At 49.3% G+C, this 57,671-nt stretch carries 43 protein-coding genes and 2 tRNA genes (1 of these 45 running past the window's edge); 32 read left to right on the top strand and 13 right to left on the bottom strand.

Translation table 11 applies throughout. The annotated features are described in order from the left end of the window. Positions 1 to 37: 37 nt before the first annotated feature. From C9I98_RS21915 to C9I98_RS21925, 3 genes are all read left to right on the top strand, one after another. Positions 38 to 122 (top strand) — tRNA-Tyr (locus C9I98_RS21915). A gap of 67 nt (positions 123 to 189) precedes the next feature. Continuing rightward, positions 190 to 274, top strand: a tRNA-Tyr gene (locus tag C9I98_RS21920). A 206-nt stretch (positions 275 to 480) separates the two neighbouring features. Then, complete coding sequence (locus C9I98_RS21925) at positions 481 to 2,190, top strand: response regulator (protein WP_245907224.1); 1,710 nt, start codon at positions 481 to 483, stop codon at positions 2,188 to 2,190. Here C9I98_RS21925 and C9I98_RS21930 read toward each other — a convergent pair. Next, a complete protein-coding gene (locus C9I98_RS21930; RefSeq protein WP_036820985.1) occupies positions 2,187 to 3,143 on the bottom strand; it encodes a glutathione S-transferase family protein in 957 nt (318 codons plus the stop codon). The two genes, C9I98_RS21925 and C9I98_RS21930, sit on opposite strands and share 4 nt — an antisense overlap. Positions 3,144 to 3,390: 247 nt before the next feature. Here C9I98_RS21930 and tpx point away from each other — a divergent pair, with 247 nt between their 5' ends. The 3 genes from tpx (at position 3,391) to grxB (ending at position 5,598) form a co-directional block, all read left to right on the top strand. Continuing rightward, positions 3,391 to 3,888 carry a thiol peroxidase gene (gene tpx, locus C9I98_RS21935; RefSeq protein WP_107272482.1) on the top strand — a complete coding sequence of 166 codons (498 nt, stop codon included), beginning with the start codon at positions 3,391 to 3,393 and terminating at the stop codon, positions 3,886 to 3,888. Between the two features lie 167 nt (positions 3,889 to 4,055). After that, positions 4,056 to 4,862: an exodeoxyribonuclease III gene (gene xthA, locus C9I98_RS21940; RefSeq protein ID WP_036815804.1), complete on the top strand. Its 807-nt coding sequence runs from the start codon at positions 4,056 to 4,058 to the stop codon at positions 4,860 to 4,862. 85 nt (positions 4,863 to 4,947) lie between these two features. Continuing rightward, the gene (grxB, locus tag C9I98_RS21945) at positions 4,948 to 5,598 is read left to right on the top strand and encodes a glutaredoxin 2 (protein WP_036815802.1); all 651 of its coding nucleotides are present in this window, start codon (positions 4,948 to 4,950) and stop codon (positions 5,596 to 5,598) included. Between the two features lie 96 nt (positions 5,599 to 5,694). On the opposite strand, the gene C9I98_RS21950 is transcribed toward grxB, so the two are convergent. The 4 genes from C9I98_RS21950 to C9I98_RS21965 form a co-directional block, all read right to left on the bottom strand. Next, positions 5,695 to 6,372: an ABC transporter permease gene (locus tag C9I98_RS21950; RefSeq protein WP_036815800.1), complete on the bottom strand. Its 678-nt coding sequence runs from the start codon at positions 6,370 to 6,372 to the stop codon at positions 5,695 to 5,697. Positions 6,373 to 6,375: 3 nt separating this feature from the next. Further along, positions 6,376 to 7,116, bottom strand: a complete 741-nt coding sequence (locus C9I98_RS21955) for an ABC transporter permease (RefSeq protein WP_036815799.1) — start codon at positions 7,114 to 7,116, stop codon at positions 6,376 to 6,378. A 110-nt stretch (positions 7,117 to 7,226) separates the two neighbouring features. Continuing rightward, positions 7,227 to 8,003, bottom strand: a complete 777-nt coding sequence (locus C9I98_RS21960; RefSeq protein ID WP_036815798.1) for an ABC transporter substrate-binding protein — start codon at positions 8,001 to 8,003, stop codon at positions 7,227 to 7,229. A 41-nt stretch (positions 8,004 to 8,044) separates the two neighbouring features. After that, positions 8,045 to 8,815, bottom strand: coding sequence for an ABC transporter ATP-binding protein (locus C9I98_RS21965; RefSeq protein WP_036815796.1), 771 nt, complete (start codon positions 8,813 to 8,815; stop codon positions 8,045 to 8,047). Positions 8,816 to 9,117: 302 nt separating this feature from the next. Between C9I98_RS21965 and C9I98_RS21970 the strand changes: the two genes are divergently transcribed. Continuing rightward, positions 9,118 to 10,815 carry an ABC transporter substrate-binding protein gene (locus C9I98_RS21970; RefSeq protein WP_051901760.1) on the top strand — a complete coding sequence of 566 codons (1,698 nt, stop codon included), beginning with the start codon at positions 9,118 to 9,120 and terminating at the stop codon, positions 10,813 to 10,815. Between the two features lie 122 nt (positions 10,816 to 10,937). Here the strand turns inward: C9I98_RS21970 and C9I98_RS21975 are convergent, their stop codons facing one another. From C9I98_RS21975 to C9I98_RS21985, 3 genes are all read right to left on the bottom strand, one after another. Further along, entirely contained in the window at positions 10,938 to 11,243 is a 306-nt protein-coding gene (locus tag C9I98_RS21975) for an ArsR/SmtB family transcription factor (RefSeq protein WP_036815795.1), read from the bottom strand. Between the two features lie 157 nt (positions 11,244 to 11,400). After that, on the bottom strand, positions 11,401 to 12,885 hold the full coding sequence (locus C9I98_RS21980; protein WP_036815793.1) for a YfcC family protein: 1,485 nt from the start codon (positions 12,883 to 12,885) through the stop codon (positions 11,401 to 11,403). Then, positions 12,882 to 14,237, bottom strand: coding sequence for a M20 family metallopeptidase (locus C9I98_RS21985; protein WP_036815790.1), 1,356 nt, complete (start codon positions 14,235 to 14,237; stop codon positions 12,882 to 12,884). Before C9I98_RS21985 ends, C9I98_RS21980 begins: the two co-directional genes overlap by 4 nt. Before the next feature lie 336 nt (positions 14,238 to 14,573). On the opposite strand from C9I98_RS21985, the gene ycaO reads away from it, so the two are divergent. The 4 genes from ycaO to pflA all read left to right on the top strand — a co-directional run bounded on the left by ycaO (position 14,574) and on the right by pflA (position 21,853). Then, complete coding sequence (gene ycaO, locus C9I98_RS21990; RefSeq protein WP_036815789.1) at positions 14,574 to 16,322, top strand: 30S ribosomal protein S12 methylthiotransferase accessory factor YcaO; 1,749 nt, start codon at positions 14,574 to 14,576, stop codon at positions 16,320 to 16,322. 508 nt (positions 16,323 to 16,830) lie between these two features. Next, positions 16,831 to 18,345, top strand: coding sequence for a DUF3360 family protein (locus C9I98_RS21995; RefSeq protein ID WP_036818808.1), 1,515 nt, complete (start codon positions 16,831 to 16,833; stop codon positions 18,343 to 18,345). Between the two features lie 202 nt (positions 18,346 to 18,547). Beyond that, positions 18,548 to 20,824 (top strand): formate C-acetyltransferase, encoded by a 2,277-nt coding sequence (gene pflB / locus C9I98_RS22000; protein ID WP_107272483.1) that lies wholly within the window; start codon positions 18,548 to 18,550, stop codon positions 20,822 to 20,824. Between the two features lie 285 nt (positions 20,825 to 21,109). After that, positions 21,110 to 21,853, top strand: coding sequence for a pyruvate formate lyase 1-activating protein (pflA, locus tag C9I98_RS22005; RefSeq protein WP_107272484.1), 744 nt, complete (start codon positions 21,110 to 21,112; stop codon positions 21,851 to 21,853). Positions 21,854 to 22,240: 387 nt separating this feature from the next. Here the strand turns inward: pflA and C9I98_RS22010 are convergent, their stop codons facing one another. Beyond that, the gene (locus tag C9I98_RS22010; protein ID WP_036826202.1) at positions 22,241 to 23,149 is read right to left on the bottom strand and encodes a LysR substrate-binding domain-containing protein; all 909 of its coding nucleotides are present in this window, start codon (positions 23,147 to 23,149) and stop codon (positions 22,241 to 22,243) included. A gap of 561 nt (positions 23,150 to 23,710) precedes the next feature. Between C9I98_RS22010 and C9I98_RS22015 the strand changes: the two genes are divergently transcribed. The 5 genes from C9I98_RS22015 to C9I98_RS22035 all read left to right on the top strand — a co-directional run bounded on the left by C9I98_RS22015 (position 23,711) and on the right by C9I98_RS22035 (position 31,321). Further along, positions 23,711 to 24,250 carry a CBS domain-containing protein gene (locus C9I98_RS22015; RefSeq protein WP_036825239.1) on the top strand — a complete coding sequence of 180 codons (540 nt, stop codon included), beginning with the start codon at positions 23,711 to 23,713 and terminating at the stop codon, positions 24,248 to 24,250. Between the two features lie 114 nt (positions 24,251 to 24,364). Beyond that, on the top strand, positions 24,365 to 25,897 hold the full coding sequence (locus C9I98_RS22020; RefSeq protein ID WP_107272485.1) for a hypothetical protein: 1,533 nt from the start codon (positions 24,365 to 24,367) through the stop codon (positions 25,895 to 25,897). 252 nt (positions 25,898 to 26,149) lie between these two features. Further along, complete coding sequence (locus C9I98_RS22025) at positions 26,150 to 27,433, top strand: L-lactate MFS transporter (protein ID WP_036827927.1); 1,284 nt, start codon at positions 26,150 to 26,152, stop codon at positions 27,431 to 27,433. A 348-nt stretch (positions 27,434 to 27,781) separates the two neighbouring features. After that, positions 27,782 to 29,230 (top strand): formate transporter FocA, encoded by a 1,449-nt coding sequence (gene focA, locus C9I98_RS22030; RefSeq protein ID WP_036826534.1) that lies wholly within the window; start codon positions 27,782 to 27,784, stop codon positions 29,228 to 29,230. Positions 29,231 to 29,566: 336 nt separating this feature from the next. Next, positions 29,567 to 31,321: a formate--tetrahydrofolate ligase gene (locus tag C9I98_RS22035; protein WP_107272486.1), complete on the top strand. Its 1,755-nt coding sequence runs from the start codon at positions 29,567 to 29,569 to the stop codon at positions 31,319 to 31,321. Positions 31,322 to 31,396: 75 nt separating this feature from the next. On the opposite strand, the gene C9I98_RS22040 is transcribed toward C9I98_RS22035, so the two are convergent. Further along, on the bottom strand, positions 31,397 to 32,038 hold the full coding sequence (locus C9I98_RS22040) for an energy-coupling factor ABC transporter permease (protein WP_107272487.1): 642 nt from the start codon (positions 32,036 to 32,038) through the stop codon (positions 31,397 to 31,399). 326 nt (positions 32,039 to 32,364) lie between these two features. Here C9I98_RS22040 and C9I98_RS22045 point away from each other — a divergent pair, with 326 nt between their 5' ends. The 4 genes from C9I98_RS22045 to C9I98_RS22060 all read left to right on the top strand — a co-directional run bounded on the left by C9I98_RS22045 (position 32,365) and on the right by C9I98_RS22060 (position 38,019). Further along, the gene (locus C9I98_RS22045) at positions 32,365 to 32,865 is read left to right on the top strand and encodes a YfbU family protein (RefSeq protein WP_036818812.1); all 501 of its coding nucleotides are present in this window, start codon (positions 32,365 to 32,367) and stop codon (positions 32,863 to 32,865) included. Positions 32,866 to 33,120: 255 nt separating this feature from the next. Next, on the top strand, positions 33,121 to 34,386 hold the full coding sequence (locus C9I98_RS22050; RefSeq protein WP_036818814.1) for an ABC transporter substrate-binding protein: 1,266 nt from the start codon (positions 33,121 to 33,123) through the stop codon (positions 34,384 to 34,386). Next, positions 34,386 to 36,761: an ATP-binding protein gene (locus C9I98_RS22055; protein ID WP_036818816.1), complete on the top strand. Its 2,376-nt coding sequence runs from the start codon at positions 34,386 to 34,388 to the stop codon at positions 36,759 to 36,761. The genes C9I98_RS22050 and C9I98_RS22055 overlap by 1 nt, the downstream gene beginning before the upstream one ends. Next, complete coding sequence (locus C9I98_RS22060) at positions 36,748 to 38,019, top strand: sigma-54-dependent transcriptional regulator (RefSeq protein WP_036818818.1); 1,272 nt, start codon at positions 36,748 to 36,750, stop codon at positions 38,017 to 38,019. Before C9I98_RS22055 ends, C9I98_RS22060 begins: the two co-directional genes overlap by 14 nt. A 105-nt stretch (positions 38,020 to 38,124) precedes the next feature. On the opposite strand, the gene C9I98_RS22065 is transcribed toward C9I98_RS22060, so the two are convergent. Both C9I98_RS22065 and C9I98_RS22070 read right to left on the bottom strand, forming a co-directional pair. Beyond that, positions 38,125 to 39,135 (bottom strand): porin, encoded by a 1,011-nt coding sequence (locus C9I98_RS22065; RefSeq protein WP_036818820.1) that lies wholly within the window; start codon positions 39,133 to 39,135, stop codon positions 38,125 to 38,127. A gap of 251 nt (positions 39,136 to 39,386) precedes the next feature. Next, positions 39,387 to 40,034 (bottom strand): oligogalacturonate-specific porin KdgM family protein, encoded by a 648-nt coding sequence (locus tag C9I98_RS22070; protein WP_036818822.1) that lies wholly within the window; start codon positions 40,032 to 40,034, stop codon positions 39,387 to 39,389. Between the two features lie 437 nt (positions 40,035 to 40,471). Here C9I98_RS22070 and rlmA point away from each other — a divergent pair, with 437 nt between their 5' ends. The 9 genes from rlmA to C9I98_RS27065 all read left to right on the top strand — a co-directional run bounded on the left by rlmA (position 40,472) and on the right by C9I98_RS27065 (position 51,582). Continuing rightward, positions 40,472 to 41,287 (top strand): 23S rRNA (guanine(745)-N(1))-methyltransferase, encoded by an 816-nt coding sequence (gene rlmA / locus C9I98_RS22075; protein WP_036818825.1) that lies wholly within the window; start codon positions 40,472 to 40,474, stop codon positions 41,285 to 41,287. 154 nt (positions 41,288 to 41,441) lie between these two features. Next, entirely contained in the window at positions 41,442 to 42,440 is a 999-nt protein-coding gene (locus tag C9I98_RS22080; protein WP_107272488.1) for a ChaN family lipoprotein, read from the top strand. A gap of 646 nt (positions 42,441 to 43,086) precedes the next feature. Further along, on the top strand, positions 43,087 to 44,022 hold the full coding sequence (locus C9I98_RS22085; RefSeq protein WP_425440731.1) for an ABC transporter substrate-binding protein: 936 nt from the start codon (positions 43,087 to 43,089) through the stop codon (positions 44,020 to 44,022). A gap of 81 nt (positions 44,023 to 44,103) precedes the next feature. Beyond that, positions 44,104 to 45,033 (top strand): ABC transporter permease, encoded by a 930-nt coding sequence (locus tag C9I98_RS22090; protein WP_036823064.1) that lies wholly within the window; start codon positions 44,104 to 44,106, stop codon positions 45,031 to 45,033. A 20-nt stretch (positions 45,034 to 45,053) separates the two neighbouring features. Then, entirely contained in the window at positions 45,054 to 45,848 is a 795-nt protein-coding gene (locus C9I98_RS22095) for an ABC transporter ATP-binding protein (RefSeq protein WP_036823060.1), read from the top strand. 110 nt (positions 45,849 to 45,958) lie between these two features. Then, positions 45,959 to 46,261: a DUF6172 family protein gene (locus C9I98_RS22100; protein ID WP_036826382.1), complete on the top strand. Its 303-nt coding sequence runs from the start codon at positions 45,959 to 45,961 to the stop codon at positions 46,259 to 46,261. 211 nt (positions 46,262 to 46,472) lie between these two features. After that, a complete protein-coding gene (locus tag C9I98_RS22105; RefSeq protein ID WP_036826385.1) occupies positions 46,473 to 47,777 on the top strand; it encodes an efflux RND transporter periplasmic adaptor subunit in 1,305 nt (434 codons plus the stop codon). Then, complete coding sequence (locus C9I98_RS22110) at positions 47,774 to 50,929, top strand: efflux RND transporter permease subunit (protein WP_107272490.1); 3,156 nt, start codon at positions 47,774 to 47,776, stop codon at positions 50,927 to 50,929. The genes C9I98_RS22105 and C9I98_RS22110 overlap by 4 nt, the downstream gene beginning before the upstream one ends. Before the next feature lie 47 nt (positions 50,930 to 50,976). After that, entirely contained in the window at positions 50,977 to 51,582 is a 606-nt protein-coding gene (locus tag C9I98_RS27065; protein ID WP_051902434.1) for a TetR family transcriptional regulator, read from the top strand. 158 nt (positions 51,583 to 51,740) lie between these two features. Here the strand turns inward: C9I98_RS27065 and yfbV are convergent, their stop codons facing one another. Continuing rightward, on the bottom strand, positions 51,741 to 52,193 hold the full coding sequence (gene yfbV / locus C9I98_RS22120) for a terminus macrodomain insulation protein YfbV (protein WP_107272491.1): 453 nt from the start codon (positions 52,191 to 52,193) through the stop codon (positions 51,741 to 51,743). Between the two features lie 332 nt (positions 52,194 to 52,525). Between yfbV and C9I98_RS22125 the strand changes: the two genes are divergently transcribed. The 3 genes from C9I98_RS22125 to C9I98_RS22135 all read left to right on the top strand — a co-directional run. Continuing rightward, entirely contained in the window at positions 52,526 to 53,722 is a 1,197-nt protein-coding gene (locus C9I98_RS22125) for an acetate kinase (protein ID WP_036823568.1), read from the top strand. 193 nt (positions 53,723 to 53,915) lie between these two features. After that, positions 53,916 to 56,054 carry a phosphate acetyltransferase gene (pta, locus tag C9I98_RS22130; protein ID WP_036823566.1) on the top strand — a complete coding sequence of 713 codons (2,139 nt, stop codon included), beginning with the start codon at positions 53,916 to 53,918 and terminating at the stop codon, positions 56,052 to 56,054. Between the two features lie 361 nt (positions 56,055 to 56,415). Continuing rightward, positions 56,416 to 57,671, top strand: the 5' portion of a protein-coding gene (locus tag C9I98_RS22135; protein WP_036823563.1) for an anaerobic C4-dicarboxylate transporter. The gene runs 67 nt beyond the window's last position; the window shows 1,256 of its 1,323 coding nt (coding positions 1–1,256); its start codon is at positions 56,416 to 56,418; its stop codon lies beyond the right edge, outside the window.

Genomic DNA, 57,671 nt, shown 5'->3' on the forward strand with positions numbered 1-57,671 from the left:
TGGCTTTAAATAGCCAAGACAACGTGCAAAACCCCGTGGAGGGGTTCCCGAGTGGCCAAAGGGAGCAGACTGTAAATCTGCCGGCTCCGCCTTCGATGGTTCGAATCCGTCCCCCTCCACCATCATTCTTGAAAATTGCTTCGGCGGTTTTCTGGCTTTAAATAGCCAAGACAACGTGCAAAACCCCGTGGAGGGGTTCCCGAGTGGCCAAAGGGAGCAGACTGTAAATCTGCCGGCTCCGCCTTCGATGGTTCGAATCCGTCCCCCTCCACCATCATTCAAGCCAGTAGCGCAAGCTGCTGGCTTTTTTCATGCCTGCTATTTATTTTTCCAACTATTCTTATTGTTAAGACAACCACTTAACTTGCTGGTATTGGCGTAATCCTGCTTATTCATCCATCATTAGTAAAAATGAATTTGTCACGTTTCATTTCTGCAATCTAGAATTCAACTAGATGCATATTAATTTGGGATATGGACATGCCAGCTAATCAACATCGCTCTGCGAATCCCCCTGCATTCGACTTGAGCCATTTCAAAGTCCTGATCGTTGATGACCAGCGTGCGGCCGCCATGCTGATCAAAGGTGTGCTGCATAACATTGGCCTAAGAGATATCGACATTTCCCTTGATCACCAAAGCGCGATCGACAGTTGCCAAAAAAGTGCCTACGATCTGCTTTTTGTTGATTACCATCTCGATGGCGCCCTTAATGGCAGTGAGCTAATTAACTTGCTCCGCCGCAGAAAATATATCGCCTCCCACTGCGGGCTCATTATGATCTCCGGGGATAACTCGGCAGAGGTGATCCTAACCAGCATGGCTGTCGAACCTGACAGTTTCATGACCAAGCCTGTCACCACCGAAATCGTCAGAAAGAAAGTCATCGAAACATTAAAAGACTGCCAACAGCGGCAACCCATATACGATGCCATTGAAAGCCATGGCCTGGAGACAGCGATTGAACTTTGCTGCAATCAGCTCAAGCAGCACGGTTACAACCATAAACTGGAAGGCCTACTGCTCGATATGATGCTTGAGAACCAGCAATGGGAACAGGTTGAGCGCTTTACCAATATTCTGCTCAAGCACAACCCATCACAGAAACTCAGCCTGATCGAAGCCAAGATCCTCCACCATAACGGCAAGACCAAGCAAGCGATCCAAAAGCTTGAGCATTTGATTGCCCGCTCCCCGTTAAACATTGAGCTGTACGACTACCTGGCCACCTACCTTGAAGAAAACAAGCGCTTTTACGATGCTCTTGAAACCGCGGAAAAGGCCCTTAAGCTCACCCCGAGCATCAGCCACCGAGCACTCAAGGTTGCCCAGCTTGCCGCCTACCTTGATCGCATGGAGCAACTCATTGATTCGGGTAAAACCTTGGCCAGCCATTTGCCTATCATCGATGTCGAATGGATTATCTGCTTTGCTGAATACACCGCAATTTTCGAGCAGGCCTACTACACCCACTCTTCAAAAAGCCTAAAGCATGAACTCAAGCTGGCACTAAAGGGGATCGACCGCCGAGCCCAATCCCGAGTGTTGCCAATCCAACAACCGTTCTTAACCAGTTTCGGGCACATTATTCAGGCGCGCTTGGCCATTGCCAATGGCCATGAGTTAAAAGCCAAACGACGGCTTTTAGTCGGGCTAGCTACGTATTTTGATAAGATCCCCAAACTGCCTTCAGTCATGATTGCAGATGCCCTGCCACTGCTACTGCACTTTGGCGAGACCCAGTTGGTGGCAGAGCTCAATCGCGCCCTATCATTGCGAGACCGCTTTGACGGCCATAGCAAGCTAAGGCTCAATGAGATCAGGCAAAATAAAGCCCTGTTGGGCACTATCAAGAAACTAGAGACCAAGTTGGCCGAGGCAAACCAACGACGGGATACAGACACTCGCTCCGCGCTTGGCATCTATGAGCAGGTGATTCATGACTACCCACTATGCAGTGAAGCCCACCTAGGCCGCCTAGACTGCCTAAGCCGCCTATGCATTGCAGATACCGACAAGATCAAAGCCAGTTTGAAAGCCATTACCTCAATGCCGCTACCCGATGCACTGGAGCAATGGCGCAAGCAGCTATTTGAAGAAATGTCGACGCTCAAGTCACCGCCCCAGCAGGCAAAAATTGTTCGGACCTACCAAGCCCGAACACATCAATTCCTGCTAAGCGCCAGCTAGCCGCGCCCATGGGGGGAAAGCAGATCGAGCTCCGGTCCTTTAGGCACCACACCGGTTGGATTGATCATGTCGTGGCTAAAGTAGTAGTGACGCTTGATGTGGTAAAAGTCCACTGTGCCTGCAATCCCCGGATACTGATACAACTCCTTTAAATACCCCTGGATATTTGGATAATCGGCAATACGCTGCTTATTGCACTTAAAGTGGCCGACGTAAACCGCATCAAAGCGAACCAAAGTGGTGAACAAGCGCCAGTCTGCTTCGGTGATCTGCCCACCGGCAAGGTAGCGGTGTGACGCCAGGTGCGCTTCAACCTTATCCAATGCAGCAAACAACTGATCATAAGCGTCTTCGTAGGCTTCCTGACTGGTGGCAAAACCACAGCGGTAAACGCCATTATTGATGCTCGGATAAATAAACTCGTTCCAATGCTCGATATCAGCCCGTACAGCTTCCGGGTAGAAGTCTTGGTTATCGCCAGTCAGCGCATTAAACGCCGTATTGAACATGCGGATGATTTCCGAGGACTCATTACTGACAATCGTTTCAGTCTGCTTGTCCCATAGCACAGGCACCGTCACACGGCCGGTATAATCCGCCTTGGCCTTGGTATAGAGCTGGTGTAGGCAAGTAAAGCCGTAAAGTGGCTCCGGTTGGTCGAACTCCCAGCCCTTGGTGCGCATATCTGGGCTAACCACAGTCACACCGATATGCTCGGTTAATCCCTTCAGCTGACGAAAGATCAGTGTCCGGTGCGCCCAAGGGCAAGCAAGGGAAACATACAAGTGGTAACGACCCGACTCCGCCTTGAACCCCTTTTGCCCATCAGGCCCAGGCTGGCCATCAGCAGTCAGCCAGTGGCGAAACCCTGCATCTTCTCGGATAAACTCGCCCTTGCTGTCTTTGGTGTCGTACCAAACATCCTGCCATACACCTTGCACTAACTTACCCATAGCTACCTGCCTCTTTTATCCTGTACGAGTGATGACCTGAGTATAGAAAGGGCTGTTTTGAAAGTCTTTACGTCGAAACTGTTCAAGACAATCAGAAATTTCTAACAAGATACAATGCATACCGGTGCTAAGGTACGACCTGCAAAAGCTGTGGTTATATTAATTATGCAACTGTGTACAATCGAAAATGCCCTTTGGGTATGTTTTATCCAATAAATAATTACTTATAGAGTAGGTTAGTAAAGTTATGACTCAGGTTACTTTTCAAGGAAATGCTGTAAATGTCGCGGGTACTTTCGCAGTTGTAGGAAGCCAAGCTCCGGCTTTTACCCTATGTGGCGCCGACTTATCTGACGTTCAGCTTGCCGATTTTGCCGGCAAAAAAGTGGTTTTAAATATCTTCCCAAGTATCGATACACCAGTCTGTGCCGCTAGCGTGCGTGCTTTCAACGAGAAAGCAGCCAGCCAAGACAACACCGTTGTTGTCTGTATTTCTGCCGACCTACCTTTTGCTACTGGTCGCTTCTGTGAAACCGAGGGTTTGACAAATGTACAAACCGCCTCTTTTTTCCGAGCGCCAACGTTCACCCAAGACTATGGTGTCAATATCAATGAAGGTGCACTGCGAGGTCTTGCTGCCCGTGCAGTTATTTGCCTGAATGAAGAAGGCTTGGTTGTCCACAGCGAGCTTGTCAGCGAAATCACCGAAGAGCCAAACTACGAAGCCGCCTTAGCCGTACTATAAGATCAAGCATTGATCAGCCCACGTAATGCCACCCGCCTTGTTTGGTGGCATTACTGACGAGTATTATTGGGTGGCATTCCCCCTTCCCAAGATGTGACTCTCCACTTCATAGCGCGTTTCGTTCTATGGTAGTATCGCCAAACTGCCCATAAAAAAACGATAAGATCATGAAAGTAATCTCGTTCAACATCAATGGCCTTCGTGCCCGCCTTCACCAACTTCAAGCCCTGATCGACAAGCACCAACCGGACGTGATCGGCCTGCAGGAAATCAAGGTTCACGATGAAGCCTTCCCGCTCGAAGATGTCGAGGCGATGGGTTACAAGGTTTATCACCACGGTCAAAAAGCCCACTACGGTGTCGCCATGCTTTGCAAGCAGGAACCTGTCGAAGTACGCAAGGGCTTCCCTACCGACGACGAAGACGCCCAGCGCCGTATGATCATGGCAACGTTCGAGCAAGAGAACGGCAAGAAAGTCACAGTATTAAATGGTTACTTCCCTCAGGGCGATAACATCAGCCACGAGACCAAATTCCCGGCTAAAGAAAAGTTCTATGCCGACCTGATGACTTACCTTAACGAGCACCATAATAGCGATGAAGAGATCATCGTGATGGGCGACATCAATATCAGTCCAATTGATCTGGATATCGGCATCGGCCCGGCGAATGCCAAACGTTGGTTGAAAACAGGAAAATGCTCTTTCCAGCCAATCGAGCGCGAGTGGCTTAAAACCCTGCTAGATTGGGGCTTTGTTGATACTTTCCGCCAGCTCCACCCTGAGGTTGATGACCAATTCTCGTGGTTCGACTACCGCTCGAAAGGCTTTGTCGACAACCGCGGCCTGCGCATCGACGTTGTTTTGGCAACACCATCGTTGGCTGAGCGTTGCAGCGAAGCCGGTATCGATTACGAATTGCGTGGCATTGAAAAGCCATCGGATCACGCCCCGATCTGGTCTACTTTTAGCTAACCCGAACTGAGCTAAATCGTCTCTAGGTGGCGCCTTTATCACGCCACCTCATTGGCAACGTGTGTTCACCTAACAAGGATAGAAGATGAAACTGTTTGTTTTTGATCACTGCCCGTTCTGCATCAAGGCGATGATGGTCGCCGGATTAAAGCAAGCCGACATTGAGCTGGTCTACCTGCAAAACCACGATGTCGACGCCCGTATCGACAAAGTGGGGGCCAACCTTGTCCCGATCCTGCAAAAAGAAGACGGTAGTTACATGGCGGAGAGCTTAGATATTGCCGCCTATATCGATGCCATCGACGGTAACCCAACCTTGGCAGCTGGTACCAACGACGACAACATCGCCGCTTGGTCTGAAGTCGCCCGTCCATTTAGCAGCCGCCTGCTGTTCCCGCGCTGGATGAAAGTAGAGCTTCCTGAGTTCGGCAGCCAAGATGCAAAAGACTGGTTCACCAACAACAAAACGGCGATGATCGAGCAGGACTTCGAGGACGCGTTTGCAAAAACCGAAGAATACCTAGCCGGCCTCAAAGCCTCGTTCTCACAGTTAGACTGGCTGGTACTGCCATCAGAGCGCAATAACCAACTCAGCTACGATGATGTAAACCTGTTCCCAGCACTTCGCAACCTAACTGTGGTGAAAGGTGTGGCGTTCCCAACCAAAGTGCGCCAGTACATTGATGAAGTAGCGGCACTGACCGCAACAACACTATACGACGATATTGCCGTTTAACTCAGTATCTTCTCCTGCCCCAAGCAAGAAGCCCAGCATACGCTGGGCTTCATTTTCATTAGCTTAATTATCATTAAAGACCGGCGCTAGCCTACATCACGACAGCGGTCGTAGGTGGCGCATCCAGCGGCTTTCCAAACGACGGAAGCACCACAGAATAGCGAAGGTCAGCAACATATAGAACAGACCAGCAAACAGGTATGACTCGAATGGCGCATAATAACGAGAGTTGACAATCTTCGCCGCCCCGGTCAAGTCGACAATCGTGACAATGCCTGCCACGGCCGATCCATGCAGCATGAAGATCACTTCGTTACTGTAAGCCGGTAGCGCCCGGCGCAGCGAGCTTGGCAAGATAATACGGCGAAACGCCTGGGCGTTGCTCATACCGTAAGCCTTGGCAGCTTCTATCTCGCCTTTTGGCATACTGTTGATCGAACCACGGATGATCTCTGCGGTATAGGCCGCAGTGTTAAGCACAAACGCCACCAGCGCACAGAACCAGGCTTCTTGCCATAGGGTGCCCTGTACTTCAATCAGCTGGCTGAGGCCATAGTAGATCAAGTAAAGCTGGATCAGCAGTGGCGTACCACGGAAGAAATAGATAAACACCCATGCAGGCCCGTAAACCACAGGCAAGCGACTGTTACGCGCCACGCCAACAGGGATGGCAATCACCAAGCCAATGACCAATGCGGCCGCGACCAACCACGCCGTGGTGTACAAGCCTTCCAAATAAATCGGCCAAGATTCAGTTAAGATACTAAAGTCCATCTCTTACCTCGTATGAATACTGAATTTACGCTCGGCCCACTTCAAGCCAGTGGTCGACAATGAAGTAAACAGCAAGAAGATGACCGCCACACTCATGTAAAAGGTGAACGGCATTTGGGTTGTTCCTGCTGCCAACGCCCCCTTGCGGACCATATCATCAAGGCCAATCACCGAAACCAAGGCGGTGGTTTTCAACAATACCAGCCAGTTGTTACCAAACCCCGGCAACGCATGACGGATCATCTGCGGCAGCAAAATACGGCGAAAAGACAGGAAGCTGCTCATGCCATAGGCCTTACCGGCTTCAAGCTCACCCTTATCGACCGCCAAGATTGCGCCGCGGAAGGTTTCAGCCATGTACGCCCCAAAGATAAAACCAATGGTGAGGATACCGGCGATAAATGGGCTTATCTCAATGTAATCAGGTAGGTAAGACGTCCACTCATGGTTTGGATCAGAGGACGCAAAATATTCGTTTAGAAACTCATTGATTCGGTACAAGCTGTCGTTCAGCAGCATCTGGCCACCGAAGAAGATCAGCATCATGAGTACCAAATCAGGAATACCGCGGATAACGGTGGTGTAGAAGGTGGCAATAGCCCGTGCCCAGCGATACGGTGACAGCTTGGCAAGCGCGCCCAACATCCCCAATACCACGGCAAACAACAGTGAGAGTAAAGCCACCTGAAGGGTTATCCATGCCCCTTCAATCAGTGACCATTCGTAACCTTTTAAATCAATCAAAAGGAGACTCCTTATTACGACTTAGGAGAGAATGATGTCACCCCAAATAGAACAAGACAGGGCTATTTAGCCAACCAGCTAACTAGCCCCTGTGTACATTGGTTGACGTATTACTGGCCGTATACGTCGTAAGCGAAGTATTTCGATGCGATTTCTTGATAGATGCCTTTCTCGCGCAGTGACAAGATAGCTTCATCAAGTTGCTTGGTTAGGTCTTTGTCCTGCTTGCGAACCGCGATACCGAAGCCGTCGCCAAACCACTTAGGATCAGTCAGAGATGGGCCGATAAACTCGTAACCGTCACCGCCTTCCTTGTTCAGTAGGCCTTCTTCCAGTGCAGAAGCATCACCCAGTACCGTGGCGATACGACCCGCTTTCAGATCGAGGTACGCATCGTCGAACGAGCCGTAGCGAACAATCTCAACAGAACCCGGGTAGTTGTCTGTTAGGTATTTGTCATGGGTAGTTGCACGCTGAACACCAACTTTCACGCCTTTCAGGCCTTCTTTGGTGAACTCGATGTCGGTGCCTTTCTTAGCCACAAATTTATTCGGGATAAGTGCGTACTTACCAGTGAAGTCAACACGCTTCTTACGCTCTTCGGTGATAGACATCGCAGCGATGATGGCATCGTACTTGCGCGCTAGCAGTGACGGGATAATGCCGTCCCAGTCTTGAGCAACGACCTGACATTTAACCTGCATTTCTTCACACAGTGCATTTGCCATATCAACATCGAAGCCTTTCAGCTCGCCGCTTGGCTCAGTCCAGCTAAATGGAGGGTATGCACCTTCAATACCGAAACGGACCGTTTTCCACTCTTTTGCCTGTAGTGAAGTTGCGCCTAGTGCTGAAACAACGGCAGCAGCTAAAATCCATTTTTTCATGTTCTACTCCTGATAAAAAATATGCTGTCTGTGTGAAACTGTTAATAAATCGATGAAATAAATTGTTGTAAACGTTCAGATTCAGGGTTGGTGAATAGCTTCGCAGGATCGCCCTGCTCTTCCACCTTCCCCTGATGCAAAAACATGACTTGGTTAGACACGTCTCGGGCAAACGCCATTTCGTGGGTAACCACCAACATGGTACGCCCTTCCTGCGCCAAGTCTTGCATTACCCCCAACACTTCCCCAACCAATTCTGGGTCAAGTGCCGAGGTCGGTTCGTCAAAAAGCATCACCTCAGGATCAACGGCCAACGCTCGGGCAATGGCTGCACGCTGCTGCTGACCACCTGATAGGTGTCCTGGGTAATAGTTTCGGCGCTCGTACAGGCCGACTTTCTTGAGCAGGGCCTCGGCACGCTCAATCGCTTCTGCTTTTGGGATCCCCAATACGTGTACCGGCGCTTCAATCACATTGCCAAGTACCGTCATGTGCGACCACAAATTAAAGCCCTGAAAGACCATCGCAAGGCGCGAGCGAATGCGCTGCACCTGCTTCTCGTCAACAGGCAGGAACTCCCCCTGACGGTTGTTCTTCATTTTAATTAATTCACCATTGACCCAAATCTCACCCTGAGTCGGCGTCTCTAGCAAATTAATACAACGTAAAAATGTACTCTTCCCCGAACCGGAAGAACCGATGATAGAGATAACATCACCACGGTGGGCCGTTAATGATATGCCTTTTAAGACCTCATTCTGACCAAAAGACTTATGTAAATCCTTTACATCAAGCGCCACTTCACCTGCCATGTGCGCCTACTCCTGTAACTCCGCGAACGATAAATTTCTGAAAAACAGACCACTGCCTTAACGCGATTTTATGCATGATTAGGCAATAGCTTGATAGTCTGTTTTCCGGACACTTCATCGAAGGTATCACCACAAAACGCAATAAGCAACATTTTGTTAACTTTGAACCCTTAGGAATCAATAGTTAAATAATGCGCATATTTACTCATAAAAGCAGTTTTTCTGCCATTTGATAAACCGGAAAACATCCTGTAGCTTATCGCTACAAAATTGCCTTCAAGCTAGCTAGATGGGACAAATTCATGCTTAGTGGTTTTTTTCGCAGCACATTCAACCAAGGTTTCCCCTTATTACTCCTTGTTTCTATTTTGTTTTCTTCTTATAGCTATGCCTTGCAAGAAAATGCAAAAACACCGTCAATTCTTACTGTTGTCCCTGAGTATAAAGATAAAGTAACTGCCAACTTTAACCCTTTCTCAAAATCCAGTATGCCTACAACGCATGAGTTTATTTTTGAACCGTTAATCGTTTTTAATACCCTGCAAAATAACAAGCCAGCATACCGCCTCGCGACCAGTTACCATCTTGATAGTGATTTGAAAGGGATCAGCTTTACGCTTCGAGAAGGGGTTGAGTGGTCTGATGGAAAAACATTCACCGCCGATGACGTGTTTTTTTCATTTTCAATTGCACAAAAATACCCGGAACTTGACTCACACGGCATAAACCAATGGGTTGAATATGTCGAAAAACGTTCTGATTACGAAATTTACTTCAAGTTGAAAAAACCCAATGCGCTTGTGGCCAACACCCTTGTGCTGCTGCCTATCGTACCCGAGCACCAGTGGAAAAATGTCACCGACTTTGCCGAATTCGCCAACCCTAACCCTGTTGGCACCGGGCCATTTACCGTGATCACCGCGCTTGACGAAAATGGCTATACCCAATGCGCCAACCCAAATTACTGGCAAGCTGAAGCCAGGCACGTTGACTGCCTGCGCTACCCGAAAGTCACCAATAACGATGACTTCATTTCCCGGATATCAACCGGTGAGTTTGACTGGACCGGTAGCTTTATCCCGGATATCGAACGCCACTATGCGTCCTACTCACCTGATTACAAATACTGGCTGCCGCCAACCAGCACTATCAACATGATGTTCAACTTCAAGGCAAATGACCCGGAAGTCCGAGACGTTTTCCATCGCGTTGAATTCCGCCGCGCCGTCTCGATGTCGCTACAACGCCAATTGCTCATTGATATTGCCGCATTCGGCCAAGGTGAGCCCTCAACCTTCGCCTCGGGTATGAGCCAGCGCTTTTCTAGCTGGGCCGATCCGGTCGTGACGGAAAAGTATCTCCCTTACATGACTTACAATGCCAACTTAGCCCGTGATTGGCTGGACGTATTGAACGTCACCGATAAAAATGGCGACGGCTGGCGCCAGCTGCCTTCGGGGAAACCATTGCACCTAACACTGCTCACACCTAACGGTTGGTCAGATTTCAACACTACGGCTTTGTTGATCTCGGAAATGATGGAGCAAATCGGCATTCAGGTAACGCCGGTCCAGTTAGACTTCAACCCGTTCGTCGAACGGCTAACACTGGGTGACTACGATCTTGCGCTAACCAACTACCCGCAAGGTCCCACCCCGTTCAAGTACTTTGATAGCGCCTTCAACAGCACCTACCAGTCGCCGCAATACCCGCGCTATGCGATGCACTTTTACCAAAACCCACGGGTTGATGAGCTACTGACGCAATTTCCTATTGCCTCTAGCGCACTGCAGCGCCTGGCTATCATCCGCGAGCTCAACCAGATCATCGCCAGCGAGCAGGTGACCGTTCCCCTCTATAACACGGTGCAATTCTACCAATACAACACAACCCGGTTCGAAGGCTGGTTTAGCGAAAGCAACCCGGTCGCCAGCCCATTGGTGTGGCCACAGGCACCGGAGCGCCTACTCCATGTGCTCTCACTAAAACCCAAGCAATAACACCAACCAACATAAGCAATTGATCAGATTGGTTTTAATCCAGCTTGGTTTCAAAAAAAAGCGAGCACTTTGCAGTGCTCGCTTAGTTATTGGTTAATAGGTAATGGGGTAATTAGAGGCTGTTAGCGCTCTTCTGCCGCTGGCACCGCACTGCAACACTCGTCTTGCAGGAAACCTATCACCCCGTCCAGCACATCATACTGGGGGACGCAGAACAAGGTGCGGCCATCACGCTGCTGGGTAATCAGCCCGGCTGAGACCAAGCCAGAAATATGATGGGACAAAGTTGAGCCAGGGATGCCAAGCTCCTCTTGCAGCTTACCCACTGGCAACCCATCGTGACCTGCTTTTACCAAGTGTTTATAGACACACAACCGTGTTGGGTGGCCCAACTCTTTCAATGCCTTGGCAACTGCTTCCAGTTCCATGCTTGCTCTCCGTCAGAATTTATATTTCGATATTAGCAGAAATAAATATCAAAAGGCGAATATGGTCAACATATTCGCCTTTATTCCAGCCTAATTCAACGGTATTACACCGCCTACGGCGCTAAGATGCGGATCTGGTACCTAGTTACCGGCCAAGTTACATCATGGCCGCGCCAGCAAACAGCAGCACGACCGTTACCACCAGCACCATCACCACAAAAGGCATGACCCATTTCAAAAATCGCTCATAAGGGATTTTCGCCAATGCCAGACCGGCAACCAAGTGGCCTGCAGTCGGAGCAAAGATATTAATCCAGCCACTTGCAGACTGGTAGGCAGTGATGATCAAGTCACGGCCAATACCAGAGAAGTCGGCTAGCGGTGCCATTAGCGGCATCGAAACCGTTGCAAGACCCGATGTAGACGGGATGAAGAAGCTCAGCACAATGTGAACGAAGTAAGTCACTACCACGAACACGCCCGATGACAGGCCGGTAACAATACCTTCAGCCCAATTCAGGATGGTGTCGATGATAACGCCATTTTCCATGACAACATAGATACCACGTGCTACCGCAACCACCAATGCCACACCAATCAGGTCTTTTGCCCCCTCAAGGAAGGTTTTGATGAAGTCGCCTTCTGACATACGGTTAATCACCGCAATCAAGATAGCCGAAGCCAAGAACAGGGTCGATAACTCATCGAACCACCACCACAGCGTTGGTATCGCGGTAATGCCCATGTCAGCCCAAGGGATCACACCGTAGATCATGATGATGAAGGCACCAAAGAAGATACCCATGGTCCACTTCTGCTTGGTGGTAAATTCACCGGCATCTTCCTTAACATGAGAAAACTCATCGTTAAATTCGATGTCCGCCAATACCGAGTTTGCCTTGTCCGCCTTCACTTTCGAGGCGTAGCGCATCACATACCAAGACGCCAACACAATCAAGATAGCTAACTGGATCACACGCAGCACGATACCGTCGCCGATTGGCAAGCCGGCAAAGCCCGATGCGATACCGGTCGCAAACGGGTTAACCGTCGATGCCAATACCCCGACACCGGAGCCCAGCAAGATAATACCTGCCGCCACCATGCGGTCGTAGCCCGCAATCGCCATTACCGGCAAGATCACCGCCCAAAACGCCACCGTTTCTTCGGCCATACCATAGGTAGAACCGCCAAGGGCAAACAGGGTGATCAAAACCGGGATCATCATCTGCTCGCGGCCCCGGAACTTACGGACGATCGCCGCAACCCCGGAGTCCATCGCCCCTGTGCGCATGGTAATGGCCAAGAAGCCGCCGATCACCAGTACGAACAGCGCAACGTCGACAGCCTTGTGGAAGCCCTTAATCGGGGCCATAAAGACGTCGATGACCCCTTGCGGAGAAGACTCGAGCTCTTGGTAAGATCCCGGAATAGGCAGCAGGCGCTCACCACCATCGTAGTCAAGTACTTCGGCTGCAGGGATGATCTGATCGGTACCATTAACCATGTAATCATACTTACCTGCTGGCATGATCCAGGTTAATAATGCCATCAGGGCAATGATAATGAACAGGATGGTATATACAGTTGGCATCTTGAATGAGCGTTTCACTTTGCCAGCCTCGTTAGTTGTCGTTGTCATAGCTCCACTCCCTGCAATTGATAGATCGCGTTGGCATACACATTCATCGCTTTGAGCATGTCATCAATAATTAAATATTCGTTCGGCATGTGCTCGACTTTGTCGCGGCCGGGGAAAATCGCCCCGAAGGCCACGCAGTTCGGTATTGCTCGAGCATACGTCGCCCCGCCCGACGTCATCGGCAAGCTTTCGTCATCGCCGCTAACTTCTTGGTAGGCCTTCATCAGTATTTTGATCACCGGGCTTTCAGCCGGCATATACAGCGAGGGCAATACGTCGAACTCCTCGTATCGCAAGCCGTATTGCTCGGCCACTGCCAGCATGTCGCTATCAAAATTGTCCTTGCTGAAGGTCACCGGCACCCGGATATCAATGCCCACCTTGCTGCTTTCCTCGTTAATGGCCAACTGCGCCACGTTAAAGGTCAAGCGACCGCTGACATCCTCTACCGGGCCGAATATCTCCTTGGCGTTGGCATCTTGCCCAACCTGCTCGGCGATAAACCTCACCGCTGGATGGGTCACACCTATTTGGCGCATAGCCATGCACAAACGGGTAATGGCATTGACCCCCTTGGTATCTGAAGCCGCAGAGTGCGCCGCCTTGCCGAACACCACCACTTCGGCATCGTCAGCCGTGAAATCAAACCCTAGCTCGTCCAGCTTGGCAGCCAGCTCCTCCCATAACGGGCCTTCATATTTCGCCATTTCCGGCACGGCATTAAGCGCACCACCGCAATCCAATGCCACCAAGTCATCGCCATCACCATGCAGCCATGACTGGATCAGCATCTTTTCCGCATGGATCAACGGAAAAGCGGAGTCAGGAGTAAAGCCGCATTGCGGCGCCTCTTCCTTCTCCAGATAGCGGTCAATACAGCGCCATAAGGTTTCCTCGTCGGTGCCAAAAATGAAACGGATCCGCTTGTTCAGCGTGACACCGCTATCAAGCAGCGCCTTTACCGCATAAATGGCAGCCAGCGTCGGTCCCTTATCATCCTGAGTACCACGGCCGTACAAACGCCCATCGCGGATTTCCGGCTCAAACGGGTTGGAGTGCCAAGCCGATAGCTCACCGGTTGGCACTACATCCAAATGGCCCAATACGCCAATCACTTGCTCGCCATTGCCGATCTCGGCGTAGCCGTAATATCCCTTGTGATCTTTGTATATTGCGAACCCCAGCTCATGGCAAAGCTTGAGTGTCTCATTCAGGCAATCGTCAATCGGTTTGCCAAACGGCTTCCCGCTGTCGTCTTCCTGGTAAACACTGGGTATCGCAACCAATCGCTTCACTGCGGCAATATAGTCATCCCGCAGTCCATCAATGGTTGATGCTATTGTTGCGTTCATCGTATCCCTCTTTTCCTCATCTATTTTAGCCTGCTAAATCAAGCCGCAGCCGACCAAAATGATGATTTATGTTATTTAGTCAGAATTATTAGATAGTTAAGCAAGCTCTGACAAAGCCATTCTGCTACAAGGAAATATTGCGAACTGTGACTACTTTCATAGCTCACCAATACAAGATGGGACAACGGTCAAAATCTCGACAATCTGTTTATCGCGATTTGTTATCACGAAAAACAGACGTTATTGACTTGTTAATAGCCAAGCGAGATCCCGCTTAGGGATTTGTCGATTATTAGGTATACTTCGCCGCACTCAACAGTCACGACGAGAAGTAAAATGAAAACATTTATTCCGGGCAAAGATGCCGCGCTTGAAGAGTCGATCGAGCGTTTCCAAACCAAACTCAAGCAGCTGGGCTTCAATATCGAAGAAGCGTCTTGGCTAAACCCTGTGCCTAACGTTTGGTCTGTCCATATTCGTGACGTTGATGCGCCAATGAACTTCACTAACGGTAAGGGTGCCACCAAAAAGGCCGCGCTGGCATCGGCACTGGGTGAGTACTTTGAACGCCTGGCAACCAACTACTTCTATGCCGATTACTACCTTGGCGAAGAGGTTGCCAATAGCGAGTTCGTCCACTACCCGAATGAGAAGTGGTTCCCAATCGATCTGGAAGAAAACCTGCCACCAGAAGCTATTCTGGATGAGCGCCTCACCCAGTTCTACGATCCAACCCTAGAGCTACTGGGCACCGACTTGATCGACTTGCAATCAAGCAACATGGAGCGCGGGGTTTGTGCCCTGCCGTTCGAGCGCCAGAGCGACAAAGAAACGGTCTACATCCCGATGAACATCATCGGCAACCTGTATGTGTCGAATGGTATGTCGGCTGGCAATACCAAAACCGAAGCCCGTACTCAGGGTCTGTCTGAGGTATTCGAGCGTGCAATCAAGAACCGTATTATTGCCGAGCGTATCAGCCTTCCGGAAATCCCTGCCTCGGTCATCGAGCGCTTTCCTAGCATCAAGGAGTCTATCGACACCCTAGAAGCGGAAGGCTTCCCAATCTATTGCTACGATGCTTCATTGGGCGGTAAGTACCCTGTTATTTGCGTGATCTTGCTAAACCCAGAAAACAGCACCTGTTTTGCCTCTTTCGGTGCCCACCCTCGCTTCGAGGTTGCGCTAGAGCGAACCGTTACTGAGTTGCTGCAAGGCCGCGGCCTCAAAGATTTGGATGTCTTCCCTGAACCTTCATTCGACAACGAGGAAGTCAGCGACCACCACAACCTCGAAACTCACTTCATCGACTCGTCGGGCTTGATGTCTTGGGATATCTTCCAGCAAGATGCTGACTTTGAGTTTGTCGATTGGAACTTCAGCGGCAGCTCGGAAGAAGAATTTAACCACCTGATGGCGCTGCTTCATGCCGAAGGCACCGATGCCTACATCGCCGATTACGATCATCTGGGTGTCGACTGTTGCCGCATCATTGTACCGGGCTGGTCTGAAATCTACCCGGTTGAAGAGCTTATCGAAGCCAACAACAACGTGGCGCTTGAACTCCGCGAAACCTTGCTGGCATTGCCAACGGTTGAGTGGGATGCCGAGCAATATGCCGAAATGTACTCTATCTTGGAAGAAGAGGGCTTTGATGATTTCAACCGCCTGTATGAGATTGTTGGCCTTGTACCGCAAGCGGGCGACGCATGGCAAACCCTCCGTATCGGTGAGCTAAAATGTTTGCTCGCCTTGGCTGGCGGCGATCTTGAGTTGGCGCTGGAGTTCGCGAGCTGGTGCGTGGACTACAATGTGTCAACCTACAGCGCTGAACGCTCTCGCTTCTTCCGTTGCCTAGTCGCAAGCCTGAAGCTGGCACTGGACGAGGAACGCGATCCGGCGCAGTTCAAAGGCGCCTTTGAGCGCATGTTCGGCGCAGAAACAGTGGCAGCGGCATGGGGCTCAATTGAGGGAACGGTACGTTTCCACGGCCTGGCAGCAGGTGATCTCACCATGAACCAGTTCCCTGCCCACCAGAAACTCCTGGCGTCTTACCACAAGCTGCAGGCGGCAAAGAAAGCCTAAGCACAGTAATTCCCCTGTCTTTTCTGTTACTAAATGCCAGCTTTTTGCTGGCATTTTTATGCCTTTTGATTCGACCCACCTCGAAAATACTCAACAAAAGTTGAAACATACGCATATATTTTAGCCACACTGATGCTACTTTATTGGTATTGGGGATGTTATGCGCAAACCTCTTCACACCACGCACAAAAACCTTACAATACAAAAGGTTAAACATGTAAGCCTATGAATTTACGATATTCATAATTTTACTTTTGTTATAAAGTTTCTTTCACAACTGACTATATACTGACTTTACATTCAAATTTTTTTGGGTATTTTCTTACAAAATTTTAGTCAAAGTGATCGAGATCAATTCTAACGGAGTAGACAATCGGTAAACTGCGACCAAATTTGGTGAAAAATAATTACACTTAATAGCGGCTTTCGACCTAAGACATAACTTAGGCTGCTGCAGTTAAGGCCAAAATAATAAAAGAATTATCTTTAAACGTAGAACGAGGCACTTATGTCATCACAAGAAAGAAGTTATCAGGAGCTGCACCGCCCTGCATCCGACTTCGCTAGTCGCTCAGACTATCTTGATCATGAGCTGAAAATCATGAAGCCGCGCCGTTGGAAACTCAACCTTCCTGGCCGTGACTTCCGATTTGAGCTAGAAGATTTAGTACCAGCCCTAGCGGGTACCATTGCGATTATCGCGATGTACTCTTCTGTTGCAATGTCTTGGGCTGATGGCCTGACAGCGGCTTGGGATCATGTTGAACTGGGTAAAGCCTTCGCTATCGAAGTTGCCCGTGTTGAAATGCTTATCCCTGCACTTCTATTCTGTATCTTAGCCTCGGGCTTCTTGAACCCGCGTGCTAACTTGGCAGGTAACCACGGCCCAATGATCCCGTTGATCGGTACCATTGCACTGGCTGGCGCCCACCCTCTTGCTCTTGCTATTCTGCTTGGCGTATTTGGCCTGCTACTGAGTTACTTCAAAGGTGGTTCGAAACTGGTCAACCTGACCAGTGAAGGGGTCGCCGGTGGTCTGCTTATCTTCCTCGGCTTTACGGGTGCAATGAGCCAGATTGGTGATATCCAATCTTGGGCTGTTGGCCTAGAAAGCGCGACAGTTGAGAAAGGCAGCTTAGGCTACATCGGCCTGGTTGTACTAGCAGTAAATATCGTACTGTACGCATTTCTTGCCAAAGTAAACAAACGTTGGCTTGCAATTCCAGCTTGTGCTGCTGCTGGTTTAGCAGTATCCCTTGCACTTGGTGCGGGCTTTGACCTAGTATTCGAAACCGAGACTGGTTTGCCAAACCTTAACCCAGTTTACTGGTGGGGTAGCACAGAGCAAGGTTGGATGCTTGGTCTTCCTGGCGTTGAGCACTTCATTGCTTCTCTGCCATTCGCCATTCTTGCTGTTGCGATGTGGTCACCAGACTTCCTTGGCCACCGAATCTTCCAAGAATTGAACTACCCGAAAGGTACTGAAAAAGTACTAATGGATGTTGATGACACAATGACTACGTGTTCTCTACGTCAGATGGTAGGTACTGCGGTTGGTGGTTGTAACATCACTTCGTCTTGGGGTACATACATCATCCCTGCAGGTATCGCGAAGCGTCCTATCCCTGCAGGCGCAATCTTGCTAGGTGTGATGTGTATTATTGTTGCTATCCTTGGTTTCCCAATGGACGTAGCGGTATGGCCGCCAGTAATGCGTATCGCGCTACTAGTAGGTGTATTCCTACCGTTGCTTGAAGCGGGTGTTCAGATGGTTAAAGACACCAAAGACTCGCAAGCGGCAGGTATTTGTATCTTCGCAGCAATGGTAACCAACCCTGTATTGGCTTGGGCACTAACCATGCTACTGGATAACAACGGTTTCATCGGTAACAAAGAGCGTGCAGCTAAGCTGTCAATGCTAGATAAGGTCATCATCCCAGCGGGTGCACTTATCATCTGTTTTGTTGCGATGCTTGCTGTAGGTATGCTTGAAGGCCAATACGGCATTCCTGCACTACTATAGTGAATTGAGGGGCAGTGCGAGCACTGCCCTCTCTCATTAGTGTTTGATAGCACTAATACGAATAATCAAATCATCAAGATTAAATAGCGCTGATTGGATTATCCGTATTATTGTTAATGAAAGTGTACTGTTCACCTTCGGGTGAAGCTGGCTCAACAGCTCACGCAGTACGTGTTTTTTCTACTAAAAAGGTAGGTATGTCATGGCAGAGCAATTTGCTAAAGCTTGGGAAGGGTTCGCAGCAGGCGAATGGCAGAACGATGTAAACGTTCGCGACTTCATCCAGAAAAACTACACTCCATACGAGGGTGACGAGTCTTTCCTAGTTACTGAAGGTACTGAAGCAACTAACAAGCTTTGGGATCAGGTAATGGAAGGTATCAAGCAGGAAAACAGCACTCACGCTCCTGTAGATTTCGATACTTCTCTTATCTCTACCATCACTGCTCACGACGCAGGTTACATCAACAAAGATCTAGAGACTATCGTTGGTCTTCAGACTGAAGCTCCGCTTAAGCGTGCAATCATGCCTAACGGCGGCGTGCGCATGATCGAAGGTTCTTGCAAAGCTTACGGCCGTACTCTGGACCCGCAAGTTTCTAAGATCTACTCTGAGTACCGTAAAACGCACAACCAAGGCGTTTTCGATGTTTACTCTCCAGACATCCTAAAATGTCGTAAATCTGGTGTTCTAACTGGTCTTCCAGATGCATACGGCCGTGGTCGTATCATCGGTGACTACCGTCGTGTTGCACTGTACGGTATCGACTTCCTAATGAAGGAAAAAGTTGCTCAGTTCCACTCTACTCAAGAGAAGCTAGAGTCTGGCGACGATCTACAGATGACGATGCAGCTTCGTGAAGAACTTCAAGAGCAGCACCGTGCACTAGGTCAGATGAAAGAAATGGCAGCGAAGTACGGCTTCGACATTTCTAACCCAGCAACTGACGCGAAAGAAGCTATCCAGTGGCTATACTTCGGCTACCTAGCAGCAGTTAAATCTCAGAACGGCGCGGCAATGTCTCTAGGCCGTACCTCTACTTTCCTAGATATCTACGTTGAGCGTGATATCGCGGCAGGTAAGATCACTGAGGTTGAAGCTCAGGAGATGATCGACCACTTCGTAATGAAGCTACGTATGGTTCGTTTCCTACGTACGCCTGAGTACGATGAGCTATTCTCTGGCGACCCAATCTGGGCAACAGAATCTATGGGTGGTATGGGTGTTGACGGTCGTACGCTAGTTACGCGTACTAACTTCCGTTTCCTAAACACGCTATACACTATGGGTCCTTCTCCAGAGCCGAACATCACTGTTCTATGGTCTGAGCAGCTGCCTGACGGCTTCAAGCGTTTCTGTGCGAAAGTATCTATCGATACTTCTTCTATCCAGTACGAAAACGACGACCTAATGCGTCCAGACTTCGACAACGATGACTACGCTATCGCTTGTTGTGTATCGCCAATGGTTATCGGTAAGCACATGCAGTTCTTCGGTGCGCGTGCAAACCTTGCTAAGACGCTTCTATACGTTATCAACGGCGGTGTTGATGAGAAGCTGAAGCTGCAGGTTGGTCCTAAGACTGAGCCAATGCTAGACGAAGTACTAGACTTCGACAAAGTATACGCTGGCCTAGACAACTTCATGGATTGGCTAGCTAAGCAGTACGTAACTGCACTAAACGCTATCCACTACTCTCACGACAAGTACAGCTACGAAGCTGCGCTAATGGCACTGCACGATCGTGACGTTCGTCGTACTATGGCTTGTGGTATCGCTGGTCTTTCTGTTGCTGCTGACTCACTAGCTGCTATCAAGTTCGCTAAAGTTAAGCCAGTACGTGACGAAGACGGCATCGCAATCGACTTCGAAATCGAAGGCGACTATCCGAAGTTCGGTAACAACGACGCTCGCGTTGATGACATCGCTTGTGAGCTTGTTACTACCTTCATGAACAAGATCCGTAAGCTTAAGACTTACCGTGACGCTGTTCCTACTCAGTCTATCCTAACTATCACTTCAAACGTGGTATACGGTAAGAAGACGGGTAACACGCCAGACGGTCGTCAAGCAGGCGCGCCATTCGCACCGGGTGCAAACCCAATGCACGGCCGTGACGAGAAAGGTGCTGTAGCATCTCTAACTTCAGTAGGTAAACTACCGTTTGCTGATGCGAAAGATGGTATCTCTTACACCTTCTCTATCGTGCCTAACGCACTAGGTAAAGAGCAGGACACTCAGCGTGCTAACCTTGCTGGTCTAATGGATGGTTACTTCCACCACGAAACTGGTATCGAAGGCGGTCAGCACCTGAACGTTAACGTTCTAAACCGCGATACGCTGGAAGATGCTGTTAAGCACCCAGAGAAGTACCCACAGCTAACTATCCGTGTATCGGGTTACGCTGTACGCTTTAACTCTCTAACTGCAGAACAGCAGAAAGACGTTATCGCTCGTACTTTCACTGAGTCTCTATAATTTAGAGTCCAGTCGCTTCAACAAGCGGTGCCTGTACCGCTTGTCATGAACATAAAAATGCCGCTAACCCAGTTAGCGGCATTTTTGTATTCCCTCATGCCAACGGCAAAAACTAGCCATTTTAATCCCCCCTTTACCCAGTTACTGCCTCTTCCCTCACCTCCACTTATAACAAGCAACCTCAGTGAATTACCCTTACACTTAAAGTGAGTTTATGACTACTTTAGCTGAGCGTTTTGTAATAAAATGACAAGAAAATACGCACCTATGCGGAGAAGTTAAGCAATGTCACTAAAAGGCCGTATCCACTCCTTTGAATCCTGCGGAACAGTAGATGGTCCGGGGATCCGTTTTATCGTCTTTATGCAGGGCTGCCTTATGCGCTGCCAGTATTGCCATAACCGCGATACTTGGGATTTACATGACGGTAAGGAAATTACTGTTGATGAGCTAATCAAAGAGGCTACTGCCTATCGCCACTTCATGAACGCATCTGGCGGCGGCGTGACCGCTTCCGGCGGTGAAGCAATGCTACAACCTGAGTTTGTGCGTGATTTCTTCCGAGCCGCGCAAGCGCAAGGCATCCACACTTGCCTCGATACCAACGGCTATATCCGCAAGCACACCGACGTCATTGACGAAGTCTTGGACGCCGCCGATCTGGTTATGCTGGATCTGAAACAAATTAACGACGACGTTCACCAAGATCTGGTTGGCGTACCGAACAAGCGCGTGCTTGATTTCGCCCACTACCTCCATAAGCGCGGACAAAAAACCTGGATCCGTTATGTCGTTGTACCGGGTAAAACCGATGACGAGCAGTCGGCACACCTGCTAGGCGACTTCATCAAGGACATGGACAACATCGAGAAGGTAGAGCTGCTGCCTTACCACCAGCTAGGCGAACACAAGTGGGAAGCGATGGGCTTCGACTACCCGCTAAAAGGCGTCAATCCGCCACCGAAAGAAACCATGGAAAAAATCCAATCTATTATCAGCGGCTACACCAGCGCAAAAGTGATGTTCTAACCATCTAAAGATTATCAATTTTTATAATAGATAGAATAAAGGAGAGCAGAGGCTCTCCTTTTTCATTCCAACCCTATATAGCAGCAAAATAGGCAAAATAAGGCATCTCAGATAACAAGCAACGCTGAAAAATAAGCTTAACCGCACCACTAAATAATAAAGCTGGATACAAAGTAAGGCTGGGAGCCGTGACATGGCCTACTAATAACTGCTTAAAGCTCGCTTTCTCCGATGAAAAGCGCACCTTATTAATCTATTAGTTAATTAGATTGGCATTATAAGAAAAAATGAAACTTGTAGCACATCAGAGGTAAGGTGGCACCTCGCTTAGATTCAAGCTATGCCACCAATTCGACTTTCTACACCTAGAAAGTAAACTTCGCTGCTTCAGGACATCTCAAGCTTATGGTTTTTCATCATACGGTGCCCTTCACGTTTAATACACTCCAGCAATGGGTGATCAGCCATTTCCTTACGCCAAATAAATGAAATTGCACGATCCATTTTTAGTTCTGGTACGTTCAATGCGATAAGTTCACCGCGCTTAATAGATGGCGCCACATCTAAGTATGGTAGGCAGGTTAGATAATGGCCATTGGCCACCATAGTTCGGATCACTGGCACATGGCTGTATTCGCGCCAAACATCCAAATCAGGAATAAGAGGAACCATCGCGCTTTCAAAAATGGCACGAGTACCGGCACCGCCTTCGCGTAATACCCACTGTGCTTGTTCTAGCTGCGCAAGGCTAACACGCTTGTGCTTGGCAAAAGGATGATGCGCCGAGCTGACCACTACAAGGTGATCGCGGCACCACTCTTCCTGATGGGTACGATTATCGTCACAGCGTCCTTCAATGATGCCAATATCGTATTTGTAATTAAGTACGCCTTCTATAATACCCTGGCTACTTTTCACTTCCAGCCCAGTTCTTACCTCAGGAAAATCAGTATCAATAATACTGATAAGCTCTGGAACCAAATGTTCTGCAGGTGTTTGGCTAGCACCAATATTGATACTACCGCTGAAAAGGTGTTGGTCATAAAAGCCAATTTCAATCTGCTCAGCGTCTTGCAATAAGCGTTTCGCCCTTGGTCGCAACCAGTTACCCCAATGGGTCAAGCGCATATCTTTACCCTGACGGACGAAGAGATCCCGGCCAAGTAGCTTTTCTAATTGGCTAAGAGACATACTTGCAGCAGATTGGGTAACCCCTAACCTCTCAGCGGCTTGGCTAACACTCCCCAACTCAGCTACTGCATCGAACACTGATAACTGTTTCAACGAATAACGCACTTTTACTCCTAGGTTTACAACAGGTGGGCCCAACGCCGATAGTTATACTTCGATCGCCAATCAATAAATCTGATTGCTAAATGAACGCATCCAATTGTATCAAGTTTTGGCGCTTGGGTAATGCAAACTGAATACACATTTTATGTTTTAGCCCAGCATACTTAAAGAAAATAGTAACCAAATACCTACAGTTAGATATTCCCCTTAATAAATAAAGAGATGCTGGCTGTCAATTTCACCATTTACTCACAACTACTTTCCGCTGCATTGATTAAATTCAAGCCAAAACACTCAATAAAAACACCAATAGTAATAGCGAAGTATCACTGCATCCATTATGCGACTAATCACCATCATAAAATTTGATTAATTCACTAAGAAATAGATTTTTGAAATACTTTTAAACAAAGTATCAGAAAAACTGAATGACATCCTAAATAAAATCAATTTTACTAATGAGCCGGTGCTGAGTAACATTTCCGTCAACAGCTCAATGAGCCATTTTTCAATGACTCTTGGCGAGTTACTGCAACATTGTTGATTTATATTAAGGAGATTGTTATGAGCGCATTACTTACAGTGAGAGACATTGTAAACACGCAAGCCCCAACGCTAAGTACTGATACGAATTTACCTACGGCTATCGATGTTTTGTCCAAAAATCATATTAACGGTGCACCTGTGTGTGATGAAAGCGGTAACCTTATTGGTTTTTTATCTGCCCACGACATCATGGTAGAAATGTGGTGCCAGGACTACTTACCTGATGAAGACGTATCGGTAGGTACGCTAATGAAGACTGATCTAGTCACGATGGATATTGATGACCGTCTAACAGATGCCCTTGAATATCTGGCTTTGGATAAGGAGCAGCTTTATCCAACAACAGCGATGGGCTATGCGACACAAATGACAACGCTGTCTCTAGAAGAGCGCGCCAAATCAATCAAAATCAACAAACCACAAATTTTACCAGTACTAGAACAAGGTAGGTATGTCGGTGTTGTATCACGCCAAGAAGTATTGAGAGCTCTTCGTGCTCTATTCAATGATGCGACAACACCAGTCGCTGAAAATGTTGCCCCACAGGTTGTGACCTAATTTAGTAACGGACTAATTATACGCTCACAGCCCGCATTCCCTTAGTTGGGCTCCCATGTATTTACGACATGCCATCGCGCCTGTGAGCAGTTCGAAAAAGTTTTTGGAGTTAAAATGGAACACGTTTCCCATCTTTTTGCTTTTAACCATTTTGTAATTGCAATGGTTGCGTTAACAATTATGGTGCTTGTTGCCCGCACCCTTGTTGCTGGCACTAAGTATTCATCATTGCTCGTCATTGTTGTTTTTGGCCTGGCTTTAGGCTCGCTACTGGTTCACAGTGGTATGGCTACACCGGGGCTAGATCAATTCCCGATTGTTTCGCTGATTGGCCAAACAACAGTCATTGCATTAATCGCTTCATTCTTCGTCGGCGGGCAGGAAATCAAACGTCTGCTGTCGAAGCAAAGCATGGATGAAAATTGCGACTTCTTCACCCCGTCTTCTCAAGAGGTGGTGTTGGGGACAAGCAGTACACAATTAACATTTATCATTCGTGCATTCCTGTTGCTCATTGGTATCCAAACGGCTGACGTTCTGCTTTCAGGCCGAGTAACCGACTCGGCGTTAGGGGAGTCATACCTACTCCTGTCATATATCTGCCTTGCTTTAGCATTCATTCTGATTGACCGTAAAGCCGTGATCAGCAACAAGGGCAAATATATTCGTAAAGGTCTATTCGAAGTTGTTGCGATTATTATCGTGCTTAACATTTCCCTTTGGCTTTCAAACGCAGTGTCATCTGTTATTGGCCTTCCGCAGATCTTCTTTGCGATGATCTTATCTTCCGGCCTAGGCATGCTCCTACCAAGATGGAAGCACGGCCCAACCATGAACGCGCTATTATTTGCCGGTATTCCACTTGTACTGGCAGGTAGCTTCATCGTTGGCGGATCACACATGGTTGAAGCTTTCGGTATCCCTGGCCTACAGAGCGTAATTGTTTACGGTTTCTCTGGCCAAATCTTCTGGATGTTCGGCGGTCTGGCTCTACTTATCTTCGTTGGTAAAGCCAACCACCTCCGTAACCTTGCACCGGGCCTAGCTGGCGGCTTATCTCACTCAGGACTAACTGGTGCATGTACTGCTGGTGATTTTGGCCGCACAGCCGCGTCCCGTGCCCCTATCATGATTAACATTCCGTTTGCTGGCCATATCTTTGTCTTTACAATACTGGCAGCCAGTGCCGAGCGCGGCTCCCTGATGGTGAGCTGGACACTACCACTTATTTTGGCTGGCGCAGCGTTTGTTTTTCTATCACTGAAAAAACTTCGTGCCGCCAAAGGCTGTGAAAGCAGTGAAGTAAAAGGCCTGATGCTATTCTCACTAGGCTGGCAGATCATCGCGGTCTTCGGTAGCTTCACCCTGCTTAGCGTCGCGGGTATGTCACTTGAACATGCATCAATGTCTGCCTCATCTGGCCTATCCCACTTCGGCTTATTTGCCGCAGTACAAGAAGGGATGTTTGGTGCTGCCGCTGCAAGCCTTATCACCTTTACCTTTGCAATGACATTCCTGGTTCACCCGTTTGTCTTCGCCATGTTTGGTAAAGCGGCTGAAAATAGCGGTGTAATGGCAGAAAAAGCCGTAATGGCACTAGCAAGTATTGGTTTGATTGGCGTCATTTACTCAACCATCATTATTTAACAATCATTGCATAATAAAATAATACTTAATTAAAACAGACTCGACCCTTTTATTTGTTGGGGGAGACATGATGTCACCCCCAATATATTGCTTCTACGCGTTTAAAACAAAACCTAGTATTTCAATTAGTTTCAATTCAGCTTTAACCATATAACAAGCGAAATAATAAAACCAAGAGATCAATTTCGCTCTTAATTTACTGCTATTTAAAAAATATATTGTTAGCAGTAATTAATTAGTAGGTTAAATCAAATGCAATCAACACAAGTTAAAAACCGCTGGTTAATAGCACTTGCCGCGGTAGGAATCCATATCTCTATTGGATCTGTATATGCGTGGAGTGTCTTTTCTAATCCGCTTCATGTTGCTTTCGGTTGGGATTTACAACAAATCTCACTAACCTTTGGGATCGCCATCTTCTTCCTTGGTGCATCTGCTGCAGTCATGGGGCATGTTGTTGAAAGGAAGGGTCCGCGATTCACCGGTACAATTGCTGCAGCCTTTTTCGGTGCAGGTATTGCCGGAGCAGGTATTGCAACCATGATGGAAAGCTTATATCTGCTTTATTTCAGTTACGGCGTTTTGGGCGGTATTGGCCTTGGGGTCGGTTATGTTACGCCAGTATCAACCCTAATCAAATGGTTCCCTGACCGCCGTGGACTGGCAACCGGCTTAGCGATTATGGGCTTTGGTTTTGCATCGATGATTGCAAGCCCAGCCATTCAAGCTTTAATAAATAGTGTAGGTATATCATCAACCTTCTTTATTCTTGGCGGTACTTACTTTACCATTATTTTAGCGGCTTCACTTTATTTAGAGCGACCACCGGTTAACTGGAAGCCTGCCTCAATGGTAGAGACAGATCAGCCGACCAAAGTGAAAAAGACAACGGCAGATCTCAGCCAGCAAAACGCCAATGAAGCAATCAAAACACCAACCTTTTGGGGTCTATGGGTGATGATCTTCATTAATATCACATGCGGCATTGCGATCATTTCTGCAGCTTCCCCTATGGCTCAAGAAATTGCAGGCCTCACCGCAATGGAAGCGGCAACAATGGTTGGTGTAATGGGACTACTCAATGGCTTAGGTCGCCTACTGTGGTCATCGGCTTCCGATCACCTCACCAGACCGAATACCTTTGTTCTGTTCTTTATTATTCAGATCGTGGCCTTTATGATGCTGCCATCACTTTCGCATGCTATCGCTTTCCAAGCAGTGGTATTTATCATCATGACTTGTTACGGTGGTGGCTTCTCCACACTACCTGCCTACATCGGTGATCTATTTGGTACCAAACAACTCGGCGCAATCCATGGTTATATTCTTACGGCTTGGGCGTTGGCTGGATTAACAGGCTCGTCACTGGCCGCCTATGTACGTGATTTAACAGGTAGCTATACCATCACGATGTATATCTTCGTTGGAATTCTATCTGTCGCACTATGCATTTCCCTAATGATGAAGCTATACGTAGCAAAAATTCAGCAGGCGAACGCGATGGATGGCACCCAGCTTAAGCAGGCCACAGCGTAAAATAGCAATACCTTACTTATCAAAAAGTAAACCCGTATGACAGTCAACCACCAGCCTCTGGCTGGTGGTTTTTTTAACCCAATCATTCAATACTTGCTCGATGGCTCACTCTTATTCACAATAGTGATGCCCCATACCACTGTTTGCATATCGAAATCTACCAAAACTGCAATATACGAAATTGTAATCATATATTTCATATAAGAAAATATGAACCAGCTTTATATTGCTATCAATTTTTCTTATTATTGCATTGCTTAATACATTGAGCATGTAACTTGGGCAGGAAGCCGAAGTGAAAAACAGTGAGCACCGAGACGGAAAAAGTGTGTAGCACTTGGGGTAAGCATGAGTAACGTAGATACCACTAATAACCAGCTGTTCTCGCCAGTAGAAATGATGGCGGAAGCGGAGAAATTCGCACTAAGCAAAGCAAAAAAAACCAGCAGCATGACGCTGGGACTAGCTGTTATGGCTGGTGCATTTATCGGACTAGCCTTTGTCTTTTATATCACTGTTACTACTGGCAGTGCCGCTGCTGGCTGGGGACTCAGTCGCTTAGTCGGTGGCATTGTTTTCAGTATGGGGCTGATCCTCATCGTGTTGTGCGGTGGCGAGCTATTTACCAGCTCGGTTCTATCCAGCATCTCTTGGGCTAACCAACAAATTTCATTTAAAAAAATGATATCCCTATGGGCGAAGGTCTACGTTGGCAACTTCATCGGTGCCATGTTCATGCTATTTCTGATCAGCGCTGCCGGCCTATACTTGCTCAACAATGGTCAATGGGGTCTGAATGCACTCAACATTGCCCAGCATAAAATCCACCATACTCCAGTACAAGCTTTTGCCCTTGGCGTACTGTGTAATTTGCTAGTCTGCCTTGCAATTTGGATGACGTTTAGCTCCGCCAATGCGCTTACCAAAGCGCTACTCATGGTATTGCCTGTTTCTATGTTTGTTTCCAGTGGCTTTGAACACTCGGTTGCCAATATGTTTATGGTACCCCTTGGTATCTATATTCAGAACTTCGCCTCAGATCAATTCTGGCAACAAGTCGCAGCCGATCCGCAACAATTCAGCGACCTCACCATCCCCACATTCCTAATGGCAAACCTACTACCAGTAACACTCGGCAATATTCTGGGAGGCGCGGTGCTTGTTGGTCTTGCAAACTGGTGTATCTTTCGACGCCCTCAACTAAAAGCAGCCAGTGTAAGCCCTATTACGCAAAGCTTGAATCTAGAGCCAACCAAGGAAACTGATATGCTCTCTCACCTAACGGTCAAGGACGTTACAAATACACAACCGTTTACATTAACGGCTGATATTTCAGTACCAAAAGCCATCGATATGATGGTTGAGCAAAACCTCTCAGGCGCACCGGTTTGTGATGTACAAGGCCACCTTGTCGGGTTCTTCTCTACTTTCGACGTAATGAAAGAGCTGTGGTATCAAGATTACCAACCAATCAAGGGCACAAAAGTTGTTGATCTCATGAAGCGAGATGTCGTAGCGGTAAATGTAGATGATCACTTAGTTGATATCGTCGAGTACCTTTGCATCGACAAAGATCAACTTTACCCAACCACGCCGATGGGAATAGCTACAAGCACAACGACTATGTCGCTGGAAGAAAGGGTAAAAGCCCTGAAAGCCAGCAAACCCCGAATTCTTCCGGTACTACAAGATGACCTGTTCATTGGCATCATTACCCGAGAAAGCATTATGGCCGAGCTACGCAACGTTTATGACGATGCTCTAGAGCCAGAAGTCTCCCGACTGGAAGTGGTATAACAGACCAAAGATTCACAACGAACCGCAGCCAAGGCTGCGGTTTTTTATTAAGCAATTCACCAACAAAATTTTTTTCATAATCACTCAAAAAAAGTCGTACAAACACAAATATTTAACAGCAATTTTTTCTTTAATTCTCAGCAACTTTTAAGTAACCATAAGATATAGCAACAACATTCTATTAAAGTTTAACCAAACTAGTGACATATATATCGGCACTTTCCCCTTTACCCATGATAAAATTATGGTATAAACCCAACGCAAACGTTTGCGCAACTCGTAATACTCCTCTTGCGCAAGATATCTCAAGTTACCAAAGCGAGGTTATGGCCGCCCATGAAAAGTGATATTGAAATTTGCCGTGATACCGAACTCACACCAATTGATAGCATCGCACTACAGGCAGGCCTTCTTTCTGAAGATCTGACTCCACAAGGTACGCTCAAGGCCAAAGTAAAGCCTTCGGTACTAAAACGCCTAGCAGATAAAGAAGAAGGAAAGCTGGTCGTGGTTACCGCGATCACCCCAACCCCGCTGGGTGAAGGTAAAACCGTGACAACCATTGGCCTTGCACAGGGCCTAGCCAAGCGTGAGCAAAAAGTCATGGCGTGTATTCGCCAGCCTTCGATGGGGCCGGTTTTTGGCGTTAAGGGCGGTGCCGCTGGCGGCGGCTTCAGCCAAGTTGCCCCAATGGAGAAGCTAAACCTTCACCTGACCGGTGATATCCACGCCGTAACCGCCGCGCACAACCTTGCCGCAGCTGCCATTGATGCCCGCCTTTATCATGAAGAGCGCCACGGTTATGAGGCCTTTGCCGAGAAAACCGGCATGGCTGCGCTGCGTATCGACATTAACCGTATCGTCTGGAAGCGCGTGATGGACCACAATGACCGTGCCCTTCGCATGATCACTGTCGGCAAGAACCAACCGGGCAAAACCATCAACGGCCTTGAGCGCGAAGACGGTTTCGATATCTCGGCGGCATCTGAGCTCATGGCTATCCTTGCCCTATCGAAAGATTTGGCAGACATGCGCCAGCGTATCGGCCGTGTGGTACTGGCTTATAATATCGACGGCAACCCGGTAACAGCAGAAGACTTGCAGGTTGCCGGCGCGATGGCCGTGACCATGTGCGAGGCTATCGAGCCAACGCTGATGCAAACACTGGAAGGCGTACCGACCCTGATCCATGCTGGCCCGTTTGCCAATATCGCCCACGGTAACTCTTCGGTCATCGCTGATCGTATCGCCCTTAAGCTAAGCGATTTCACCATCACCGAAGGTGGTTTCGGCTCTGACATGGGCTTCGAGAAAGCGTGCAATATCAAAGCTCAACAAGCGGGTCGCGGGGCAGACTGTGCCGTTGTCGTTGCCACCTTGCGCGGCCTTAAAGCCAACTCGGGCCTGTATGACCTACGCCCGGGCCAAGCCCTGCCTGAGGCAATCTTTGCCCCGGATGACAAAGCCTTGGTTGCTGGTTTCGAAAACCTAAAATGGCACATCAACAATGCAGCCAAATACGGTGTGCCAGTGGTTGTGGCAATCAACCGCTTCCCGCAAGATAGTGACGCTGAACTTGCGGCGCTAAAAACCATGATTGAGCAGGCGCACTTCTCGACCCACGTTGATGTCGCGATCAGTGAAGCGTTCGGCAAAGGTGGCGAAGGCGCAACCGAGCTTGCCGATGCCGTGATCAACGCATGCCAACAACCAGCTAACTTCAAGCCGCTATACAGCCTAGAGCAAACGCTGGAAGAGAAGCTGATGACAGTAGCCGAAGTGGGCTACGGCGGGCGCGGGGTTGAGCTTTCTGATCTGGCGAAGCAGCAACTTGCCGAGCTCAAGGCCCAAGGGCACGACAACTTGGCGATTTGCATGGCGAAAACACCACTGTCTATTACCCACGATCCAAGCTTGAAAGGTGCGCCAACCGATTTTGTCGTGCCTGTCCGTGAGCTGAAACTCTGCGCGGGTGCCGGTTTCGTCTACGCCCTGTGCGGTAATGTCATGACCATGCCGGGCTTGCCAGAAAAACCTGCCTACCTGGCATTGGATATCGACGAAGATGGCAATATTACCGGTCTTAGCTAATTCGCTAATTTCGGTGGCATGACAAAACGCCAGCTTATGCTGGCGTTTTTAATTTTGGCATCATGCAGGGCGCCCTCATCGGCTCAAGTAGTCCCGATCATGAAACGTCCTCACCCACTCCGGCTTGTAAACCACCAGCAAGGTAATGGCCATACCGTTCAATAATGCTTCGGGGAACAGCAACAGCGGCATCAGAACCAAGTAGTTTTCGACGATATACGTCCAGCTATACTCCCCTGCCAGAAAAATCCACCCTGCAGACACCAGCATATGCACGACCATCGTCAGCGCCCCATTCATAAAAGCGGCAAGAAAAATGTAGACGAACAAGTGCCGGGTAAAAAAACGGTAGGTAAATAGAAAGAAGGCATAGCTGAACATGGTTGGCAAAATGACATTGGTCAGGCCGTATAACCCACCATCGGTCACGGGCAGCAAGCCAAAAACCATCAGCAACAGCATAGGCACCGCGCCTATCAAGCCGGCTATCCGCCAGCCATGGCACAGTGCAAGGAGCGTCAAGCCCAAAAAATGCACCTGCAGGCCGTCGGTTAACCCAGCCCGCAAACTCCAAAGCAAAAACAGCACCACAACCGAGGCTGACACCCAATGCTGGTAGTCCTTCTCGCCTTTAAACTTCGGCCAGAACTCCCGCGGAAAAAACCACAGCAACAAGCCGAGCCAAGCAACGTAGCCCCCAATTTGCAATCCAGTCATGACAGCCCAACATCCTTGTAAGTTAGCCCTTTCGGCCTATCTGCTCGCATTCGGTACCTAACCATACTTATCCAGCGTACCTTGTTTTACTAACACCAACCACACGTGCCGCAAACAAATTACGTCTAGGCCACAAACCGCAAAAGCCGTGTAATAATTAAGAGTAATATTTGTTAAATATCAATTATGATACCTGTTCTGGACAGTCTTTATACGATTAAATCTTTTTAACAAAAAAATGGGTCCAAGACGTCACCAGATCAATTTTTTTTGCATCCAAACTGATAATCTCAGTTGCAGCTCAATAATTATTAAGGCCTATCATTATGGAAATGACCAACGCACAACGTTTGATCCTATCTAACCAGTACTACCTGATGTCTCAGATGAACCCTGAGAATGAAGCGAAATACCGCCGCCTGCAAACGATCGTTGAGCGTGGCTACGGGCTTCAGATGCGTGAACTAGACAAAGACTTCGGTGAATTGCCAGAGCAAGATTGCCGCAATGTCATCGACTTCATGGAGATGTACCACGCATTGCAAGAGTCGTTCAAAATGCTAAGCGAAGACAACCAAAACCAGGTTGATCAGCGTCGTCTTCAGTTCCTAGGCTTTGATGCTGCTACTGAATCCCAACTGGTGCACTACGTTCGCTTCCTAACCGAAGAAGAAGGCCTATACCCTCAGTTCGACAAAGCCGAACACCACTTCAACAGCCAAGTACCGATGCTAGACAAGTACCAGCGCATGCTACAAACATGGCGCAACTGCCCACGTCAGTACCACTTGTCTGCCACTGAAATCCAGCAGATCCAAAACGCATAATTGTAATGCGAGACAGATGAACACCGAACCGGAGCATTTTTGCTCCGGTTTTTTATTACCGCTAACTCACTGCCCACAATGTAAAAAAGTGTGATCTTCAACAATATAAACCCTCACCCTGGGTCAAAATCGCCACAAAAACCACAGGCTTGATGATAAAAGCGCTAACCTAGCGATAAATTACAGCAAGGCTATTTTTTTCCCTTTCTTCGCCCCTCATAATAAGCTACCTGACAATAAATAAATGGTTTGACCATGATGCGAGTTGCGACATATTGCTTTGCTTTGCTGCTGTTTATCACGCCATGCTTCGTCGCTGCGACCAATCAGTTAATCATTCTCACCACCTTCACCGAAGCGTCGCTTCAGCCATTGCTGAAACAATTCCAGCAACACCATCCTGACACCGAGTTCAAGGTACTTCACCGCCGGGAAGCGTCCGGCCTGAGACTGCTAAGCGACAACCAACATGATATTGATATCGTGATATCCTCGTCGCTCTCCCTGTTTATTCCGCTCAGCCAACAAAACCGCATCCTGCCCCTTAACGAGCTCAACTACGATTCTGCGGTTCAGCAACAACTGTTACTGCCTGATACCGTCAACAACGTTGCTATCTTTGGCTACTCCGGCTACGGCTTCATGTGGAATCAGGACTACCTCGATAAGCATCGACTCGATTTGCCTAGCCGCTGGGAAGATCTCGCCGATCCGCAATATTTCAGGCATTTGGTCATGAGTAGCCCTTCGCGCTCCGGTACCACCCACATCATGGTGGAGAACATTCTGCAACAGCACGGCTGGAAAGATGGCTGGCGGCTGCTACTCAAAATTGGCGGCAACTTGGCTTCTGTGTCAGCGAGAAGCTACGGCGTCAGTGATGCCATTGCCCGCGGTCTTGCTGGTATAGGGCCAGTGATTGACAGTTATGCCTACAGCAGCCAAGCACAGTTTCCTTTCATCGGGTTTAGCTATCAACCGTCGAGTCCGCTTCTACCGAGCTATGTCGCGGCACTACCCAATCTTCACCAAGCCAAACAAACCATGGCATTTGTTCATTTTTTACTGTCTGAACAGGTGCAAGATAACCTGTCCATTAGCTCGATGAACAAGTACGCCCTCAACCAGAAGCTATCCCAACCTTATGAGGTTGTCTCGCTTGACCACGCCCTGATGCAACAGCGCTCAACCTTGGTAAAGGCCTTATTCGAGTACAGTGTTAACCGCCAGCTGATCAGGCTCAACCAAGCCTGGCAGCTTATTCACGAAGTCGAGAAGCTAACGACGCTCACCCCCGATCAGCAGCACAAGTTCAACTTGGCAAAGCGGCTCGCATCAACGCCGCCCATTACCGAACGCCAAGCAAGATCGGAGATTTTGCAACAGTCCATTTCGTTATCGAGCAAAGATATCAACAGCATCCAACTTACCCGCCAGTGGCAGCAGTTAATGACAGACCAACTCGACCATGCAATCGCCATTTGCGAGCAGTTGCTCGATGATGAAGGCGGTCACTCATAATGTTTAAGCGTAATACGATCGGCAACCGCCTTATCGCCTCTATTGCATTTATGGCCCTGTTAACGATCAGCGTTAGCCTGATCGCAATTATCAACTGGGAAAGCCTGGATGATCGCATCCAAGCATTGGTGGATAAGCACATACCAACGTTGCGAGCGAGCTACCAACTTGAGCGCAACACAGCGGGATTGCAGGCAGCGCTCAACCTGTTAAGCAATAATACCGATCCGGTCATGCATGCCGATCTCAAGCAGAACATCAACGAGAAGCTCAACCAAATCAGCATAGCTATCAACCAAACCAGCAGCCTGGCCTTTCACCCAGCCGTGAAAAGTGAGCATGAGACTTTGCTGGAAGACATCAAGGCTTACGCTGACTTGCTTTACCAGCGCAATACCCACCTGTATGTGCTGGCGCAAACCGAAAACAATATCAAATGGCTGCATCAGGACCTGATTGATGAACTCAACCCAATCCGCCAAGAAGTGGAATGGCAGCTCACTCGCATGCTACCCAATGCCATAGTCTCTAGTGCCGTCAATGAAGTGATGACGGAATTCTCCCTGATCCAGTCCATTACGGTAAAAGAGAATGAGCTTCACCAATTGGTGCAAGAGATCATCCGCCAGCGGCAGGACCGAGATCTCAGCAATGCGTTTTACTTCATCGGCTACAAAACCGAGGAAGTCAGCAAGATGAGCCACAGCCTGAGCCACTACCCTTCTACCGTGTCTTACCGCCAATTGCTTAATGAATTGATTGCGATAGTTGAGCCCGGCGGCATGCTGGAGCAGCAATTGATTCGGGATAACGATCTTTACCGGGCAATCCTCCAGTACCAAGAAAAAATACAATCCCGGCTCAATGATCAGGAAGAGATGATCCAGACCATGGTGGAGCAAGAGGATGCTTCATTGCATGCCCTGAACGAGAAGACCCGCCAAGCGATCATCATCAGCAACATTATTCTGTTTGGCATGGTTATCGTCACCCTATTTCTATCCGTCATGCTCTCGATTTATTTGGTTGGCAAAGGCATCGTCAAGCGCTTGAATATGCTGTCACAAGACCTGCAAGCGGTGGCAAGCAACCAGCATAACGCAACGATCCAGGTTACCGGGGATGATGAAATCGGCCTGCTCGGCGATAACTTGCGCCACTTCTGCCGCCAGATGCAGGAGATGCAACAAAGCAATGCCCTGAACCTGATCAACAATACCCAGGCCAGCATCATCACTTGTGATTTAAACGGTATGATTGAGTCGGTCAACCCGAGCGCACAGTCACTGTTCCAACGCGGTGACGAGCCGGTAAATATGGCAATTTGGGAATTATTCAGCCCAACCATGCACCAACGCCTGCAATCGCTGTTTGCCGACAACAGCCCACTGATCAAGCAACGAGGCTGCAACCTTACTATCAAGCAGCATCAAGCCCACCATGAAGAACAGCAAGATAGCCTCTATTTACGGCTTGATTTCCGGTTATTCCAGCAAGGCAAGCGGGAGAAGGTCATTGTGACCATGACCGATATCACCGAGCAGGAAAATGCGGCACGCTGGCTGGAAAAAATGGTAAGGGAAAAGACCCACTCCCTCACCACTCGTAACCGCCAACTCAAAGCCGAGGTTGAAGACCGCAAGCGAGTTGAGGCGGATCTTCGCGCGACACAAGACGAGCTGATTCAAGCAGCCAAAATGGCTGTGGTAGGGCAAACCATGACATCGCTGGCCCACGAGCTCAACCAGCCGCTATCGGCAATTTCCACCCATGTGTTCACCGCCCAAATGGCATTGGAAAAGCAGCGGCTTGACCAACTGCCTATCAGCATCGATAAGATTGACAACCTGGCTTCGCGAATGGGACGGATCATTTCAAGCCTGAAAAGTTTCTCTAAAAAGCAGTCTGCCAGTAGCGCATTGCAAAAAGTCGATGTTTCTGCCTCGCTGCAGCAGTCGATGATGATTGTGGAAAGCCGCGCCAAAATGCAGCAAACCACCATTAGCCACCAGCTCAGCCAACCACTGTATTGTTTGGCTGATCAGGTACAACTGGAGCAGGTGCTGGTCAATCTCTTGGTCAACAGCTGCGATGCCGTCGCAGGCTGTCAGCAACGCCATATTACCGTCGAATCTCTAGACAACCAGCCAAGCACCTGCCGACTGGCTGTCAGTGATAGTGGCAACGGATTCGCCACTGAAATTATAGAAAAACTATTTGTGCCATTTACCACAACCAAGGAAGTCGGTTTAGGCCTTGGCCTAACTATTTGCCGCTCAATCATGAATCGTTTTGATGGCGACATTTATCTCGCCTCAACCCTTCAAGGTGGGGCCATGGTCGTGTTGGAGTTAAAAAATTATGATAATGAATAACGATATTGAAGTGCTGATCATTGACGATGATCAGGACGTGCTTGACTCATATCAGCAACTACTCGAAATGTCGGGCTACAAAGTCAAAGCCATTACCGACCCAACCCAAGTCACGACATTACTGCATAAAGACTGGCCCGGCGTGGTCGTCACCGATATGTACATGCCGGGCCTCAGCGGCATGGATTTGCTCGAACATATCAAAAGCCTTGATCCTGAACTGCCCGTTATCATGATCACCGGCCACGGTGATATCCCAATGGCAGTTGACGCGGTACGCCGCGGCGCTTTGGATTTTCTGCAAAAGCCTCTCAAGCCAGCAGAGTTACTGTCATTGCTTGATAAACACTTACCCGTTCGCAAGCAAAAGATAGAGCAGCGCACGACCTTAAGCCAAACCACCAGCGAAGTGCTGCTGGGTGACAGCCCGCTGATCGTAAAAATACGCGAAAAAATCACCCAGATAGCATTAACCACCCGTGATGTCCTAGTTGAAGGTGAAAACGGTACCGGCCGCCATACCGTCGCCAAACTACTGCACCAAAACAGCACCATCAGCCAAGGGCCTTTTGTCACCACCCATGGCCAGAATATTACCTGTACGGCTGACTTGCAGCGCGCAATGATTTCAGCCCGCGGCGGCAGTATCAGCCTCAACAACCCGCACTTGATGCCTAGCGAAACCCAACAGTGGCTCTGCCGCTTCTTGCTTGAACAAGACCGGCAGAACAAAAAAGAAGTACGGGTATTGGCAGTCACGGGGACTGACCCCGAATCTTTGGTTGAACAAGAAACCTTGTTACCAGAGCTATTTTATTTCTTAAGCCAGGTGCGATTCCAGCTACCGCCATTAAAACAGCGCGCTTGCGATATTACCCCTCTGTTCAAGTACTTCTTAAAGCAGAGCTGCCAGAAGCTAAACAAGACAGTTCCGGCGGTTGATAAAGCCTATATCAATACCCTAAACCGCCATGACTGGACCGGTAATGTGCTTGAGCTTAAGAACGTCGCTGAATTGTATGCCATTGGTATCGTCAAGCTGGCAGGGCAAGATCGCACCAAGCCACTGGAACAAATGAGCAGCCCGCTAGATGATTTGGTCGATAGCTATGAGAAGCAAGTGATCGAGGATGCCTTGTACCTCTTTGCTGGCCGGATCAACGACGTCTCAAACTACCTGCAAGTGCCGCGTAAAAAACTGTACTTGAGAATGAAAAAGCACAACCTCGATAAGTCAGAATATAAGGTACACGGCTAGCTTGATACATTAGCCTTGGGTCAATCCTTAAAAACCAAAGAAGCCAGCATATCAGTGCTGGCTTCTCGTTATTATCAAGCCTATACCATTAGGCGCTTTGCGGTTTTAGTACTCGTAACGCAGACCGAGGTACATGTAGTCATCGTCGGCGTCACCGGAATAACTGCCTTCGCCATCACGGAAGACATAACTACCAAATACCGATGAACGTGACGTCAGTTTGTATTGTGCTTCCAACGTTGTGTCACTTAGCTCCAATTCATCCTGATCGTTATCCAACCAACGATAGCCACCGCGCAATACCCACTCATCACTGACATCGTAGACAATGGTGAACTCCACCACTTCATCTTTGCTCTTGATTAAACCATCATCGACTTCGTCTTCAGAGTAGGTCAAGCCAAACAAGGCATCACCAATGTAATAGCGAGTACCGATACCCCATACATAGTAATCTTTATCGCTTATATCACCTTCATTCGCTTGATAGATGACCACAGGTGCCAACTTACCAGCATTGCCCATATCAAAGGTATAGCGTAGTGCAATGTTATAACCGGTATCTAAGTCAGAGTCACTGTTACCGAGAATGTAGGCCACCGACACATCCAAGTAGTCATAACTGTTTTGGTACTGCAAGGTGCCATCTTGACGGAATACCTGTGTTGCAGTCGAATCAACCTCACCAACTTGGCGGGCAATCGCAATATCCGAGGCGGCAAATACATCAGCAATGTCAGTAAACATGATCAAACCAGACGCGACACGGCCACCGGTGAAGCGTCCATAATCGCCAGCATCAATCCCCGCCCAGACATAACGGGCCGTGAAGCTATCATTGCCTTTTCCAGCATTGGCACCTTCAGCAGCATTCACCTGGTATTCCGCCCAGCCGATCACCGAGACATCGTCATTGACTGTTTGCGAGCCACCCAGCCCCAAACGGGCATCGAATTTACCCTTTACATCATCTTCGCCCTTATCGGTAACGTTGAAGGCTAAACGGCCGTAGATATCGATGGTCGAACCATCGGCACCTTGGAATATGGTCCCTGCCTGGGCGTATCCTGTGCCTAGTAACGCCGAAACTGCCACTGCTAATGCTACTCTTTTCATGTTCAACTCCTGTTGTACATTTTTATTGTCGAAGCCGTCATTGGCTTCGTAAAAGCACTATAAAAAACGAAATACTCAATACTAAACAGACATATCAAGCACTTATTTGCGCTTAATTAGCATAGTACATATATTCAGATGGTGAATATTTATTGAACTTTATTGCGAAGTTAGAAATGAATAGCTTTAGCGGGATCAAAAAAGGGAAGCATCGCTGCTTCCCTTTTCAATTGATTCGATATCAAACGGGCTTAGAAGCCGTAAGAAGCACCGAATACGAATGCGTTGTTATCGTTGTCACCTTGGTTGCGGTACTCAACGTATGGCTGAACGCCGTTACGAGTCCAAGTAGCACGCAGCTCGTGATCCATTACTTCAGCATCAATCATGTAGATGTTGTTGTAAGACAAACCAACTTCCATATCAGTTAGGTTGTAAGCGATACGGTTATCCATACGGTAGTCTGTATCGTTGTCAGCATCAGTTGCATCAATGTGGGCACGAGTACGGTTGCTAATTGCGATACCGTTGTCGAAGTTGTAGCCGATTTTAACTAGCGGGCGGTACTGAATAGACTCACCAGCCTGAATTAGGTGTTGGTAACCTGCTGCAACCCATAGGTTATCAGTAAGGTTGAATGATTGCTCACCACCAACAGTAACGTATGCAGAAGACGCATCACCTTCTAGATCACCAATCTGAATACCATCGAACTCAGTGTAAACTGTCAAGCCACCAAGTGAGTTAGTAAAAGTGTGGCCAGCTTCAAGTGTAGATGTCGCACTTGAACCGTGGAATGCCTTATTATCGTGGAACTGTACGTTACCAGTTACGTAAGATGACGCCATTGCGCCTTGTGCCATAAGTAGTGCTACTGCGCCTAGTGCGAAACGTTTCATTCTGAACTCCTAAAGTATTATTCACGCGGCTTTTGCCGTCATTTTATTTTTTTACAGCTAGAATTATCATTCACAAAATGGATACTATCGACAATGAACATAAACCAAATCGCGCAGCGCACTGCACCAGAATAATATATCGACCAAGCTGTAAATTACACCAATAAATATCACACAAACCTGTAATATCAAGGATAAACAGAAGAGAAAATGCCCCAAACAAGAGTCAAACCCGCTTCCTTTGAGAAGCAAATTATCTTAAAAAGCTGAATGTAAGCTGAACAAAGTAAGCGGAAATTCATTTAAAATATAACTGTGATCTAGGCTTAATTTTGAAGCGTGAAATATGTGATCAATATCCTTTCATCCCGGTGCTTGCAGGCGTATAGAGGGGGCGTTTACAATGCGCTTCTACTTCATCAGCTCGGTAACAACTAATGTCATATCAATGCCCGCTTTGTCACTCGGCGCTTGAACAGCAAGCCAATACTTGGCGCTGCCACAATAATCATCAATTTGATTTAGCCAAGGAAGGGTATGTCAATTTGATGCCGGCACATCACAAAGGATCCAAAAACCCTGGTGACAACAAGGAGATGATGCAGTCACGCCGTTTGTTTTTGGAAGCCGGCCACTATGATCCTTTGAGAAAAAAGGTGATTGAAGCCCTAGAGCAATACCTGCCAGAGCAAGCCGAGCAGCTATTGGATATTGGTTGTGGCGAAGGCTACTACACATCGGGCTTTGCCAGCGCCCTGCAAGATCACCCAGCCCTTGAAGTGCATGGGTTAGATATATCCAAGATCGCGGTTCGCTATGCTGCCAAGCGCTACAAGCAATGCCACTTTTGTGTCGCTTCTAGCCACCGCTTACCCTTTGCCGACAATGCCCTTGACGGTATCGTTCGTATTTATGCCCCTTGTAAAACTGAAGAATTGGTTCGCTCTGTAAAACAAGGCGGCATTGTGGTCACGGTAACCCCGGCTGCACGCCACTTATACCAGTTAAAAGCGCTGATTTATAAGGATGTTAGGCTGCATGACATGACAGCCGAAACCATCGACGGTTTCGAGTTGGTCAGTGATAACCAGTTGCAATACACCATGTCACTGGGCGGCGACGAGGCCACGGCACTGATGCAAATGACCCCTTTTGCTTGGAAAACCAGCGATAAGGTATGGCAACAATTGGCAGCAAGCGATGTGTTTAGCTGCGAGGCCGACTTCTCAATCCGGGTATACCGTAAGAAATAGCCACCAATGATATTGGTTATCAATAACATTTGATAACCAATATCAACTCATTTATCATCGCGCACTGTCTATAATTTCTTAAGCATACTTATTAAGTATCGTTTTTATCCCATACTTTCTGATGCTTACTAAAATACCAACGGTGCCGTAACCAATGAATAAATGGCTTTCTCTTGGCTTAATCAGCCTACTTGCGGGATGCGCATCCCAAGCTCCTTCAACCCAGCCACTTTCTACTCCGCCAATTACACAAGCGCCAGCCACGTTTTACGATTACACCATCCATAGCCCGCAAGGCGAAACGATGACACTGTCAGCCCTTGCTGGTGCGCTGAAAGAGGCAGATGTCGTATTGGTCGGAGAGTGGCACGGCCATCCTGCCGCCCATTTACTCCAAGCTCAGCTGTTTGCTGCCCTTTACGCCCAGAACCCAAACATGGCGCTGTCCATGGAGCAATTCACCCGTGACAAACAGCATGTTGTGAACCAGTACCTGGCCAGCGAGATCGGTGAAAAGACACTGATTAAGGAAGGGAACGCTTGGCCAAATTACAGCAGCGACTACCGCCCATTGGTCGAGTTTGCCAAACAAAACCAGCTCGATGTCATTGCCGCCAACGCCCCGAAACCCATTGTGCGTTGCATTGGCAAGCAAGGACCCGGTTACCTGGATCGACTACCGGCAGTAGAACGTAAATGGGTGGCAGAAAGCCTGACACTCGACAACGACGCCTACCATGAGAAGTTCAATGCCTCAATGCACCATGGCGATGAGGAAAAAACCAAGCGCCAGTTTGCCGCGCAAACCGCCTGGGATGACACCATGGCTGAGAGTATGGTGAACTACCTCGCCCTTAACCCTAGTAAGCAAATCATCCATACCGCCGGCCTTTTCCATGTGGCAGAAGGCCTGGGCACTGCCGCCCGAATCAAGGCTCGCAACCCTAATCTCACGGTGATGATGGTCACGCCAGTGACAGAAAAAGCGCAGGTCGCAGAAGGCTCACCAGACTTTACGGTTGATGTTATGCCAATACCAACGGCCTATGTCGACAAAGATACGATGAAGGCGGCCATGAAAGAGATCTATGGTCGCAACCATGATTTGAAGTGCTACCAAGCAGCAGAAGATAATACCAACCTGGATAAGTAATTGATCTCAGTATTACGCAGGAAAAATCGTTGTTATCAAGGCAGAGATTGCAGTGACTAGTGGCTCTAATGACAAAATCTCTAACGTAGAGAACAGCGGTTTTAACCAGTAAGACTGATCAAGTGCTTATGTAGGTTGGTATGAATAACCCGCGCCAGAAAGAACTGAACCCCACCGGCGGCCAAGCTTGTGGGGTTCATTGGGAGGAGATATTGACTCACAAGCTAATATCTCGAGTACCTTGCGGTACGGGGAAATTATCATGTTAACTACCTTGCCAGAAGCTGAATACCCTCTGCTGGGCATGCGACATAGAGCACATATTTGATCCTAATTTCACCCTATCCATTTACTAATAGCTTGTTCAGCCATTTGCTCTCCATCTACAGAACACTCTTCCCCAAAATATTCTCACTACAGGGATATAAACCGGGCAATACAGTCACGACCAAATATCCCCCTACCAAGAAACAATAGCCAAGACGATAAGAACACCAATTGTTTATTTTTTGTTAAATTTTATATGTTCTTTTTATGTGGTTTGCGATAAAACATTATGCCAAGAGGTGATAAAGCCTCGAATAATCACAACAGGGAGCTTGCGAAAATGGAATTCAATAAAAACAAACTACTCACTGCAATTTGCATGGCCGCCTCAATGACATTGGCTTCAACCTCTGCACTTGCCGATGTCGCTAAAGTCGCCGTTTCCCAAATTGTCGAACACCCTGCACTTGATGCTGCGAGGGAGGGCTTGCTTGATGGCCTGAAAGAAAAAGGATATGTCGAAGGTGAGAACCTCGAGTTCACTTACCAAACCGCACAAGGTAACCCTGCGATTGCCGTCCAAATTGCCAAACAGTTTGTTGGCGAAAGGCCAGATGTCCTTGTCGGCATTGCCACCCCAACCGCGCAGGCACTGGCGGCTTCAACCCGCTCAATCCCTGTTGTCTTTACTGCCGTCACCGATCCGGTAGGCGCGAAGTTGGTCAAGAACATGGATAAGCCAAGCCGTAACGTCACAGGCCTGTCGGATCTGTCTCCTGTCGCCCAGCATGTTGAGCTAATGCAAGAGCTACTACCCGAGATGAAAAGCATTGGTGTTGTCTTCAACCCAGGTGAAGCTAATGCCGTGGCCCTCGTCGAATTGCTGCGGGCAGCTGCCGATGAAAAAGGGCTCACCGTCGTTGAGGGCACCGCGCTGAAAAGTGCCGATGTCCAATCAGCGGCGCAAATTGTGGCGTCCAAGGCCGATGTTATTTACGCCCCAACCGACAATACCGTCGCCAGCGCCATTGAAGGTTTAGTCAATGCGGGCAACCAAGCCAAAACACCGATTGTCGGCGCTTCAACCACCTACATTGAAAGTGGTGCTCTGGCAGCCCTTGGGTTCGACTACTACCAAGTTGGGGTGCAAACCGCCGACTATGTTGATGCCCTAATCAAAGGCAAAAAAGTCGCTGAGCTACCTGTAAAGGTGGCGAAAGGGTCTGATCTTGCGTTGAACCAAAAAGCAGCAGACAAACTGGGTATTACCTTCCCGAAATCCGTGGTTGAACGCGCCACCTCCATCGAGAAGTAACCACCATTCGCTCTGTGGTTCTATCCGTTTTTTAGATCCGCAGAGCCAACCCACCGTCTTATTATTGCAAGGAGAATAAGGATGTCTTTCTTTGCCTTTATCGGTACCCTGGAAATCGGCCTGGTCTACGGTTTGGTGGCTCTCGGGGTGTACCTCACCTTCCGCGTTCTGGATTTCCCCGATCTCAGCGTCGACGGTAGCTTTCCAATGGGAGCCGCCGTTGCCGCCACCGCAATTGTTGCCGGCGTGGATCCATGGCTAGCCACGCTATTGGCGATTGGCGCGGGCGGCCTATGCGGCTTGGTCACCGCTTTTCTTGCTGTGCGCTGCGGTATCCTCCACCTGCTCGCCAGTATCCTCACTATGATTGCCGCGTTCTCGATCAACATTCGCATCATGGGCAGCCCCAACCTATCGCTGCTCGGGGAAGATACCCTATTCACCCCCTTCGAATTGCTTGCGTTCGACTGGGGTGTCGACGAGGGCCTTGTGCGCCTTGCCATTGTTGCGCTGTTGGTTATTTTCAGTGGTTGGTTTATCACCCGCTTGCTCGCTAGCGACTTTGGCCTTGGCCTTCGTGCGACCGGCGTCAACAGCCGTATGGTCAATGCCCAAGGCGGCAACACCGCGCTATATACCTACTTTGGCCTTGCGCTATCAAACGGCTTGGTTGGTTTTTCAGGCGCATTGTTTGCCCAAACCAACAGCTTTGCCGATGTCACTTCAGGCGTCGGCACCATCGTCGTCGGCCTTGCCGCCGTCATACTCGGGCAAACCTTGATCCCGGGACGCAAAATCTGGGTCGCGGTTGTGGCTGTGATCCTAGGCTCGGTGCTGTACCGCTTGGCGGTGGCATTTGCGCTAAGTAGCGGCATGTTCGGCTTGCAAGCGTCCGATCTTAACCTGATCACCGCTGTACTGGTTGCAATGGCACTCATCGCCCCAAGGATGAAAAGCCGCTTCCAACGCAAAAAGAAAAACAGTGCACTGGGTGCCAAGAAGTTAGCCTAAGCAGTATATAGGGAAATAACATGATTGAGCTAAACGACATTCGCGTCACCTTCAATGAGGGGACGATACTGGAAAACCAGGCACTGAAGGGGGTTTCACTCCAAGTACCGGAAAAGCAATTTGTCACCGTCATTGGCTCTAATGGCGCGGGCAAGTCAACCTTGCTCGGTGCCGTCAGCGGCGAAACCCCGATGGTTGGCGGCCAAGTGCTTATCGACAATATTGATGTGACCAACAAGTCGGTACACCAACGCGCCCAGTATGCTGCCAGGGTTTTCCAAGACCCACTCGCGGGCACCTGTGGCTCGCTCACTATCGAGGAGAACATGGCACTGGCCTACAAGCGAGGGGGGAAACGAAGCTGGAAGCTCGCGCTGTCCAGCAACCGGCGCAAGCTATTCCAAGAGCGGATCAGTATTTTGGGCCTTGGCCTCGAAGACAGGCTGGGCGATAGCATTGGCCTGCTGTCTGGCGGCCAGCGCCAAGCCGTCAGCTTGGTAATGGCAACATTGGCTGACAGCAAGCTCCTGCTGCTGGATGAACATACTGCTGCTCTCGATCCCCGTATGGCGGCTTTTGTCCTTGCTCTTACTAACAAAGTGGTGAAGGAGTTCGATTTGACCGTCATGATGGTGACCCACTCGATGAAAGACGCCCTCACCTACGGTGAGCGAACCGTCATGCTTCACCAAGGGGAGATCGTACTGGATGTCGACGGAGAGGAACGGGCGCAAATGGACGTCAAGCAGCTGCTTGAAATGTTCAGCAAGGTGCGGGGCGAGGAGCTGGCTGACGATAGCCTGCTGCTGAGTTAATCTCACTTCTTCATCGCTACCACGGTGGATTTAAAGTAAACTATGGTTACCCAAGCTGCTTGGGTATACAGTGCCCAGCCATGCTGGGCCTTTTTGACTTTAGGAAAACCATGAAAAAAACATTTGCTTTAACTCACCCTAAAAAAGCGGTGCCGCGTGTTGTCGAAGCCGTTAAGTATGAAGTGAAAAAATACCTTCGCCGCGAGCGCAACAAAGCGCTACCAGCAGGTGCTGACTACTGGGATTTTGATTGTAAGTTTGGCCATACCGAGCAGGAAGCAAAGGTTATCCATGTAAAAGAGATCAACAAGTGCATTGATGAAGCCGAGACGTTGGCGCTGACTTCATTCTACCTTGAGATCCTAGCGAAGCCGGCAACCCGTGCTAAACGCGAAGTAGAAGACGAAGAGTAATCACCCGTTTTCAAGGCAAAGCCACCGACCACTGTGGCTTTGTCTACTTCCAATTTATCTTCGCTCCCATTTTTTCCCCTATTTCCCCCTCGTTGTAATTTTCCCCACTCCTCTCTTTGATGCCGCGCAGATTTATTTCTCGCCCCTTACATACATACAAGAATGTATGTAAAATTAAACCAATCTCTCAATCCCTATTCAGAGCACAACAATGAAACGTCGATCACTCACTGCCAAGGCATGGCTGTTATTGCCATTGGGTTTACTGTTACTCACGGGCTACCGCTTTAGCCAACTTGAAGACAGTAGCCAAACCCAACCCGCGCCACCACAACCGGTGAAGGTACAAACGGAACAAATCGTCCCCGAGTTGCTGACAGGCTGGTCATTCTCGGAAGGGACGGTACAAGCCTACCGAAAGGCTTTTCTAGATTTCGAAATGCCGGGCAAGGTTGTCACCATTGGCGAGTTGGAAAATGGCACCCAGCTAAGGGAGGGGGCTCGGGTATTTGGCCCTGATGACACAATCGAGCGCGGGCAGCTGCTTGCTCAGATCGACAGCCGCCAAAATTCAGCCTCGGTGAAAGCGCTGGAAGCCCGCTTGCAAGCCGTAAGGGCGCAAAAGCAAGAGGCCGAGGCACGCCTTCAGCAAGCTGAGAATGATCTCGCCCTTTCCAAACAAAACTTTGCCCGCATGCAAGAAGTGTATGAGCGCGGTGTGATCTCCCAAGACGAGTTCGAGCGCAACAAAACCGCCCTACTCAACGCCCAATCAGCGGTTGCAATGAACATCAGCGCGCTGGAAGCCATCGAATCGGAGATCCTGAGTGTCTCTGCCGATATCAACCGCGAAACCGTCAGCCTTGAGAAAACCAGCCTGTTTGCCCCGTTCAACGGCTACATCGCGGCAATGAACATCCGCGAAGATAACCACTACTACCCACCAGCAGGTATCACATCTAACCGTGATCGTGAGGCCAGCAGTGCCATCGTTGTCGTCGATGACAGCCTACTCGAAATCCAGCTGGAGTTACCGGTTGAAGATGCACGCTTGCTCAAAGAAGGCCAAACCGTATATCTCGCCAGTGACAATGCCACGCTGTATCGTGCCGAGGAAAATCAGTTCACCGGTCACAGCGTGGTTGAAGGAAGCATCTGGTCGGTCAGCCCGACCATTAACCTCCAGCGCCGCTCGCAAAGCGTGAAAGTGCGCGTCCACAACGATGAGCAACGGCTTATCGACGGCGAGTTTGTCCGGGCATGGATAGCCTCAACCGTTATCGAGGATGCGGTTTCGCTTCCTATTTACGCCATCTCTTTCCGTAGCGGCAACGCCTTTGCCTTTGTGGTAAACCAAGACGATCAGGTAGAAGAGCGCCAGCTCTCCCTTGGCCTGCAAGGCCTACGCCGAATCGAAGTATTGAGCGGGCTTGAAGCTGGCGAGCAGGTTGTCACCCGAGGGCAGCACTTGTTGGTCAACGGCAGCCAGGTTGAGGTAGTAGGAGCCAGCCAATGAGGCCAATAACGCGCAAACTCTTTGTCCAAACCTTGGTTGGCCGACTGCTGCTCGGCATGGTCGTCTTGGCCGGGCTGCTGTCGTACAACAACATGGTTCGCGAAAACTACCCGGATCTCGAAATCCCCCAGGCCATTGTCATGACCTTTTGGCCTGGCGCGGCACCGGAGCAAATCGAAAAGGAAATCACCAAACACCTCGAAGATGAAATTCGCAGCCTCAAGGGCCTGAAGTCATTCTCGAGCGGCTCGTACAACTCCTATTCCATGGTCGCGGTCGAATTTGACGCCGACATGCCGATGGTCGAGTCGATGCAACTGTTACGCGCTGCGGTCGATAAGGCGGAAGCGGAATTCCCAGCCGATGGCAGTATCGAAAAGCCCGACATCGAAGAAATGTCGGTGTCCAACATGCCGGTGATCAGCTGGGTGCTGAGCGGGGATGTCGACGACATCTTGCTATCGGACACCGCCAAACGGCTGGAAACCCAATTCGAAAACCTACCACTGGTGAAAAAGGTCAACCTCAACGGCATGCGCGAAAAAAGCCTGCATGTCCGCTTGCGGATGGATCGCTTGCGCGATTTGGGGATCTCCCCCTTGCTGGTGCGCGAGCGACTGCAAAGTGCCAACCACGATATGGCTTGGGGCGAATTTGAGTCCGACGAGAATACCTTCAACCTGTACCTCTCCGGCCGCTTCGTCACTGTCGAGCAGGTGCGCCAGCTGCCCATCACGCGACTGAGTGATAACCGCCCAGTTCGACTGGGAGAAGTCGCCGAAGTTAGCCACCGCCTTGATCGCGAGGTAAGCCGAACCTTCTTCAGCGTCAATAACCAAGCATTCGAGCCCGGTATTACCCTGGATGTGCTCAAGCACCCGGGTGCCGATACCTTTGCGGTTATTGGATCTACCCAGCAGAAAGTCGACCAGCTAACCAGCCGCTCCGATTGGCCGCAAGGGCTTTCCCTGTCCCGGGTCAGCGATGACGGCGAGCTCATCGAGCTGGCCTTTAACGATATCTCCAGCTCGATGAAGCAAGCGGTGGTGATTGTCTTTGTGGTACTCATGCTACTGCTAAGCTGGCGTGAGGCACTGGTTGCCGGCATCGCCCTGCCCGTCACCCTATTGGCAACACTGGCGGTAATGGCAAGCTTTGGCTACTCCTTTAACTCGATGATCATGATCGGCATGGTGCTGGCCCTCGGTCTGATGGTGGATGTCTACATCCTGGTGATGGAAGGGATGCACGAAGGGTTATACGTGAAGAAGCTCTCGTTTGCCGAGGCTGCTATCGAGACCGTTCGCCAATTCATTTTGCCCGCCACCGCCGGGCAGCTCACCACGATTCTGGCGATGGTTCCGATGATGATGGTTGGCGGTATCGACGGTAAGTTCATCCGTATTCTGCCGATCACCATTACCGTCACCCTGTTGATCAGCTTGTTCATTGCGTTCCTCATCTGTATCCCGCTGTCGCGCTATATGCTGGAGAAGGCGGCCAACAATGACAAGGAGCTGCTGATCGACAAGCTCTCGAGCCGCTACCGCCATCGACTGCGCCAATGGCTCACAACCTATGTGCTCAAGAGCAAGCGCCGGGCCGGGGTTTGGGTCGGTGGCACCTTGGTGCTGTTTGTCGCCAGTATCATGCTCGTTGGCTTAATGCCATCTGAGATGTACCCGGAAGCCGACGACCGCAAGATCGGTGTCTCGCTGGTATTGGCACCGGATGCGACCTTGGAGCAATCGCAGCGCGCCGCCGATAAAGCCGGTGAGTTCTTGCGCCAGCAACCTTGGATTGAGAAGGTCATCACCTATGTCGGGGCCAAAAGCCCGATGACCACCGCCTCGCTCAACGATGCCTTGCTTCCTTCGCAAGAGTGGAACCAAGTCGGCTTTAGTCTAACCCTTTACCCTAAAGATCAGCGCGATAAGCTGTCATTCGAGTACTTGGAAGAAATTCGCGAGGGGATCCAACAGGCATTGCATGACGAGCCGGGCATCGAGGTATCCTTGGTCCACATCGGGGGCAACCCTGATACGTCGGCACCGATCCAAATTGATCTGATTGGTCCGGATTACAACCAGCTAATCGCCAATGCCGCCGAGGTGAAAGCCGCTCTGGCACAAGTGCCGGGCAGCAGCGATATCAACGATAACCTCGGCCCTGCCCGCTATGAGGTGCGCTTTAGCTTCAAGCATGAAATGCTGAGCTTCCACCAGCTATCGGAATCCGAAGTCTCGCAGCAGATCCGGGTCGCCATGGAGCAGGATGAAATCGGTCACTTCAAGATTGAAGGTATCGATGACGACGCTAAGATGCGCCTGAGCGTGTTGTGGCCAAGCCGCGGAGAAAGCCTTGGCGGGCCGCGCCACCTTTCGGAAATGCAGCTATTGCACATCATCAGCCAAGACGGCCGCGCCGTGCCATTGACCGATTTGGTGGATTACCAAATTGTCGAGACCCCACGGGTATTCGTCCACAAGGAAGGCCAGCGTGCCGTTACCGTTGCCTCGCGCACCGAGGGGCGTACCGCTGGCGAGGTCATCACCGGCCTGCTCCCGCAGCTGGAGCAGCTGCAAGCCGAGTGGCCAACGGGCTATTACTACCAGCTGGGTGGCGAGATGGCGAAAGCAGACGAGAGCTACAGCGCCATGGGCACGGCATTTGTGCTGGCGATGTTCTCGATCTTCGTGTTGCTGACCTTGATGTTCAACTCGTTTGCCCAACCGGCCATTATCTTGCTGATCGTACCGCTTGCCTTGATGGGGACCTTCTTTGGCTACTTCCTGTCGGGCACGGCAATGTCATTCTCGGGGCTGATCGGGATTGTCTCGCTGGCGGGGATCGCGGTGAACAACGGTATCGTACTGGTCGACACCATGAACCGCCACCTCAAGCGCGGCGAATCTGTCGCCCAGGCCGCCGCCTATGGTGCCGCAGAGCGCCTGAGACCTATACTCAGCACCAGCCTGACGACTATCCTCAGCTTGCTGCCGTTGGCGTATAGCGATCCGCAGTGGTATCCATTGTGCATTGCGATTATCTATGGCCTGGTGGCATCGACCATCATTGCCATTGTAATAATCCCCGCGTTGTATATCCTTTTGACCAAACCGTTAGGTAGCCCTGTGGCGCAACAGGCCTAATTGATTATCGGGGGTGCGATGGCACTCCCGAATTTCGGATAAAGCAGATGGCAAGAAAAAGCAAAGAAGAAGCAGAACTCACCCGGCAGCTATTGCTCGATACCGCAATGAAGGTATTTAGCGAAAAGGGCTTAGCCAAAACCACCCTTGCCAGCATTGCCAAAGAGGCAGGGCTGACCCGCGGGGCAATCTATTGGCATTTCAAGGACAAGGCAGACCTGCTGGAAGCCTTGTGGAAGTCTCAATCCCCGGCCCTTCAGCACGCTATCCAAGCCACTCAGCAACTCGAAGGCATTGAGCTAAAGCAAGGGATGCTCAATACCGCCAGGGTGCTGTTGGTTGAGATGCACGACAACCCGAAAATGCGCATGATCATGCAGCTCTCCTTCCAATGCTTTGCCGATGAGAGCCTGATGGAAACCTGCATCGAGCAGTCGAAAGAAGATCGCGCCCTGATGTTGGCTGCGATGGAATGTCTGCACGGCAACGGCATTCTGCACGACCACCTGACCCCCAAGGTCGCGGCAACCATTTTCGAGAGTTTGCTGACAGGCGTATGCGAACAGTGGCTGATGCACGGCATGCCCGAGAGAAGTGAGGAAGAAATAGAGAGCTACATCCAATCCCTATCTTTGGCGCTCTATAAACACTAGCCCCAAACAGCCTGAGCTAGCGCTAATTCGCGCAAATCAATACCTGGGCCTGGGCCAACAGCAATGGAAAAAGCGGCATAGATCCCGTCCTTGCCGCTCCTGCCTGCTAAGTTGCACCAGGCTAAAGCTTTGCACCTGGCTAAAAACCTTGCACCAGATTAGAACCAGCGCTCCAGTGCCCCTTTATCAAGCTGTTTGAAAGCACGGTTAAGAACTTGCGCCAATTCCAAGTAGCGCGGGTGCGACTTCACCGGCTGCAAGGCATAACCTTCGCTGACAATCTTGTCATGGATTTCGCGATACCACGTCGCCAACGACGGCGGCAAATTGGTTCGGCTGCGCTTGCCCAGCCACCATAGCCCCTGCAATGGCATACTCAATGCAAAAAATGCCACCGCAATGGCCTGTGGCAAGGCATCGTAGTTATCAAAAGCCATCTGGCTCAAAACACTCAACACCGCTACTGCCGGCATTACCCGTATCGCAAACTTGGTTGCCTTAATGTAGCGCTGTTCGGGAAACAGCATGGCCAACTCTTTTCGCATTGGCCAGATGCTCATGTAGTCCTGCCCGTTACGGAAAGACCGCCAAATCGAATTTTGTTGAGTCATAAACCACCAAACATCAAAAAAAACAGTAAAAATTCAAAATCAGCGATAACAAACTTGATTCAAATTAATTTTTTCTAAAAATCTTTTTGTTATATTGCGTAACAATCGCTATCCTAAGCACGCCTCATCTAATTGTTGCCTGTAATCTCTGTTCTGGCAACCGTAGGCGCCCCCATGGATGGCTCGGGATCTGAGTTTCACGATTCTTTATATATACGGATGTAACACGAATTTGACCCTGGTTAGGCCGACTTAAAGAAAAGTCGTCTATCCTATGGGTAATTTTTATTCAGTTGAATATCAACTTTCAGACAGATTATAGGTAGTCACTCATGTCTAAGCTGGTTTTAGTTCTTAACTGCGGTAGTTCTTCTCTTAAGTTCGCTGTTGTTGACGCGGTATCAGGTGAAGAGCACCTGACAGGTCTTGCAGAATGTCTGCACCTTCCAGAAGCACGTATCAAGTGGAAACTTGACGGTAAGCACGAAGCACAACTAGGTGACGGTGCAGCGCACGAAGAAGCGCTAGCGTTCATGGTTGACACTATTCTTGCTTCTAAGCCTGAACTAGCTGAAAACCTAAAAGCTATCGGTCACCGTGTTGTACACGGCGGCGAGCAGTTCACTAAGTCTGCGCTTATCGACGACGCTGTTCTTAAAGGTATCGAAGATTGTGCAACACTTGCACCTCTTCACAACCCAGCTCACATCATCGGCATCAAGGCTGCTCAGAAGTCTTTCCCTGCGCTTAAGAACGTTGCTGTATTCGATACTGCGTTCCACCAGACTATGCCTGAAGAAGCATACCTATATGCACTACCGTACAACCTATACAAAGAGCACGGTATCCGTCGCTACGGTATGCACGGTACTTCTCACCTATTCATCACTCGCGAAACTGCGAAGCTACTAGGTAAGAAAGAAGAAGAACTAAACATCATCAACTGTCACCTAGGTAACGGTGCTTCAGTTTGTGCAATCAAGAACGGTGAGTCTGTAGATACTTCTATGGGTCTAACACCGCTTGAAGGCCTAGTAATGGGTACACGTTGTGGTGACATCGACCCAGCTATCATCTTCCACATGCACGACAACCTTGGTTACTCTGTTGAGAAAATCAACAACATGCTAACTAAAGAGTCTGGCCTAATGGGTCTGACTGAAGTGACTTCTGACTGTCGTTTCGTTGAAGACAACTACGGCGAGAAAGAAGAAGCTACACGTGCAATGGACGTGTTCTGCCACCGCCTAGCTAAGTACGTTGCTGGTTACACAGCTTCTCTAGAAGGTCGTCTAGACGCTATCACTTTCACTGGCGGTATCGGTGAAAACTCTGCACCAATCCGCGAGATGGTTCTAAACCGCCTTGCTATCCTAGGTGTTGAAGTTGACGGTGAAGCAAACCTTAAAGCACGTTTCGGCGGCGAAGGTGTTATCACGACTGAAAACAGCCGTGTTCCAGCAATGGTTGTTTCTACTAACGAAGAACTAGTAATCGCTGAAGATACAGCTCGTCTAGCTGAAATCTAATCGACGATAATAGTCTAAGCTATGCTTTAGCGTAGTGATCACGGCTGGCCTAGGCCGGCCGTTTTTTCATAACCCTGCCACTTTGTTTGGTTATGACCCCTTTTGTGGTGCTGTTCAATAGCGGTTACCTAATCGTTATTGAACAGCACTGTCTTGTTCAATAGTTGAGGAATCCATAGTGTCCCGTACTATTATGCTTATTCCGGTTGGTGCCGGAGTTGGTCTTACTAGCGTTAGCCTTGGTGTGCTACGCGCAATGGAACGCAAAGGCGTTCGCGTTTCTTTCTTCAAGCCTATCGCTCAGCCACGCCACGGCGGTGATCAGCCAGACCTAACAACTAACATCATCACTGCGAACAGTGACATGCAAGTTGCAGCACCATTTTCAATGGCAAGTGCTGAAGAGCTTATCCGTAACGACAAGAGCGATGTACTACTAGAAGACATCGTTGCGCGTTTCAAAGAAGCAACTGCTGAAGCAGAAGTTGCGCTAATCGAAGGTCTTGTACCAACTCGTAAGCACCCGTTTGCCAACCAGATCAACTATGAGATCGCGAAAACTCTGGATGCGGAAATCGTATTCGTTGTTGCGCCTGGCACTGATAACCCAGCTCAACTTAAAGAGCGTATCGAAGTTGCATGTTCTAACTTCGGTGGTATCAAGAACAAGCAAATCGCTGGTGTTATCGTTAACAAGCTAAACGCACCAGTTGATTCTGAAGGCCGCACTCGCCCTGACCTATCTGAAATCTTTGACGATGCAGAAGCGACGGTTCCTTCAAACGTTGAAGTGATGCAGGTATTCAACTCAAGCCCAATCCGTGTACTAGGCTGTGCACCTTGGAGCTCTGAGCTAATCGCTACGCGTTCTACTGACATTGCTAAGCACCTAAACGCTGAAATCATCAACGAAGGTGACATCGCGACTCGTCGTATCAAGAGCATCACTTTCTGTGCGCGCTCTATCCCGCACATGGTTGAGCACTTCCGCCCGGGTTCTCTACTGGTTACTTCTGCTGACCGCCCAGACGTTATCGTTGCGGCATGTCTAGCAGCAATGAACGGCGTTGAAATCGGTGCCCTACTGCTAACTGGCGGTTATGAGCTACCTAAGCCTGTTCTAGACCTATGTGAGCGTGCATTCGAAACAGGCCTGCCTGTGATGACAGCACAAGGTAACACTTGGCAGACTTCTCTGAACCTTCAGAGCTTCAGCCTAGAAGTACCGGCTGACGATAAAGAGCGTGTTGAGCTAGTTAACGAATACATGGCTAGCCATGTTGACGGCCAGTGGATTGAATCACTAACTGAAGGTTCAACCAAAGAGCGTCGCCTAAGCCCACCAGCATTCCGTTACGAGCTAACTGAGCTTGCACGTAAAGCGGCTAAGCGTATCGTTCTTCCTGAAGGTGACGAGCCACGTACCGTTAAGGCTGCAGCTATCTGTGCTGAGCGCGGTATCGCTGAGTGTGTGCTGCTAGGTAACCCAGAAGAGATCAAGCGTGTTGCTGAGCAGCAGGGCGTTGTTCTAGGTTCTGGCGTGACTATCATCAACTCTGATGAAGTACGCGAAAACTACGTAGCTCGCCTAGTTGAACTACGTGGCCACAAAGGCATGACTGATGTTGTTGCTCGTGAAAAACTTCAAGATTCTGTTTTCCTAGGCACAATGATGCTAGAAAACGATGAAGTTGACGGCCTGGTTTCTGGTGCGGTTCACACGACTGCAAACACTATCGTTCCTCCGTTCCAGATCATCAAGACTGCACCTGACGCGTCTATCGTATCTTCTGTATTCTTCATGCTGCTACCTGATCAGGTACTAGTATACGGTGACTGTGCAATCAACCCAGACCCAACGGCTGAGCAGCTGGCTGAAATCGCTATCCAGTCTGCTGACTCTGCGAAAGCATTCGGCATTGAGCCTCGCGTAGCAATGATCTCTTACTCTACCGGTACTTCTGGTAAGGGTGCAGACGTTGAGAAAGTACGTGAAGCAACCAAGCTAGCGCAAGAGAAGCGTCCTGATCTAGTGATCGACGGTCCTCTACAGTACGATGCTGCGATCATGGAAAACGTTGCTGCTTCTAAGGCGCCTAACTCGCCAGTAGCAGGTAAGGCAACTGTATTCGTATTCCCAGACCTAAACACGGGTAACACGACTTACAAAGCGGTACAGCGTTCAGCAGACCTAGTATCTATCGGTCCAATGCTTCAGGGCATGCGTAAGCCTGTTAACGACCTATCTCGCGGCGCACTAGTAGACGACATCGTTTACACTGTTGCACTAACTGCGATCCAGGCAAAACAAGCTGACGACGCAAACCAGTAATACATAATTACTGACGTTTGATACTATCGCGCCTCCACAATTTGTGGGGGCGTTTTTATATAATTAGCAACCACTTACTGCTATCCCCTATTCTCGCCAACCACTCCACTGCTTAAAATTCACCCAACCCATCACTTTTCCACCAGCCATTTTTGATAATTATTTTTAACATTATCAACAACGGTTATTGACCTTCTTCACAATACCCACTCTTGTAACACGGCTTTTTGTTAAGGGGTTGTATTTATTAGATGCAAACACCATAACCCCTACTCCTTTAAGGGTATAACTCTCTCCAACGGACTGTTAACTGCAGAACGAGCAATTTTTGACTGATATAAACCATTCTAGTGAGGGAAACATGTTCTGGATTCACCTGTTATTACTGCTCGCTGTCATCTTGATCGGCATCCGCCACGGCGGTGTCGCCTTCGGCCTCCTTGGTGGCCTTGGCGTATCCGTGATGACATTTGTCTTTGGTATCGCCCCGGGTCAACCACCGGTCGGGGTTATGCTGATCATCTTGGCTGTGGTTGCCGCTTCGGCCACCTTGGAAGCAACCGGCGGCCTCAAGCTACTGGTTAAGTTTGCCGAGCGCCTGCTGCGCAAGCACCCAGAGCATGTGGTTTTCCTTGGCCCGCTTTGTACCTATACCCTAACGGTGCTGGTTGGTACCGGCCACTCGGTATACCCGCTGCTGCCGGTTATTTATGATGTTGCCTACAAAAAAGGGATCCGTCCTGAGCGCCCAATGGCGATGGCAACCGTGGCTTCGCAAATGGGTATCACCGCCAGCCCAATCGCGGCAGCCGCCGCCGTGGTAATGGCGACGGCCATGGACAATAACCTGGATATTAACCTTATCAACGTCCTGATGGTCACCATCCCCGCGACACTGGGCGGCCTGCTGATTGGTTGCTTGTGGAGCCTTAAGCGCGGCAAGGATTTGGATCAAGACCCAGAATTTCAAGCTCGCCTACAAGATGAAGAGTTCCGCGCTAGCCTGATTGACCCAGAGCAAGAGGGCTCAGACGAAGAGGAAGCCGAGCACCACCGTACTGCGAAACGCGGCCTAACCGTGTTCCTACTGGGTATCCTATCGGTGGTCATTATCGCCCTGTTCAGCAAGCAGTTGCTGCCGCAAGGTGTCGGGATGTCGGTTGCTATCCAGTTTATGATGCTATCGGTGGGTGCGGTGATCCTCCTAACCACCAAAATTGCCCCGAAGCGCATCGTTAACAGCAATGTCTTTATTGCCGGCATGAGTGCGGTGATCACCATCTTTGGTATTGCATGGTTCAGCGACACCATCATCGGCCACCACAAGGAATACTTGGTCGACTTGGTCAGCGGTATGGTCAACGTCTACCCGTGGTCATTCGCCTTCGCCATGTTCTTTGTGTCGGTATTCCTGAAAAGTCAGGCTGCGGTACTCACCATTATGCTGCCACTTGGCTTTGCGCTGGGTATTGACCCTGCGGTGCTGATCGGTGTCCTACCGGCTTGTTATGCTTACTTCTTCTTCCCGTTCTACCCTAGCGATCTGGCTGCTATCAGCTTTGACCGCTCCGGCACCACGGCAATTGGTAAGTATGTACTTAACCACAGCTTCATGAT

The organism is Photobacterium sanctipauli (assembly GCF_003026495.1).
Lineage (GTDB): Bacteria > Pseudomonadota > Gammaproteobacteria > Enterobacterales > Vibrionaceae > Photobacterium > Photobacterium sanctipauli.

What these genes read in the sequence shown, in the direction of transcription:
- C9I98_RS21925 (WP_245907224.1), top strand. Translation starts at nt 481, where the DNA reads ATGCCAGCTAATCAACATCGCTCTGCGAATCCCCCTGCATTCGACTTG.
- C9I98_RS21930 (WP_036820985.1), bottom strand. Translation starts at nt 3,143, where the DNA reads ATGGGTAAGTTAGTGCAAGGTGTATGGCAGGATGTTTGGTACGACACC.
- tpx (WP_107272482.1), top strand. Translation starts at nt 3,391, where the DNA reads ATGACTCAGGTTACTTTTCAAGGAAATGCTGTAAATGTCGCGGGTACT.
- xthA (WP_036815804.1), top strand. Translation starts at nt 4,056, where the DNA reads ATGAAAGTAATCTCGTTCAACATCAATGGCCTTCGTGCCCGCCTTCAC.
- grxB (WP_036815802.1), top strand. Translation starts at nt 4,948, where the DNA reads ATGAAACTGTTTGTTTTTGATCACTGCCCGTTCTGCATCAAGGCGATG.
- C9I98_RS21950 (WP_036815800.1), bottom strand. Translation starts at nt 6,372, where the DNA reads ATGGACTTTAGTATCTTAACTGAATCTTGGCCGATTTATTTGGAAGGC.
- C9I98_RS21960 (WP_036815798.1), bottom strand. Translation starts at nt 8,003, where the DNA reads ATGAAAAAATGGATTTTAGCTGCTGCCGTTGTTTCAGCACTAGGCGCA.
- C9I98_RS21965 (WP_036815796.1), bottom strand. Translation starts at nt 8,815, where the DNA reads ATGGCAGGTGAAGTGGCGCTTGATGTAAAGGATTTACATAAGTCTTTT.
- C9I98_RS21970 (WP_051901760.1), top strand. Translation starts at nt 9,118, where the DNA reads ATGCTTAGTGGTTTTTTTCGCAGCACATTCAACCAAGGTTTCCCCTTA.
- C9I98_RS21975 (WP_036815795.1), bottom strand. Translation starts at nt 11,243, where the DNA reads ATGGAACTGGAAGCAGTTGCCAAGGCATTGAAAGAGTTGGGCCACCCA.
- C9I98_RS21980 (WP_036815793.1), bottom strand. Translation starts at nt 12,885, where the DNA reads ATGACAACGACAACTAACGAGGCTGGCAAAGTGAAACGCTCATTCAAG.
- C9I98_RS21985 (WP_036815790.1), bottom strand. Translation starts at nt 14,237, where the DNA reads ATGAACGCAACAATAGCATCAACCATTGATGGACTGCGGGATGACTAT.
- ycaO (WP_036815789.1), top strand. Translation starts at nt 14,574, where the DNA reads ATGAAAACATTTATTCCGGGCAAAGATGCCGCGCTTGAAGAGTCGATC.
- C9I98_RS21995 (WP_036818808.1), top strand. Translation starts at nt 16,831, where the DNA reads ATGTCATCACAAGAAAGAAGTTATCAGGAGCTGCACCGCCCTGCATCC.
- pflB (WP_107272483.1), top strand. Translation starts at nt 18,548, where the DNA reads ATGGCAGAGCAATTTGCTAAAGCTTGGGAAGGGTTCGCAGCAGGCGAA.
- pflA (WP_107272484.1), top strand. Translation starts at nt 21,110, where the DNA reads ATGTCACTAAAAGGCCGTATCCACTCCTTTGAATCCTGCGGAACAGTA.
- C9I98_RS22015 (WP_036825239.1), top strand. Translation starts at nt 23,711, where the DNA reads ATGAGCGCATTACTTACAGTGAGAGACATTGTAAACACGCAAGCCCCA.
- C9I98_RS22020 (WP_107272485.1), top strand. Translation starts at nt 24,365, where the DNA reads ATGGAACACGTTTCCCATCTTTTTGCTTTTAACCATTTTGTAATTGCA.
- C9I98_RS22025 (WP_036827927.1), top strand. Translation starts at nt 26,150, where the DNA reads ATGCAATCAACACAAGTTAAAAACCGCTGGTTAATAGCACTTGCCGCG.
- focA (WP_036826534.1), top strand. Translation starts at nt 27,782, where the DNA reads ATGAGTAACGTAGATACCACTAATAACCAGCTGTTCTCGCCAGTAGAA.
- C9I98_RS22035 (WP_107272486.1), top strand. Translation starts at nt 29,567, where the DNA reads ATGAAAAGTGATATTGAAATTTGCCGTGATACCGAACTCACACCAATT.
- C9I98_RS22040 (WP_107272487.1), bottom strand. Translation starts at nt 32,038, where the DNA reads ATGACTGGATTGCAAATTGGGGGCTACGTTGCTTGGCTCGGCTTGTTG.
- C9I98_RS22045 (WP_036818812.1), top strand. Translation starts at nt 32,365, where the DNA reads ATGGAAATGACCAACGCACAACGTTTGATCCTATCTAACCAGTACTAC.
- C9I98_RS22050 (WP_036818814.1), top strand. Translation starts at nt 33,121, where the DNA reads ATGATGCGAGTTGCGACATATTGCTTTGCTTTGCTGCTGTTTATCACG.
- C9I98_RS22055 (WP_036818816.1), top strand. Translation starts at nt 34,386, where the DNA reads ATGTTTAAGCGTAATACGATCGGCAACCGCCTTATCGCCTCTATTGCA.
- C9I98_RS22060 (WP_036818818.1), top strand. Translation starts at nt 36,748, where the DNA reads ATGATAATGAATAACGATATTGAAGTGCTGATCATTGACGATGATCAG.
- C9I98_RS22065 (WP_036818820.1), bottom strand. Translation starts at nt 39,135, where the DNA reads ATGAAAAGAGTAGCATTAGCAGTGGCAGTTTCGGCGTTACTAGGCACA.
- C9I98_RS22070 (WP_036818822.1), bottom strand. Translation starts at nt 40,034, where the DNA reads ATGAAACGTTTCGCACTAGGCGCAGTAGCACTACTTATGGCACAAGGC.
- rlmA (WP_036818825.1), top strand. Translation starts at nt 40,472, where the DNA reads ATGTCATATCAATGCCCGCTTTGTCACTCGGCGCTTGAACAGCAAGCC.
- C9I98_RS22080 (WP_107272488.1), top strand. Translation starts at nt 41,442, where the DNA reads ATGAATAAATGGCTTTCTCTTGGCTTAATCAGCCTACTTGCGGGATGC.
- C9I98_RS22085 (WP_425440731.1), top strand. Translation starts at nt 43,087, where the DNA reads ATGGCCGCCTCAATGACATTGGCTTCAACCTCTGCACTTGCCGATGTC.
- C9I98_RS22090 (WP_036823064.1), top strand. Translation starts at nt 44,104, where the DNA reads ATGTCTTTCTTTGCCTTTATCGGTACCCTGGAAATCGGCCTGGTCTAC.
- C9I98_RS22095 (WP_036823060.1), top strand. Translation starts at nt 45,054, where the DNA reads ATGATTGAGCTAAACGACATTCGCGTCACCTTCAATGAGGGGACGATA.
- C9I98_RS22100 (WP_036826382.1), top strand. Translation starts at nt 45,959, where the DNA reads ATGAAAAAAACATTTGCTTTAACTCACCCTAAAAAAGCGGTGCCGCGT.
- C9I98_RS22105 (WP_036826385.1), top strand. Translation starts at nt 46,473, where the DNA reads ATGAAACGTCGATCACTCACTGCCAAGGCATGGCTGTTATTGCCATTG.
- C9I98_RS22110 (WP_107272490.1), top strand. Translation starts at nt 47,774, where the DNA reads ATGAGGCCAATAACGCGCAAACTCTTTGTCCAAACCTTGGTTGGCCGA.
- C9I98_RS27065 (WP_051902434.1), top strand. Translation starts at nt 50,977, where the DNA reads ATGGCAAGAAAAAGCAAAGAAGAAGCAGAACTCACCCGGCAGCTATTG.
- yfbV (WP_107272491.1), bottom strand. Translation starts at nt 52,193, where the DNA reads ATGACTCAACAAAATTCGATTTGGCGGTCTTTCCGTAACGGGCAGGAC.
- C9I98_RS22125 (WP_036823568.1), top strand. Translation starts at nt 52,526, where the DNA reads ATGTCTAAGCTGGTTTTAGTTCTTAACTGCGGTAGTTCTTCTCTTAAG.
- pta (WP_036823566.1), top strand. Translation starts at nt 53,916, where the DNA reads ATGCTTATTCCGGTTGGTGCCGGAGTTGGTCTTACTAGCGTTAGCCTT.